Source organism: Actinospica robiniae DSM 44927, from assembly GCF_000504285.1.
Classification (GTDB): Bacteria; Actinomycetota; Actinomycetes; order Streptomycetales; family Catenulisporaceae; genus Actinospica; species Actinospica robiniae.
Genome location: NZ_KI632511.1, coordinates 4,019,333 through 4,075,753, shown reverse-complemented (window position 1 = coordinate 4,075,753; position 56,421 = coordinate 4,019,333). Strand labels below are relative to the sequence as shown.

Genomic DNA, 56,421 nt, shown 5'->3' with positions numbered 1-56,421 from the left:
GGCGCCACGAGCTGGTGACCGACGGGCACACGGGCACCTTCGACGGGATCGCGCTGGACCATGACCCCCGGGCGCGCCTGGCCTCGCCCGCGCAGCGCGGGTTTCTCGCATGGCGCGACCGGTACTGCACCTACCCGGGCTGTGACCGCCCCCTCACGTTCGCCCTGCACGCCCACCACATCGTCCCGTTCGCGCACGGCGGAGAGACGAGAGTCGGAAACCTCCGCCTGTACTGCGCGAAGCATCACACCACCGTCCACCAGGAGCGGTGATGCACGATCCTGTATCGGCCGCGGCCAAGCCGCCGGACACTGACCCGCACGGCTCCCAGACCACGCAGTCGAAGAGAAGCGGCCGCATACGAGCGATGCACGATTCCTCCGGATCGAGCACGGCCAGGCCACGGGATGGGACCCGGGCCCGAGCACAGCTCACACCGGACCTCAGGGGGTGGGCTCTCTCCTCGGTCGGGCAGGCGAAGCCCGATCAGGGTTCTGCCGGGAGGTCAAGCGGCGCCCTGCAAAATCGAGCATCAGCCCAAGCCACCGCCGCTTGACCTCCCGGCAGGTCCCTGATTGCCTCCGGGGACCGACCGAGGAGAGAGCACACCCCCGCAACCCCACCACCCCGAACCCCAACCCGCCCCACCAACGCCAGCACCCACACGAGCCCGGCACTCTCTCCGAGGAAGGGCCTGCCAGCGGCGATTTTCGTCTTGAAACCCCAGCCCACCCCGCCAACGCAACGAGTGGGCAGGGTGGGCAAACGAAACCGTGGGCGAAGCGAAGCACCCGCCCGGCCCATCAGTCACGCCCAGGGCTTGGGAGATTTTCCGGTTAGGCATTGCCCGCCCCAACCGTCGCGCCCGTCCATAGCCCCCAGCCGTCGCCGTGCTCGGTTCGGGCCACGCGCCGGAGTGGCATGGCCCGAGCCGAGCACGTGAGCGTTCAGAGCGCCCGGGAGAGCAGGATCCGCTCGACGGTGTCGCGGGCCTCGATCAGCACCCGCAGCAGGGAGCTGTCGCACTCGTTCGCCTCAGTGAAGGCGTCGATCCGGGCGAGCAACTCCTCCGACGCCGCCCAGTACGGGAACATCACCTCGGCCAGCAGCGCGCGCATCTGCTCCGGGCGCTGCTCCCACAGGTTCGGCAGGTCCTCGAAGTAGCGCTCGGCGTAGGGGGCGAGCAGCTCGGCGTGCTCGCCGTTGCCGAGGCCGCCGGTGAGTGCGCGGACCGCGTCCGGGCCGAACTCCTCGCCGGTAAGCCTGCGCCAGGCGGCCTCCTTGTGCTCGGCGTCGGGGATCGCGGCGCGGGCGGCGAGGGCGTGGTTGCGGCCCTGGTCGGTCGCGTCGCGCTGCAGCTCGGCGTCGATCTCGTCGTCGCCGGCGCGGCCGAGGGCGGCTAGGCGGCGGAGCAGCATCCAGCGCAGCTCGGTGTCCACGACCAGCCCCGGCACGCTCTGCGCGCCGGAGAGCAGGCCGCTGACGAACTCCTGCTGCTCCTCGTCCGCCGCGGACCAGGCCAGCAGCTGCGCCCAGGCGAGCTGGTGGTCGCTGCCCGGCTCGGCCGTGCGCAGCAGCTCCAGCGCGGCCGAGGCCAGCTGCGTCTTCGCCGCGGCGATCTGCTCCGGGGCGGCGAACCGGCGCAGCGCCATCGACGCCTGCACGTGCAGGAATTCGAGCACGGAGACGGACGTCTCCTTGGCCATGCCGCGCGCGAGCATCCGCACGAACGCGGGGACCTCCAGCCGGGCCTGGAACATCATCCGGATCGCGGTGCTCCAGGACAGCGCGCGCGGCAGCGACTCGGCGAAGTCGCCGATCGACTCCACCAGAGTGGCCAGCGACCGTTCGTCGAACTCGATCAGCGCGAAGGTGTGGTCGTCGTCGTTGAGCAGCACCAGGTCCGGCTGCGCCGTGCCGACGAGGCCGGGCACCTCGGTGCGCGCGCCGACCACGTCCACGTCCACCTGCCCGGTGCGCACCAGCGAGCCGTCCCGCCGCTCGTACAGGCCCACCGCGATCCGGTGCGGCCGCAGGTGCGGATGCGCCTCCGGGGCGGTCTGGACGACCGTGAAGGCGGTGAAGCGGCCCTCCTGGTCGAGCTCGAACTCGGCGGCCAGGGTGTTCGGGCCGGCCGTCTCCAGCCAGGCCTTCGACCAGTCGGCCAGGCTCTTCCCGCTCGCCTCCTCCAGCTTGGTCAGCAGGTCGCCGAGAGAGGCGTTGCTCCAGGCGTACTCAGTGAAGTAAGCCCGTAGGCCGGCGAAGAACTGCTCCCGGCCGACGTAGGCCACCAGGGCTTTGAGCACGGAGGCGCCCTTGGCGTAGCTGATGCCGTCGAAGTTGGCCAGCGCCTCGTTCAACGTCTGCACGTCGGCCGCGATCGGGTGGGTGGAGGGCAGCTGGTCCTGCGCGTAGCCCCAGGTCTTACGGCCGTTGGCGAAGGTGGTCCAGGCCTCGGTGAACCGGGTGGCCTCGGCCGAGACGAAGCTGCCGGAGAACTCGGCGAAGGACTCGTTGAGCCACAGGTCGCCCCACCACTTCATGGTGACGTAGTCGCCGAACCACATGTGTGCCATCTCGTGCAGGATCACCACGGCGCGGGTCTCGTAGAGCGCGTCGGTGACCTTCGAGCGGAACAGCAGCCGCTCGGTGAAGGTGACCAGGCCCGGGTTCTCCATCGCCCCAGCACGGAACTCGGGCACGAAGATCTGGCCGTACTTCGGGTACGGGAAGTCGCAGTCGAACAGGGTGGTGAAGTAGTCCAGGCCCTGACCGGTGATCAGGAACATGTCCTCGGGCTCGAGGTGGCGTGCGAGCGAGGCGCGGGCGGCCAGCTCCAGCGGGATCACCTGGCCGCGGGTGGTGGTGTGCGAGCCGTACACGACCTCGTACTCGCCCGCGGTGACGCAGACGAGATAGGTCGAGAGGCGCTCGGTCGGCGGGAAGGACCAGGTGGCGACGGACGCGTCCTCCTCGGCCGGCGCGGGCTCGGGCGCGGGGGTGTTGCCCAGCACGCTCCAGTGCGCCGGCGCGGTGACCTCGACGTGGAAGACCGCCTTGAGGTCGGGCTGCTCGAAGTTCGCGAACACCCGGCGGGCGTCCGACGGCTCGAAGTTCGTGTACGTATACACTTTGCCGTCGGCCGAGTCGGTGTACCGGCCGAGCCCGCCGCCGTCGCTGCCGTAGGCGCAGGAGGCCACCACCCGCAGCTCGTTCTCCGCGGCCAGGCCGGCCAGTGCGATCCGCCCGCCCGCGTAGACCGCGTCCGGGTCGAGGGCGCGGCCGTTGAGGGTCACCGAGTGGATCTGCTCGGCGACCAGGTCCGCGTAGCTGTCCGCGCCCGGTTCGGCGCAGGAGAAGCGGATCACCGAGGCGGACCCGAAGACCTTCTCCCCGCGGGTCAGATCGAGCGAGACGTGGTACTTCTCCACCCGCAGCAGCCCGGCCCGGACGGCCGATTCTGCGCGGGTGATCTCTGCGATGGGCATGCGCTGTTCCTTCGCCGTACACGGGCCGGATCGATGTCCGGTCCAGCATATGCGCGGGGATTTCTGTGCGCTGCGCCCATCACCCGAGGCAGAATCGGCGCCCGGTGAAATCGGCGCCCGGTTGAATCAGAGCCCGGTCAGGGCACGGTTCAGAGCCCGACGGCCTTGTACAGCGAGCCGATCTCCTGCTGGTTGAGGTTGCGCACCTTGCCGGGACGCTGGTCGCCCAGCGCGATCGGCCCGAAGTGGGTGCGCACCAGCCGGTTGACCGGGAACCCGGCCTCGGCCAGCAGCCGCCGCACGATGTGCTTGCGGCCCTCGTGGATCACCACTTCGACCAGCGCGTTGCGGCCCACCGCGTCGACCATCCGGAACGAGTCCACCCGGGCGAAGCCGTCCTCGAGCTCGATGCCGTCGCGCAGCCGCTTGCCCAGGTCCCGCGGGATGACGCCCTCGACCCGGGCCAGGTAGGTCTTCTGCACGCCGTACGACGGGTGGGCCAGCCGGTTGGCCAGCTCGCCGTCGTTCATCAGCAGGATCAGGCCCTCGGTGTCCGCGTCCAGCCGGCCCACGTGGAACAGGCGCTGGCCGCGGTCGGCCACGTAGTCGCCGACGGTCTGGCGGCCCTCCGGGTCGTGCATCGCGGACAGGACCCCGCGCGGCTTGTTGAAGGCCACGTAGAAGGCGTCCGGGGCGGAGGAGATGCGCATCCCGTCCACGTGGATGACCGCGGACTCGGGCTTGACCCGCATACCCTGCTCGGTCACCCGCTTCCCGTCCACGGAGACCCGGCCCATCTCGATGATCTCCTCGCACACCCGCCGCGAGCCGATGCCCGCCGCGGCCAGCACCTTCTGCAGGCGCACGCCCTCCTCGTTGGGGTCGGCCAGGGGCCGCCGCCCGCCGCTCGATCCGCCGCGGCCCGATCCGGCCGTGCGCCGCTCCATCGTCGTGGTGCCTTCCTTGTTTCACAGTGCTCGAAGTCGATCACGGCCGCGGCTCCCACCGCGCGGCCCGGGGTCAGGCGAAGTCCTCCACCTCGACCTCGGCCGCGCCGGGCAGCAGCGGGGCCAGGTCGGGCAGTTCCTCCAGCGACCGCAGGCCCATCCGCTCCAGGAAGTAGCCGGTGGTCTGGTAGAGCACGGCGCCGGTCTCCAGGTCGCTGCCGTACTCCTCGACCAGGCCGCGCGCCAGCAGCGTGCGCATCACCCCGTCGCAGTTCACGCCGCGGATCGCGGAGACCTTCGACCGGCTCACCGGCTGGCGGTAAGCCACCACGGCCAGGGTCTCCAGCGCCGCCTGGGTCAGCTTGGCCTGCTGGCCGTCGCGCACGAAGCGCTCGACCACCGGTGCGCACTCGGCCCGCGAGTAGATCCGCCAGCCGGTGCGCGAGCCGTCGCCGGCGAGGCCCACCTCGCGCAGTTCGAACCCGCGACCCTGGACAGTGTATTCCTCCGCGAGCTCGGTCAGAGCCTCGGCCACCTCGTCCTTGGGCCGTTCGAGCACTTGGGCCAGCGAGATCACGGTGGCCGGCTCGTCCACGACCATCAGGATCGCCTCGAGGCAGGTCTTGAGCGGGGGCAGCGGCAGCGCGAGCTCGCCGCCGGTCAGCTGCCAGGCCGGCTCGGCCGCGGCGGCCTCGGCAGGCGGGGCGTACGCGGCGTACGCGGTGACGGGCTCCGGCGCCGGGGTCGGCGCGGGGATGCCCACCGCCGGCGCGGCGTCCGGCCCGAGCCCGACGGCGCGCTGGGCCGGCAGCTCCGCGAACGCCTCCGGGACCGCCCCCGGAGACGACTCGGGCCCGGGCTCGTCCCGCGCCTCGTCGCTCTCGCCGCCCTCGACGGCCTCGGGTTCGATCCGCACGCCGCGGGCCGCCCAGAACGCCGCGCCGGGGCTGGTCGGCTGGTCCTGCTCGGTCACGACTCGTCCTCCTCGTCGCCGTATTCGCTCTCTGCAATACCGGTGAGCTCGGTGATGTCGGCGAAGTCGGCCCGGGCCGGCCGCTCGGCGCCGTCCTCTTCCTCGCCGTCGGCGTCGCCCTCGTCGTACTCGCCGTCCACGTCGATGTCGCCGTCCTCGTCGCCGGTCCAATGCACCGTCAGCTCCGCGTACGCGGCGGACTGGTCCTGGTCGAAGCCGACCGCGCGCTCCCGGAAGAGCTCGAGCAGTGCGAGGAACCGGGCCACCACGTGCAGGGTGTCGGGGGCGTCGGCGACCAGGGTCTGGAACGTGGCGGTGCGCAGCACCCGCAGCTTCTCCACCACGATCGCGGCCTGTTCGCGCACGGACACCTGGATCTGGTGGATGTGCGCGATCGAGACCTGCGGCGGCACCTTCGGCGTCATCGCCTTCACGGCCAGCTTGGCGAACTGCTCCGGGGTGAGCGCGAAGACCAGCTCCGGCAGCAGGTCGCGGAACTCGGGCTCGAGCGGCACCGAGCGCGGGTGGCGCAGCGAGCCGTGCGCGTACCACTCGGACAGGCCGGCCGCGATCTGCTTGTACGCGCGGTACTGCAGCAGCCGGGCGAAGAGCAGGTCGCGCGCCTCGAGCAGGGCGAGGTCCTCCTCGTCCTCGACCTCCGCGGACGGCAGCAGCCGGGCCGCCTTGAGATCCAGCAGGGTGGCCGCGATCAGCAGGAACTCGCTGGCGGCGTCCAGGTCCCAGTCCGAGCCTTGGGCCCGGATGTAGGCGATGAAGTCGTCGGTGACCTGCGAGAGGGCGAGTGTGGTGACGTCCAGCTTGTGCCGGGCGATCAGCGAGAGCAGCAGGTCGAACGGGCCTTGGAACTCGGCCAGGTGTACGCGGAAGACACTCGGGTCGTCCGGATCGGGCTCAGGGGGGCCGAAGAACGGGACGACCGGCTCGGGGCCGACGGCCGCGGGCGGGCGGGACTCATCGGTCTCCTCCGGCGCCGCGGACGCCGACTCGTCCTCGGCCACACTCTGCTCCACCCGATCACTCTATTACGTGGTGGCGGCGCCGCTGTAGCACGCGCACGCGGCCGCGCCCTCGTGCCGGACGCACCCGCCCGGCCGCGCCCGGCGCCACCTCGAAGACAGGTTCTGAAGACAGCTCTAGCGCTGCCGGTAGCACTCGGCGCGCAGGATCCGGACCAGGCTGGAGTCCTCGCCGTGCTCGCTCAGGTCGGCCAGCACCAGGTTCACCGCCTCGCGCACGATCCGGCCCCGGTCCACCGAGAGCCCGTGCCCGGCGCGCAGCATGATCCGGGCCTGCTCGAGCCCGACGAGCTCCTCCGGCGAGACGTACACGGTGATCTTCTCGTCGTGCCGCTCCCGGCCCGAGGCCCGCCCCCCGGAGCGGCCGGCCGAGGAGGCCGGCAGCCGCGGGGCGGCGGAGCGCTGCGGCGGCAACGCCGGCTCGTCCGCCTCGTCCTCGTCCTCCACCGGGTCGGGCACGGCCCGCAACCGCGCCGCCGTGTTGCCCAGCGTCACGGGGCCGCGCCCGAACAGCTCGTCGGCCCCGGGCATCCTCACGCGACGGGGCACCGCGCGAGCACCTCCCTCGCCAGCTGGCGGTAGGCGGCGGCGCCGACCGAGCTCGAGGCGTAGGAGGTGATCGGCTCGCCGGCGACCGTGGTCTCCGGGAAGCGGACGGTGCGGCCGATCACGGTGTGGAAGACCTGCTCGCCGAAGGCCTGCACGACCCGGGCGAGCACCTCCCGGCTGTGCACGGTGCGCGCGTCGTACATGGTGGCCAGGATGCCGTCGAGCTCGAGGTCCGGGTTGAGCCGCTCGCGCACCTTCTCGATCGTCTCGGTCAGCAGGGCCACGCCGCGCAGCGCGAAGAACTCGCACTCGAGCGGCACGATCACGCTGTGCGCGGCCGTCAGGGCATTGACGGTGAGCAGGCCGAGCGAGGGCTGGCAGTCGATGATGACGTAGTCGTACTCGCTCAGCGCGGGCTTGAGCGAGCGCGCCAGCGCCGACTCCCGGGCCACCTCGGTGACCAGCTGCACCTCGGCCGCGGACAGGTCGATGTTGCTCGGCAGCAGGTCCATCCCCGGCGTGATGGTCTTGAGCAGGATGTCCTCGATCGAGACACCCCGCTCCATCAGCAGGTTGTAGACGGTGCGGTCGAGCTCCATCGGGTTCACGCCCAGGCCCACCGACAGCGCGCCCTGCGGGTCGAAGTCGACCAGCAGCACCTTGCGTCCGTACTCGGCCAGCGCCGCGCCCAGGTTGATGGTCGAGGTGGTCTTGCCCACCCCGCCCTTCTGGTTGCACATGGCGATGATCTTGGCCGGGCCGTGCTCCATGGCCGGCCGCGGGGCCGGGAAGCGCGGCATCGGGCGCCCGGTCGGGCCGACCCGCTCGCGCCGCTGCGTCGCCGGGTCCGGGGCCAGGGTGGCCGCGTACTCGGGATCGGGCTCTATCTCCGCATCGGGGTCGAACCCGTCCTCGTAGCGAAGCTCGTCGTCGATGCCGTATGGATCGTCGATCTCGACGTCGCCGGCCCAACGGCCGGCCTGACCGCCCGAAGCCGTCGTCATGGTCGAATCAGTCACCTGCCGGTCATCCTCCCAGGCCCCCCAGTTCGTAGATGGCGTCTTGTCGTCACCGCGCCGCGAGTGCGCGCCGGTGGCCGGTGGACGGCGCCCGCCGGGCGGGCAGCGCTCGTACTCGCACGCCCTAGTGTCCACCGCTCCGGGTGCAATTGTCGACCTATCGACTCGCTCACTTCACCGCGTTCCGCCAGGCCGGACGGTGCAGACTCTAGACAATATGGTGCAATGAGAGCAAAGAAGCATCGCCCATGCGGGCTAACGCCCGCAGACTGTTGCAGATTTGTCGACAAGTCTCCACGGTGGGGTCATCGTCCTGACGGATCGTCAGGGCGGAGCGTGCAGGCTGAGAACGCGTCAAAGAAGACGACTCATCTGTTTTCTGACGTCCCGATTACCGTATGCTGCAACCCGACTTATCGTTCACGGAGGGGATCCATGTGAATCAACGTAAGCTCGCCACGCCGGACATCGTGATCGCCGCCGCGGGACTGATCGCTTTCATCGCCACCTTCCTGCCCTGGTACAAGCTGTCTGATACGGCCACCGCCGGAGACGCGTCGCAGAGCCTCTCCGTCACGGTGAGCGGCTGGAACTCGCCCTCGTCCGGAAGCCTCGACGGTCAGACCATCGCCGGTCCGCTGGTGTGGATTCCGATGGTGCTCCTGCTGATCCTCGGCATCCTGGCGCTGCGTTCGTTGTTCGCGCCGCAGCTGCTCGCGGGCAAACTCTTCTACCAGGTGGGCATCGGCGTCGGGGCGCTGGGCGTGATCCTGGTGGTGGTGCGGTGGCTGACGTTCTTCAAGCCGCCGACCGAGGAGGACGGCGTCAAGCTGGACGTCTCCTCCGGCGCCGACTTCGGGCTCTACCTCGGCCTGCTCGCCGCCCTCGCGGTCGTCGGCGTCTCGATCTGGGGGATGCGACAGCCGCCGGCCGCCGCGGCCGCCCCGGCGTTCGGCGCCTACGGTCAGCAGCCGTTCGGCCAGCCGCAGCAGCAGGCCTACGGCCAGCCGCAGTACGGTCAGCAGCCGCAGTACCCGCAGCAGCCTCAGCAGCCTTACGGTCAGCCGCCCCAGCAGCAGCCGCAGTACGGGCAGCAGCCGCAATACGGCCAGCCCCCGCAGCAGGGCCAGTACGGCCAGCAGCCCCAGTACCCGCAGCAGCCGCAGCAGCCTTACGGTCAGCCGCCCCAGCAGCAGCCGCAGTACGGCCAGCCGCCGCAGCAGGGCCAGTACGGCCAGCAGCCGCAGTACCCGCAGCAGCCTTACGATCAGCCGCAGCAGCCGCCCCAGCAGCAGCAGCCTTACGGCCAGCCCCAGCCGCCGCAGCAGCCCCAGCAGCCGCCGCAGCAGTGGAGCTGAACACACGTCAGCGCCCCGGTTCGCCCGCACGCGGAACCGGGGCGCTGTCGTCTGCCCCTGCTGGGAGTCCGGGCTCTTAGGAGAGCACCTCGTCCAGCTTGAGGTGGCCGAGTCCGTGAGCGTCGGCGACCGGGGCGTAGGTGAGCTCGCCCTGATGGGTGTTGAGACCCAGGGCGAGCGCGTGGTCCGAGCGGCAGGCTTCGCGCCAGCCCTTGTTGGCCAGCTCCACCGCGTACGGCAGGGTGACGTTGGTGAGCGCGAAGGTGGAGGTGTTCGCCACCGCGCCCGGCATGTTGGCCACGCAGTAGAAAACCGACTCGTGCACCTTGAAGGTGGGCTCGGCGTGCGTGGTCGGGTGCGAGTCCTCGAAGCAGCCGCCCTGGTCGATGGCGATGTCCACCAGCACCGAGCCCGGCTTCATCCGGGACACCAGCTCGTTGGTCACCAGCTTCGGCGCCTTGGCGCCCGGGATCAGCACCGCGCCGACCACCAGGTCGGCGGTCAGGCAGGCGCGCTCGAGGTTGTAGGCGTTCGAGGCCTGCGTCTTGACCCGGTTGCCGAAGACCTTGTCGGCCTCGCGCAGCTTGGTGATGTCGCGGTCGAGCAGGGTCACGTCGAAGCCCATGCCGATCGCGATGGTGGCCGCGTGCCAGCCGGACACGCCCGCGCCGACGACCACGCACTGGGCCGGGGTCACGCCCGGCACGCCGCCCGGCAGCACGCCGCGGCCGCCGGAGAAGCGCATCAGGTTGTACGCGCCGACCTGCGGGGCGAGCCGGCCGGCCACCTCGGACATGGGGGCGAGCAGCGGCAGCGCGCCGTTGGGCAGCTGCACCGTCTCGTAGGCGATGGCGGTGGTGCCGGCCTGCAGCAGCGCGTCCGTGCACTCGCGCGAGGCGGCCAGGTGCAGGTAGGTGAACAGGGTCTGGTCCGCGCGCATCCGGTGGTACTCGGACGCGATCGGCTCCTTGACCTTCAGGATCAGCTCGCCGGTGGCCCAGATCTCGTCCGCGCTCGGCAGTATGGCCGCCCCGGCCGCCGCGTACTCCTCGTTCGGGATGGAGGAGCCCACCCCGGCGTCGGTCTCGACGAACACCTCGTGCCCGTGCTGGACGAGCTCGTGCACACCGGCGGGGGTGATCGCGACGCGATACTCGTGGTTCTTGACTTCTCGGGGAATACCGACCTTCACGACGAACCGTCCAAGAGGGGGGAACTGGGTAGGGATCTGCCGCGTAGCCTAATGCGCTCCCCGCCGTGAAACGCCTTACATCGTGCACCGCGTTTCCAGCAAGCCCCGACGAAGTGTCGGCAGGTTCCGTCTTGCTTCTTAGGAAGAAAGTGCCCCTGGCCTTGATATGCAAGGCCAGGGGCGGGATTCTTCGTCAGATTCAGAAGGGGCGGGCCGGCCAGGGCGCGTCCGCCGGGCGCAGCGCGTCGATCCCGCCCGGCTGTGCCCGGGCCGCCGTCAGGGCACAGACGGCCGCCACGATGGAGGAGGTGCCGATCCGGCCGGCGAGCACCTGCCCGAGCATCTCGGAGACCGGCACCCACTGCGCCACGATGCCCGCCTCCTCGGCCGTGCGCGCGTACCGCTCGCCGGTGGCCTCGCGCACCCCGTGCGCCAGGAAGACCCGGGTCGCCTCGTCCGAGGTGCCGGTGGAGTTGCGGTAGTCGACCAGCACCCGCCAGTCGTCCGCCACCAGGTACGCCTCCTCGAACAGCTCCCGCTCGGCCGCCTCGCGCGGGTGCTCCCCGGGCTGGTCGAGCAGCCCGGCGGGCAGTTCCCACATCAGCAGCCGCACCGGGTGACGGTACTGACGCAGCGTCAGCATCCGGTCCTGCTCGTCCAGCGCGAGCACGGCCACCGCGCCGTGGTGCGTGGTGTACTGCCGCCGGCCCTTCGTGCCGTCGACCATCCGCACCAGGTCCTCGCGGTAGTCCGTGATGCCGCCCTCGGCCAGCACCCGGCTCTCCAGCACCGGCCAGTGCTCCGGGATGTCCTCGAACTCGTACTTCACCATGGCTCAGATTCTGCCCGGTTCCGGCCCCGACCGGGCCGAGCCCGCGTCAGACGGCCCCGGCCGCCGACTCCGCGCCGGAGCTGCGGGCCACGGCCGCCGCGACCAGCCCGACGAACAGCGGGTGCGGCCGGGTCGGACGGGAGCGCAGCTCCGGGTGCGCCTGGGTGGCCACGAAGTACGGGTGCGTCTCGCGCGGCAGCTCGATGTACTCGACCAGCCGGCCGTCCGGCGAGGTGCCCGAGAACACCAGGCCGCCCTGCGCGATCCGGTCCCGGTAGGCGTTGTTGACCTCGTAGCGGTGCCGGTGCCGCTCCTCGATCTTGGCCACGCCGCCGTAGACCTCGCGCACGATCGAGCCCTCCTGCAGCGCCGCCGGGTACAGGCCCAGGCGCATCGTGCCGCCCAGGTCGCCGCCGGCCAGGATGTCCACCTGGTCCGCCATGGTCGAGATCACCGGGTGCGCGGTGTTCTCGTCGAACTCCGACGAGCCCGCGCCCTCGATCCCGGCCAGGTTCCGGGCCGCCTCGATCACCATGCACTGCAGGCCCAGGCACAGCCCCAGGATCGGCACCTTGTGCTCGCGGGCGTACTTGACCGCGTTGATCTTGCCCTCGATCCCGCGCACGCCGAAGCCGCCCGGGATGCACACCGCGTCCACGTAGGCCAGCGCGGCGCGGGCGCCTTCGTCGGTGCGGCAGTCGTCCGACGGCACCCACTTGATGGTGACCCGGGTGTTGTTCGCGAAGCCGCCCGCGCGCAGCGCCTCGGTCACCGACAGGTAGGCGTCCGGCAGGTCGATGTACTTGCCCACCAGCGCGACGGTCACCTCGTGCTCGGGGTCGTGCACCCGGCGCAGCAGCTCGTCCCACACCGTCCAGTCCACGTCCCGGAACGGCAGGTCCAGCCGGCGCACCACGTACGCGTCGAGGCCCTCGGCGTGCAGCACCTTGGGGATGTCGTAGATGGACGGGGCGTCCGCGGCGGTGGCCACGGCCTCCTCGTCCACGTCGCACATCAGCGAGATCTTGCGCTTGATCGAGTCCGGGATCGGCCGGTCGGCGCGGCACACGATCGCGTCCGGCTGGATGCCGATGGAGCGCAGCGCCGCCACCGAGTGCTGGGTCGGCTTGGTCTTGAGCTCGCCGGACGGCCCGATGTAGGGCACCAGCGAGATGTGCAGGAAGAAGCAGTTGCCGCGGCCGATCTCGTGCCGCACCTGCCGGGCCGCCTCGAGGAACGGGAGCGACTCGATGTCGCCGACGGTGCCGCCGATCTCGGTGATCACGATGTCCACGTCGGCGCCGTCCATCGCCAGGATCCGGGACTTGATCTCGTTGGTGATGTGCGGGATGACCTGAACGGTGTCGCCGAGGTACTCGCCGCGGCGCTCCTTGGCGATCACCGAGGAGTAGACCTGGCCGGTGGTGACGTTGGCCGAGCCGTGCAGATCGGTGTCGAGGAAGCGCTCGTAGTGGCCGATGTCGAGGTCGGTCTCGGCGCCGTCGTCGGTGACGAAGACCTCGCCGTGCTGGAACGGGTTCATCGTGCCGGGGTCGACGTTGAGATAGGGGTCCAGCTTCTGCATGGTCACCCGCAGCCCGCGGGCTTTGAGCAGCGCGCCGAGGCTGGATGCCGTCAAACCCTTGCCGAGCGAGGAGGCGACGCCGCCGGTGACGAAGAGGTGCTTGGTCTTGCTGGACACTGCCAACGCGGGGCTCCCGTGGGGTTTCGAGGGGTGGCCGGGTGGGGCACGGCCTTACGCATCCACGGGCTACCAGCTTATCAGCAAGCCGCCGGGAGTTCGTCAGCCGGTGTACTCGTACGGGTGAGGACGGCCGGCCGGCGAGCGTTGGCGGCCCGGGCCCACCCCCGGATACCCTGGCCCGGACGACGACCGCCGCGGCGCGCGGGGGGCGGGACGGGCTCGACGAGGCGGTGAAGACGCGAGTGGCGGTCAGGGCGGTGCGCGGCGCGGTCCAGGTGGCCGCGGACCGGCGCGAGCAGGTGCTGGCCGCGACGACCGAGCTGGTGACGGCGCTGCTCGAGGCCAACGCGCTCACCCCGGACGACGTCATCTCCCTGCTGTTCACCGCCACCCCGGACCTGACCAGCGAGTTCCCGGCGCTGGCCGCCCGCGAGCTGGGCCTGGCCGACACTCCGCTGCTGTGCGCGACCGAGATCGCCAAGCCGGACGCGCTGCCCCGGGTGGTGCGCGTCCTCGCGCACGTGGAGACGATGCGGGCCAAGGCCGAGGTCAGGCACGTCTATCTGGGCGGCGCGGCCGTGCTGCGCCGCGACATCGCGCAGTAGCTCCCGGGCGCGCCCGCGCCGGAATCTCAAGACCTGTACCACGTCCCGAGCCATGTTGAGGGAACTGATGAAAACCGCGGTAGTGATCGGCACCGGCCTGGTCGGCACTTCGGTCGCGCTGGCGCTGAGCCGGCACGGCGTGCTGGTGCTGCTCGAGGACCGGGACCAGGACGCCGTGCGCACGGCCGCCTCGCTGGGCGCCGGCACGCTGCTCGCGCCCGAGGGCGCCGGGCAGCCGGCCGACCTGGCCGTGCTCGCCGTGCCGCCGGCGCACGTGGCCTCGGCGCTGGCCGAGGCGCAGCGGCGCGGCCTGGCCCGCTGCTACACCGACGTGTGCTCGGTCAAGGGCGGCCCGGTCGCCGACGCCGTCGCCCGCGGCCTGGACACCGCCTCGTACATCGGCGGGCACCCGCTGGCCGGCCGGGAGAAGAGCGGGCCGCTGGCCGCCCGGGCCGACCTGTTCGAGGGCCGGCCGTGGGTGCTGACCCCGACCGCGGACACCGGCCGGGAGGCGCTCAACCGCGCGCTGGAGCTGGTCTCGCTGTGCGGCTCGGTGCCGGTGGTGATGGACCCGGCCGAGCACGACCGCGCCGTCGCGCTGATCTCGCACGCCCCGCACCTGGTCTCGGCGCTGATGGCGGCCCGGCTCGAGTACGCCACCGAGGACGCCGCGCGCATCGCCGGGCAGGGTGTGCGCGATGTCACCCGGATCGCCGCGGGCGACCCGGAGCTGTGGCTGGAGATCCTCAGCGCCAACGCCGGCGCGGTCGCGGACGTGCTCGAGGAGTACGCCGGGGACCTCGGCGCGGTGATCGCCGACCTGCGCGCGATCGCCGACAAGGGCGCGGCGCTGGCCCCGGAGGCCGGGACCGGGCTGGTCGGGCAGCTGCGCCGGGGCAACTCCGGGGTGGCCCGGATCCCGGGCAAGCACGGCGCGCCCCGGGCCGCGTACGCCGCGGTGCCGGTGGTCATCGGGGACGCCCCGGGCGAGCTGGCCCGGCTCTTCGCGGCGGCCGGCGCGGCCGGGGTCAACATCGAGGATCTGACCATCGAGCATTCACCCGGGCAGCAGGTCGGTCTGGTCACCCTGTACGTTGATCCGGACGCGGCGCCCGGCCTGTCCGAGCGCCTGGCCGAGCGCGGCTGGACCGTACAGGCCTGAGCGTGATCGTGGGCGGAGAAATGGACGCAGGACAGCGAGGAGTAGGCGTGTCGCCTTCACAGGACGAGCGCGGCGGCGGGATCGTGATCGCCATCGACGGACCATCGGGCTCGGGCAAGTCGAGCACCTCGCGCGGTGTGGCCCGGCGGCTCGGGCTGCGCTACCTCGACACCGGCGCCCAGTACCGGGCGCTGACCTGGTGGATGCTCGAGCACGGGGTGGAGACGACCGACGCCGACGCGGTGGCCGCGGCCAGCCTGCTGCCGCAGCTGGCCTCGGCCACCGACCCGGACGGGTACGGCATCACCGTGGACGGCCGGGTGCTGGTGGACGAGATCCGCTCGGCCGAGGTGGACGCGGCGGTCTCCAAGGTGGCCGGGGTGCACGCGGTGCGCACCCGGCTGATCGAGGCCCAGCGCGAGTGCGTGCGCTCGGCCGTGGCCGAGGGCCCGGGGATCGTGGTGGAGGGCCGGGACATCGCCGAGGTCGTGTGGCCGATCGCCCCCACCAAGGTGTATCTGACGGCGGATCAGGCGGTGCGCGCCGCCCGGCGCGAGGCCGAGCACGCCGGCGCGGGCCGGGGCCGGGAGGCCGCGGTGACCCTGGCCGAGCTGGCCCGGCGCGACGCCGAGGACGCCAAGACCACCCGCCCGCTCGACGCGGCGCCCGGCGCGGTGGTGGTCGACGGCACCCATCTGACCCTGGACGAGGTCGTCGAGGAGATCGTCGGGCTCGCCAAAGGGCGCTGAACCGGTGTCGGCCGCCCGCTGATCCCGCGCTGAGCTGGGCCGATCCGGCCGCGTGCCGAGGCGGTGTCCGGCAGCAGGCACAATGGAGGGGTTAGCCATCCCGGCCCGGTGAGGATCCCAACCGCATGTACGACGAAGAGTTCGCGTTCGACGCTCCGTTCGACCCGAGCGAGTTCGTCGACGAATTCGGCAACGCCGAGCCGCTGGACCTGTCCGGCGCCACCGAGGCCGAGCTCGCCGGCGCCAGCGGTCCGCTGCCGGTGCTGGCCATCGTCGGCCGCCCCAACGTGGGCAAGTCCACCCTGGTCAACCGGATCCTGGGCCGCCGCGAGGCGGTCGTGCAGGACGTGCCCGGCGTCACCCGGGACCGGGTGTACTACGAGGCCAACTGGTCCGGCCGGCAGTTCGTCGTGGTGGACACCGGCGGCTGGGAGGTGGACGTCGCCGGGCTGGACAAGCGGGTGGCCGAGCAGGCCGAGATCGCGGTCGAGCTCGCCGACGCGGTGGTCTTCGTGGTGGACACCACGGTCGGCCTGACCGACACCGACGAGGCCTTCGTCCGGGTGCTGCGACGCGGTAAGAAGCCGGTCGTGCTGGTGGCCAACAAGGCAGACAACCCGCAGCTGGAGGCCGAGGCGGCCGCGCTGTGGTCGCTCGGCCTGGGCGAGCCGCACCCGGTCTCGGCCATGCACGGCCGCGGCTCGGGCGACCTGCTCGACGCGATCTTCGACGCGCTGCCGGAGCGCCCGCCGGCCGAACGGCTGGGCACCCCGCTCGGCGGCCCGCGCCGGGTCGCCCTCGTCGGCAAGCCCAACGTGGGCAAGTCCTCGCTGCTCAACCGGCTGGCCGGGGAGGAGCGCGTGGTGGTCGACTCGCTGGCCGGCACCACCCGCGACCCGGTGGACGAGCTGGTCGAGCTCGGCGGGCGCACCTGGCGCTTCGTCGACACCGCAGGCATCCGCCGCCGCGTGCACCAGACCTACGGCGCCGACTACTACGCCTCCCTGCGCACCGCCGCCGCGATCGAGAAGGCCGAGGTCGCGGTCGTGCTGGTGGACGTGAGCGAGTCGCTGGCCGAGCAGGACCTGCGGATCATCTCGAAGGTCTCCGAGGCCGGCCGCGCGCTGGTGATCGCCTACAACAAGTGGGACACCCTGGACGACGAGCGCCGCTACTACCTCGAGCGCGAGATCGAGCAGGAGCTGGTCCAGGTGCAGTGGGCGCCGCGGGTGAACATCTCCGCCACCACCGGCCGGCACGTGGACAAGCTGGTCCCGGCGATCGAGGCCGCGCTCGGCGGCTGGGAGACCCGCATCGCCACCGGCAAGCTCAACGCCTTCCTCGGCACCCTCGTGGCCGAGCACCCGCACCCGGTGCGCGGCGGCAAGCAGCCGCGCATCCTGTTCGGCACCCAGCCCTCGGCCAAGCCGCCGCGCTTCGTCCTGTTCGCCTCCGGCTTCCTGGAGGCGGGCTACCGCCGGTTCATCGAGCGCCGGCTGCGCGAGGAGTTCGGCTTCGTCGGCACCCCGATCGAGATCTCGGTGCGGGTGCGGGAGAAGCGCGGCGCGCGCGCCAAGAAGTAGTCCGTCAGGTCTCGAGTCGCCGAGCCGCCGATGCGGTCCGGCGGCTCGGGCTTCGGCTCGGGCCCGGGCTCGGCTCCGACCCGGACTCAGTACGCTCAGTAGGCGACGCTGAAGCGCTCGCCGACGTGCTTGCCCGACTCCGCCTCGTCGATCAGCGCGATGGCGTAGTCCTCGGCGGTGATGAAGCTCTTGCCCTCCGCGTCGCTCATCAGCGCGTCCCCGCCGACGCGGAAGCTGCCGGTGCGCTCGCCCGGCGCGATCTCCGCGGCCGGGCTGAGGTAGGCCCACTTCACGTCGGTCACCCCGCGCAGCTTCGCGAGCACCTCGCCGTGCGCCAGCGCCTCGGGCTTGTAGCCGTCCGGGAAGCCGGGCTGGTCCACCAGCCGCTGCCCGGGCGCCACCTCGAGCGTGCCCGCGCCGCCCACCACGATCAGCCGCGGCGTGTGGCCGTCGAGCGCGCGCAGGCCCTCGACCAGGCCGCGCGCGACCGCGTCGTACGCGGCCGTCTGGTCCACGCCGGGGCCGCGCTGGGAGACCGCGCTGACCACCACGTCGGCGCCCTCGGCCAGCCGGGCGACGGTGGCCGGGTCGGTCACGTCGCCGGCCACCACGGCCAGGTTCGGATGGGCGGCGGTCACCCGGGTCGGATCGCGCACCACGGCGGTCACCTCGTGCCCGCGCTCCAGCGCCTCGGCCAGCGCCCTGCTCCCGATCATCCCGCTGGCACCGAACAGCACGATCTTCGCCATGGTCACTGCTTCGCCTTCCTGCCGAGTACCGCGAACGCGCCCAGAGCGGCGGCGTCGAACAGCGCGATCACCGCGCCCATCGGCGCCGCGTCGTGCCGTCCGCCCAAGCCTACGAGCGGAGAGGCCAACGCGCCCACGATGTACGGGGTGGGCCCGAGCAGCGAGGCGGCCGCGCCGGCCGCGTCGCCGTGCGCGGCCAGGCCCAGCGCCCCGGCGTTGGGCAGCACCAGGCCGAGGCAGCCCACGTTCACGAACAGCAGCGGCAGCAGCACCGGCAGCCCCGCGCCGGTGACCGCCGCGGCCCACACCCCGGCGCCGCCGGCCGCGGTCCCGCACAGCCCGGCCAGCATCAGGGCCCTGGCTCCGAACCGGCCGACCAGGATCCGGCTGAGCTGGCTGCCGAGCACGATTCCGGCGCCGTTGGAAGCGAACACCAGGCTGTACTGCTGCGCCGTGAGGCCGTGGATGTCCTGGAGCACGAACGGGGAGCCGGAGATGTAGCCGAACATCGCGCCCAAGGCCAGGCCGTTGCCGAGCAGGCAGCCCAGGAAAACCCGGTCCGCCAGCACCCTGCGGTAGACCGGAAGCAGCGCGCGCGGCCCCAGCCCGCGCCGGCGCCGCTCGGCCGGCAGCGACTCGCCGAACCACAGCGCCGAGGCCGCCAGCAGCACCGCGCCCACGCCGCCGAGCACCAGGAACACCCCGCGCCAGTCGGTGACGTGCAGCAGCTGCCCGCCCACCACCGGCGCGAGGATCGGCGCGAGCCCGTTGACCACCATCAGCGCCGCGAACAGCCGGGCCGTGCCGGTGCCGTCCTCGCCCCGGTCGCGCACCGCGGCCGTGGCCACCACCATGGCGGTCCCGCCGGCCGCGCCCTGCACCAGCCGCAGCGGCACCAGCAGCCAGATCGAGGGCGCCAGCGCGCACAGCACCGAGGCCGCCGTGTACAGGGCCATCCCGGTGAGCACCGGCCGCCGCCGTCCCCGCGCGTCGCTCAGCGGCCCGGCTAGCAGCTGCCCGAGGGCGAGGCCGATCAGGCAGGCGGTGAGGGTGAGCTGCGCCGCCGACGCGGTGGTGCCGAGGTCGGCGGCGAGGGCGGGCAGCCCCGGCACGTACATGTCCAGCGAGAGCGCGGCCAGCGCGCTGAGCGTGCCGAGCAGCACGATCGGCTGCGCGGCCGGCGCGCGTGCGGCGGCCGGCTCGAGCGCGTCGAAGGACTCGGCGGACAGGGCCATGCGGGCGTCTCCCGGGCGGATGAAGGGGTGGAGATCACGATTGTCCCTTACCGGTTGCGGCGGTGGAAATCCGTTCGGCGACGCCCCAGGTCCGCTGCCCGCGGCGCCGCGCGTCCCCCCTGTCCGGCCCGGTCGGCGAGGAGTACGGTTACGGGTGGATGTCCGGATGACGTCCTGGATCGACGGGTGAGGGGTGTGGCTGGCGGTGCACGAGGAGCCGGCTCTGGGTGCGATCGGCGTGCTCACGATCGGCACCCGCGGAGCGAGCGGTCCCGGCGAGGCGCTGTTGCGGGTGAGCGGGGGGACCGAGGCCTATATCGCCTGGTCCGAACACGCCCTGCCACGCGGGACGCAGGTGCTCGCGGTCACCAAACGGGGTCCGCGCGAGGTGGACGTCGTACCCTGGCCGGAAGATCCGCTCGAGGTTCCCGGAGGGGTGGCGCCGTGATCGGGCGGCAGCCGGAGCGCGGCGTTGAGGAAGACGGAAGGTAGGCGGAGACGACCATGTTGTTCTACAAGGTGCCGGCCCCTGACCAGGCGATGCTGATCTCTGGCGGGAGGCGGCAGGGCGGAGCACCGTTCCGGGTGGTGACCGGGCACGGCACCTATGTGCTGCCGGTCTTCCGCAAGGTCAGGTTCCTGACCCTGGCCATGTGCGAGGCGGAGGTCTCGGAGACCTGCGTCACCAAGCAGGCGATCCCGTTGCAGGTCAAGGCGGTGATCGCGTTCAAGGTGGGCAACGACCCGGAGTCGGTGGTCAACGCGGGCCAGCGGTTCCTCTCGGACCAGAGCCAGATGAGCATCCTGACCGGGCGGATCTTCGCCGGCCACCTGCGCTCGATCATCGGCTCGATGACGGTCGAGGAGATCATCACCGAGCGGCAGAAGCTGGCCGAGGAGGTGCTCGACACCTCGAAGGCGGAGATGGCGAAGATCGGCCTGCTGGTGGACTCGCTGCAGATCCAGTCGATCGACGACATGGGCAGCGGCTACATCGAGGCGATGAGCGCGCCGCACAAGGCCGAGATCCGGCGGCAGGCGCAGGTCGCGCAGGCCGAGGCGACCCGGGCCTCGTCCATGGCGGAGCAGGACGCCGAGCGGCAGCGGGCCGAGTACGCCCGGCAGACCGCCGTGGTCCAGGCCGAGTACAAGGCGCAGATAGACAAGGCGCAGGCGGAGGCGGCGCAGGCCGGCCCGCTGGCCCAGGCCCAGGCCACCCAGCAGGTGCTCGCGGCGCAGACCGAGCTGGCCCAGCGGGCCGCCGAGCTGCGCCAGCAGCAACTGGTGGCCGAGGTGGTCAAGCCCGCCGAGGCGGAGGCCGCGCGCATCAAGGTGCTGGCCCAGGCCGAGGCGGACCGGATGCGGATCCAGGCCGAGGCGGCCGCCTCGAACGGCCGGGTCGCGCTGGACAAGATGATCATCGACCAGCTGCCGCAGATCGTCCGCGAGGCCGCCAACGGCCTGCAGGGCGCGAACATCAACGTGCTCAACGGCGCGGACGGCCTCGGCCAGATCGCGGCCGGCCTGGTGAGCCAGGGCCTTACCATTCTGGACTCGGTCAAGTCGGGCCTCGGCCAGACCATCGAGCAGAACGGCACCGGCGCCGAGGTCGAGCGGGTCCGGATCGAGGACGACCGGGCGTAGTAACCGGCCCGGACCTCGTTCGTTGGTCCGGGCATGGACGTGATGAGCAGTCAGAACGCAGCCGAGGCCGAGGTCCCGAACGGGACCTCGGCCTCGGTGTCGGTGGAGCCGGAGCCGGAGGCGGAAGCGGAAGCCGCGGCGGAGCCTGAGGACGCGGCCGAGCCCGAGGTTCCGGAGCAGCGCGGCGCCGAGCCGGAGCCGACAACCGAGCCGGAATCGGGGCCGGAGCCTGAGCCCGAACCCGAGCCGGCGGCCAAGGTGAAGAAGCGCAAGAGCGCGCCCCGCTCGGCCAAGTCGGCGGCGGGCAGCAAGGCCCTGGTGGTCTTCCGGGACGGCCGGGTGCACTACGCCGACGAATCAGTGGTCGTACTCGACCTGGACGAGGCCGCTCATCAGGACACCGACGTGCACGACGTGGTCGACAAGCTCTCCGAGCTGCGCGACGCGGCGGAGTCCGCCGGCCGCACCGAGGCGATCAGCCTCGTCGCCGAGCTGATCCAAGCCAAGGCATTGTCCTGATCCACCCGCGCGTCAGCAGGTCGGCCGGTCGACCGCCCTCGCCGGGTCCCGCCGTCAGTGCCGGCGCGCGAACCGGAAGAGCAGGTAGGCCACGGCGGCCGCGCCCGCCACCAGCACCAGCATCATCAGCAGGCCGACGATGAAGGAGTACACCACGTAGCCGACGATGCCCAGCCCGGCCACCATCAGCACCTTGGGCAGCAGCGATCCGCCCCACGGGGCCGGGGTCCGTTCCGCCACGCGGCCGTTGTCGCGCGCCGGCGCGGCGACGGAGAACGTCATCGCGGTGTCGGCCGGGTCGGGCACGGGCCGGGCGCCGGTCCGGTTCTCCCTCGCCGCCCACGACTGCAACTCGTCGATGTGCGCCTGCGCGTGCGGCTGCTTCGGCTTCGAGGTCACCCGGCGAAATTAGCAGCTCGCCCCAGGCCACGCCAGGCGTCGCGGCCCCGCCTTCCGGCCCTGCCCCGGCTCGTGGTTCTCGGTCTGCCCTCAGCCTCAGCCTCAGCCTCAGCCGCGGGCCAGCGCGTCGTACGCCGGGCGCAGCAGGTCGGTCAGGTCCGGCTCGCCCCGGCCGCCCTCGCCCGAGACGCCGACGCCGAGCGGCCCGAGCCGGTCCAGGATCGCGCCGGGCCGCGCCTCCTCCGGGGCGGCGGGCAGCGCCGGCAGCGGCTGCGTCCCGGACCAGAACCCGCCGAGCGCCTCCGCCAGCGGCACGTCCTCCGGCTCGGGGGCGGTCTCGGACTGCTCCCAGGACTGCTCGTCCCGCAGCGACTCGAGCCGGCGCTGCAGGTCGATCTTGCGCCGGCCGCGCCAGAGCATCAGGTCGAACGGGTCCTGGTCGAGGCGGTCGGCCAGCACGTAGCAGGTGGCCGCGATGTGCTTGCACGGGCGCACCAGGTCGGGGCAGGTGCAGTCGGCGTCGAACTCGCGCCGGCTCGGGTAGAGCGAGAGGCCGGTGTCGTGGAAGACGTCCTCCACGTGTTCTGGCATCCGGCCCTCGAGCAGCGGGGTGTAGAGGTCGGTGCGGGCGGCCATCATCCGCTCCACCCGGGACCACTGATCAGGTGTCAGCACGCTGATCCGGATGGTCACGCTGTAGGGCCGCCGCCTGGTGCCGCGCACGCTGGCGTAGACCTCGCCCGGCCGCACGTCGAGGTCCTCCACGTCCCCGCTGGCCGCGTAGGTGCGGCCGCGGTGCAGCCGCTCCCGGTCGCTGAACCCCTCCAGCACCATGATCAGCCGCTTCGACCAGCGGTGTGAGACCGGTCCCGCACCGCCCTGGGTCGCCGTCATCCGCGCACCTCCGTCCGCCCGCGTCCGCAGTTCATTCCGCGCTGCAATCCGTACTTCATTCCGAGACCGCGTCGCCCGAGAGCAGCACCAGGTCGCGCAGCTGGTTGACCGAGAGCTCGGTCAGCCAGCCCTCGCCGGTGCCCACGATCCGCTCGGCCAGGCCCTTCTTGTCCTCGATCACCCGGTCGATCCGCTCCTCCAGCGTGCCGGCGCACATCAGCTTGCGCACCTGCACGTTGCGCCGCTGGCCGATCCGGAACGCCCGGTCGGTCGCCTGGTTCTCCACCGCCGGGTTCCACCACCGGTCCACGTGCACCACGTGGTTGGCCGCTGTCAGGTTCAGGCCCACCCCGCCCGCCTTGAGCGAGAGCACGAACAGCGGCGGTCCGTCCGCCTCCTCGAAGGCGCGCACCATCGCGTCCCGGGCCGGCTTGCCCACCCCGCCGTGCAGGAACGAGACCGGCCGGCCGAACCGCTCGGACAGGTGCGCCTGGAGCATCCCGCCGAACTCGGCGTACTGGGTGAACAGCAGCGCCTTCTCGCCCGCCGCGAGCACCTCGTCGCAGAGTTCTTCGACCCGGGCCAGCTTGCCGGAGCGGCCGGCCAGGCGCGAGCCGTCCTTGAGGAACAGGGCCGGGTGGTCGCAGATCTGCTTGAGCCGGGTGAGCATCGCCAGCACCATGCCCTTCTTGGCGATGCCCTCCTTCGAACCCTGGATCGCCGCGAGCATCTGGTCGACCGTGCTCTGATACAGGCTGGCCTGCTCCCGGGTCAGGTTGCACACCACCTTCATCTCGACCTTCTCCGGCAGGTCGCTGATGATCGCCGGATCGGTCTTGACCCGTCGCAGGATGAAGGACGAGGTGGCCTGGCGCAGCCGCGCCTCCGCCGCCTCGGCCCCTTCGTTGCCGCGCTCGATCGGCCGGGCGAAGCGGTCCTTGAACTGTTCGGCCGTGCCCAGCAGGCCGGGGTTGGCGAACTCCATCAGCGACCACAGGTCGGCCAGCCGGTTCTCCACCGGGGTGCCGCTGAGCGCGATCCGGCGCGGCGCGCGCAACGAGCGCACGGCCTTGGCCTGCTTCGTCGCCGCGTTCTTGATCGCCTGTGCCTCGTCCAGCACGATCCGGCGCCACTCCACCTCGCTCAGCTGCGCCCGGTCGCGCAAGGCCAGCGCGTACGTGGTGACCACCAGGTGCACCCCGCGCACGGCGTCGTGGAACTCGGTGCCGCTGAGCCGCTCCGAACCGTGGTGCACGTGGACGCGAAGCCGCGGGGTGAACCGCTCGGCCTCCCGCTGCCAGTTGGCCACGAGCGACATCGGGCACACCAGCAGCGTCGGCTCGATCCGGCGCCGGCCCGCTTCGGCACGCTCCTGCTCGAGCACCGCGAGCACCTGCACGGTCTTGCCCAGACCCATGTCATCGGCCAGGATCGCGCCCAGCCCGAGACCGTCCATGAAGGTCAGCCAGCCGACGCCGCGACGTTGATACGGCCGCAGCGTCGCCTTGAGCCCGCGCGGCGTGCCGGCCATCGCGTACCGCTGCTCGGCCGTGCCGGCGAGCAGATCGCCGAGCCAGCCGGTCGAGCTGACCTTGACCTCCAGCGGCTGGTCCCGCAGCGAACGCGGCAGCCGCTGCTGGTCCAGGCCGTGCATGGCCCGGTTGAGCACCTCGGCCGCCGTCATCGTGCCGGACTGGTGCCGGCCCACCGCCTCGGCGGCCGCGGCCAGCCGCGCCGTGTCCACCTCGACCCACTCGCCGCGCAGCTTGACCAGGTCGGACTTGGCCGCGGCGAGCTCCAGGAACTCGGCCTCGGTCAGTTCCGTCGCCCCGATCGCGGCCTGCCAGCGGTACTCGACCAGCTCCTTGAGACCGAACTTCGCGTCGAGCTCGGCCGCGCCCGGCTGCGGCGAGGTGGAGTCGGTGTGCAGGGTGAGCGAGATCCGCTTGCGCCGCCCGGCCCACCACGGCGGCAGCAGCACGCCGAAGCCGCGCTCGCGCAGCGCCGGGGCGACCCGCCGCAGGAAGTTCAGCGCCTGGCCCGCGGTGAGCGAGACCGAGACCGGTCGCGGCTGGCGCAGCGCCTCGTCGAGCTCGGGGAAGTACCGCGCCGCCCGGCCCAGACCCTGCAGCAACGCCTGCTGCGGATCCACCCCGGACTGCCGCAGCACCCGGGCCGCGCCGCTGCGGTGCCAGACCTCCGGCGCGGTGGCGAGCAGCGACGGGTCCTGGGTGGAGGCCAGCAGCAGCTCGACCGTCCAGTCCTCGACGTCGTGCTCCTGCTGGCCCGGATCGCGCAGCCGGAAGCAGGTGCGCACCGGCCCGGCCTCGTCCTGCGGCGCGCTCGTCCAGGCCTCGAGCAGGTCGATCAGCTCGTCCGCCGCATCCGGAGAGAGCAGCTCCGAGTCCAGCCGCCGGCTCTTGGCCGAGGTCAGCGCGTCCAGCCAGAGCCGCTCCACGGTCGGCCGGCTGCCGCGCAGGGGCGGGGCCAGCGGCTCGCCGTGCAAGCCGTGCGGCCCGGTGAACGCCGCCGTCGCGTACGCGTCGACCAGCGCCTCGAGCGCCCCGTCGAAAACCTCGCCGGCCCTGCGTCCGTCCAGGGAGTCGTTGAGAAGCTGGCAGCGGAAGGACGGAGGCATCGCCGCGACCAGGGACCGCCGATGCGCCGCCGTCTCCAGCGTGTAGTCCGGCACCCAGCCGGCGAAGTAGCCCTCGGCCTCCGGGTCGTAGCCGAGCGTCGGACGCAGCGCCCCCCGGCCGACCAGCGCCCCGGCGAAGGTGGCGACCGCGTGCGCGTACCGGACGGTGGGGTCGAGCGGCAGCTCCCGCTCGGTCCCGTCCTCGTCGTAGACGGCGAGCACGTCGTCCTCGCCGAGCGCGTCGAGCAGCCCGGCGCCGGCGGCCGGGTCGAGCACCAGCGTCGGCACGATCCAGGCGCGCAGCTTCGGCGCGTCGGCCGACCCGGACGGCGCGGCCGAGGTGGCGAGCCGGGCGAGGCGCTCGCTCGGCACCGGCCCGCGGGCTCCCGAGGGCAGCGCCAGCGGCACCGCGCCGCGCACGTCGGCCCCGGTCAGTGAATCGGCCACGGCCGGACCGGCGCCGGCCAGCACCCGGGCCAGCTCGGCGGGTTCTGCGGCGAAAGGGTGGCGCGCGGCGGGGGAGGGGGCACCCTTCGGCCCCTTCCTGGCGGGCGGGGCGTGCCGATCGCGCCGCGAATCCTCGGCCCACAGCTCCCAGGAGCCGGCCTCGCTGAACAGCGCGTGCAGCACGTACATCGCTCGCCTGGTTTCCCCTCGCCGGCGTCGGAAGGTTCGTAAAGTTCCAGGGTAGCCCACCGATGGCGGGGCCCGGCGGTCTCCGCCGCCGTCCGGCCCCGCCGGCCGCGGCCCGGGGTCAGCTCCAGCGGTAGCGCTGGTGCAGGTGCTCGATGACCTTGTCGAAGTCGGCCCGCTCCATCGCGCAGCCCTCGCGCCGGATGCCGTCGTGGTGCACCCGCATCACCCGGTCGATCACGGCCCAGGACTCGCGCGCCTCCCGGTCCCAGTTGCCCGCGCCCACATCCACCCAGTTCTCGGCGTCCGCGTGCCACTTGCTGGTGAGCTTGATCGCCAGCAGCGTCTCGTCCCGCCGCGCCCCCTCCTTCTCCCGGGCCACGAGCAGCACCGGCCGGTCCTTGCCGCGCCCGTCGTGCTCCTCGTAGGGCACCCAGGTCCAGACGACCTCGCCCGGGTCGGGCTGCCCGTCGTGCTTCGGGGCGTACTGCGTGTGCACCGACCCGACGGAGTGCGGGTCCACTTCCTCGGTGGCGTAAGGGCCCTGGCGTCCGGGCGAGTCGGCGAACGGGTCGTGCTCCGCGCCGTGCGCGTGGCCGCCCTCGGATATCTCCGCGGCGTGCCCGGCGTGGTTCTCCACCAAGTGCTCTATCTGGTGGTGCGGCAGGTCCAGCGGGCTCGGGTGATGGGTCTCGGTCATAGGCGGCACCCTATCGGCCCCGACTGAAGCGGGGGTGGGCGGAGGCGGGCGCGTACGCTAATGTACGCCCGAATCTGACGACGCATCTGAATACACGGGAGTTCCTGTGCCGCACATCTTCCTGGACCCCAATCTCGCCGGTATCCGATCTCTGCTGGACTACCGCAAAGAGACCGCCAAAGCCCTGATGGACCTCGCTGAGGTGCTGCTGCGCGGCGACTCCCCGCTCACCCGGGGCGAGCGCGAGCTGATCGCGGCCTACGTCTCCGAGCAGAACGACTGCGAGTACTGCGCCGCCTCGCACGGCGCCTGTGCCGCGATGCTGCTGCCCGAGGGCACCCCGCTCGTGGACCAGGTGCGCAAGGACCCGGCCCAGGCGGCGATCGACGACAAGCTGCGCGCGCTGCTGGCGATAGCGGGCTCGGTCGCGCAGGGCGGCTGGGCGGTCTCCGAGGAGCAGATCGCGGCCGCGCGCGCGGCCGGTGCCGAGGACCGCGACATCCACGACACCGTCCTGGTGGCCGCGGCCTTCTGCATGTACAACCGCTACGTCGACGGCCTGGCCACGCTCACCCCGCACGACCCCGCCGCGTACGCGGTCGTGGCCGAGCGGCTGGTGAACCAGGGTTATGCGATCCCGCGCCAGGCGCCTGCCGGCGCTGTTTCCGGCGCTGTTTCCGGAGCTGGGGCGGCTGCGGCCGCTGCGTCCGAGGGCGATTCCGCGGGTTCGTCTGCTTCCGACGGCCCCGCGTCGGCCGAGCTCAAGCCCAAGCGGGGCTTCTTCTCCCGGCTGCTCGGCTCCAAGTAGGCCGCGTCCCGCGCGCGTCGTCCTGCGGGGCGACGGCGCGCGCGGCGGCGGGTGCCTGCGCGGGTTCGGCTGCGGCTGCTCTAGTGAGGCGTGTACGTGTACGGAGTCGTCGTCGTCAGCGCACTGAATCCGAGGCGCTCCAGGATCGGACGGCTCTGGTCCGAGGCATCGACCTGAAGGTACTGATACCCGCGTTCCGCGGCCAGCGCCGTCCGGTAGGCCACGGTAGCGCGGTAGATTCCCTTGCCACGCCAGTCTTTCGCCGTCCCGCCGCCCCACAGGCTGGCGAACCGCGTGCCGCGGTGGAACTCCGTCCGCGCGCCGCACACCGGCCGGTCTCCGGCCATGGCGACGATCGCGTCGACCGAATCAGGGTCGTTCGCCACCTGGTGCAGCAACTGCCGGTGCAGCCGCGGCGAAGGCCGGCCGAAGGCCTCGTCGTGCACCTGCATCATGAGCTCCACCCCGGCAACGTCGACCACTCTCAGCAGGCTGATCCCCTCGGGCAGCACGGGCTCGACCGGCAGGTCGGCGACCGAGGCGACCAGAACCGTCTCGGGCTCCTCGGCCGTGAACCCGGCCGCGGCCAGCCGCTCGCCCAGATCCGCAGGCCGGTCGTGCGCGTAGAGCTTCCACTCGAATTCGCTCCGCGACTCGGTGAAGTGGCGCACCTGCTCCGCGATCGCCGCGTCCGCCGCCGCCCCGTCCTCGCCCAGGTCCGACCAGATCACCCCGGTCCAGGCGTCGCCCGCCCCCACCTGCCGCACCACGGACCCGGCTCGCTCGATCACGTCGGGCGCCTCGGCGACGAGGTCGCGGCGCAGCTGGCGGTCGAAGAGTTCTAGCACCGCTGAAATGTCCACAGTGCTGGATGGTAACGCCAGCGCGGACGGCGACGGCAGCGTTCACTCCGCGGCCCTGCCGCGTTTGCCCCATGCTGTGGCACAGTGATCACATGACGGATGAGTTCACCGTGCCGGAGGGCACCGTGGAGCAGGTGACTGCGGCGATACGCGCGGTGGCAGCGCAGGAGATCCTGCCCCGGTTCGGACGTCTGACCGCGGACGATATCGACGAGAAGGCCCCCGACGACCTGGTCACGGTCGCCGACCGCGCCGCCGAGCGCGAGCTCGGGGCCAGGCTGACCGCGCTGCTGCCGGGTTCGCGCGTGGTCGGCGAGGAGGCGGTCTTCGCCGACCGCGCCGTGCTCGACCTGCTCGCCGGCGACGCGCCGGTGTGGATCATCGATCCGATCGACGGTACCGAGAACTACGCCAACGGCAACGCCAGGTTCACCGTCCTCGTCGCGCTGGCCGTGCGCACCGAACTGGTCGCGTCATGGATATACGTGCCATGGCTCGATCGGATGGCCCACGCGGTCAAAGGCCGCGGCGCCTACCTGGACGGGAACCGACTGCACGCGGCGCCCCCGCCCGACCCCGCGAACGGCCTGATCGGCCTCGACGCGATCGGCTCGCAGCCGCGTTACTGGCTCGCGGCGACGCGCGAGGCGATGGCGCGGCTGAGCACCCACGGCCTCGCCATGAACTACATCGACGGCGCGGGCACGGCGTACCTGGCGCTGTCCTCCGGCGAGCGCACGGCCGCCGTGATGACGTGGGAGTACGTCTGGGACCACGCCGCCGGACTGCTCCTCTACGCCGAGGCCGGCGGCGTGACGCTGTGCGCCGACGGAACCCCCTTCCAGCTGACCGGCGGCAACGCCCTCCCCTTCGTCGCCGCGCCGGATCTCGCGACCGCACAGGCGATGGTCGCCGGACTCGCGCAGCGACGCCCGTCTCCGCAGGCGGACACGGCATTCGCGTGAAGAACCGGGACCTGGACTGGGAGGGCTGCGTCAACGTCCGGGACCTCGGCGGTCTGCCGATCGCCGGTGGCGGCACGACCGCGCCGCGCCGGTTCGTGCGCGCGGACAGCCTCGACGGCCTCACCCCGCTTGGGTGGGCCGCGCTGAAGGAATACGGCGTCACCACCGTCATCGATCTGCGCAACGAGGAAGAGTGCGGCGAGATCGAACGCCCCGACGGCATCGCGTTCCTGCGCGTGCCCTTCGACGCGTATGCGAGCCCTGAATGGATCGCGCAGTGGGATCCGCCCGGCTTGCCACGCAACCTCGCGCAGTACCTGAGGGACTATCCGGAAGCCGCGGTGGACCTCGGCAAGGCGATAACCGAATCAGGGCCCGGTGTCATCGTCGTACACTGCGCCGCAGGCAGGGACCGCACCGGACTCGCCTCGATGCTGCTGCTCGCCCACGCCGGCGTGCCCGCTGACGCGATCGTCGCCGACTACGAGCACAGCATGGAGCGACTGCTCGCGCGCAGGGAGGCAGACAGCAGCCCGGACGACATCGCATCCCTCGATGACGATGGCCGCGCTCGGATTCGCCTGCTGGCACTGGAATTCCTGGCCGAGCTGCGCCCGGAGCTCTACTTCGACGAAGCTGTGCGGGCTCGACTCGTCTAGTGTCCCTCACCGCAAATACGCTGCAGAAATCGGCCCCAGCGCCCGCCTGGCCGCGTTGCCGAAATGCCCACAGACGAGGCGAGTATGAGGGCATCCCGGCGCCTTGCCAGACGAACGCTGGAACCGATTTCTTATGCAGCGAATTTCCGGATCGGGACACCAGCTACTTCGTCCCGAGCAGCGCCGGGAGCTCGCCGCGCGAGAGCACGCCGAGCTTCGGGTACGCCTTGTAGAGGTGGTGACCAACCGTTCGAGGGCTGAGAATCAGCTGCGCGGCGATGTCACGGTTCGACAATCCCTGCGCGGCCAGCCTTACGATCTGAGCCTCCTGCGACGTCAGCACCGCCAGCGCCGCCGCGGCCGGTCCGTTCGTCGGCGTGACCACGGCCGCGGCCGTCGTCGACGCGGGACCGCCGCTCGCCGCGAGTTCCTGCCGCGCCCGCTCGGCCCACGGCGTCGCGCCGAGCAGCTCGAACGTCTCCAACGCGGCGTTGAGCGGCCCGCGCGCCTCCGTCCTGCGCCGCTCCCGCCGCAGCCGCTCGCCCCACAGCAGTTGCGTCCGCGCGCGGTCGAACGGAAGGTCGCGGCGCTCGTACAGCCGCACTGCCGCCTCGAACGCACCCAAGGCAGTGCCCGCATCGTCCTCGGCCAGCATTGCTTCTCCGCGCAACACCAGCGCGTCCGCCGCGTCCTGCCTGATTCCCGCCGCCCATCGCACCAGCCGGTCGTGCGCGCGCTCGGCCGTCTCGCGGTCGCCCGCCCGCAGCGCCGCCTCGAGCAGGTCCGGCAACGCGCGCGTCGCCGCGAGCTGGTGCACCGCGGGCCCGTTCTCCAGTATCCGCAAGTGTTCCAGCGCCGCCGACGGCCGCCCGAGACCCAGATCCAGCAGCCCGAGCGCCCACCGTCCCCACGACTCGCCCAGTGACATCACCGTCGGCGCCAAGTCGGTCAGCGCCTGCCGCGCGTACGCCCGGCACTGCTCCTCCTCGCCCGCAGCCGCCGCCAGATACGCCGACAGGCCGGCGACCTGGCTCAGCCACTGCGACTGCCCGGCGGCCTCGGCCAGCGCACTCGCCTCCAGCGCCGAAGCACGCGCCTCCGGCAGCCGGCCGAGGTGCGCCTGCATCCGACCCAGCGCGCCGAGCGCGGGGGAGACCCAGGCGATCCGCCCGTGCTCCCGGGAATCCGTGAGCACCCGCGCGAACAGCTCCAGTGCTTCCTCGTCCTGGGCCAGGATCGGCGCCAGTGCGCCCATGGTGAGCAGCGCCGGCGTGCTGTCCGCCCCCGCATCCCTTGCCTTCGCCACCGCGTCGGCCAGGCGGAATGGCAGGAAGTTGAGTTGCTCGCGCAGGGACAGCAGCAGCGCGGACTCCACGAACAGCCCCACCGTGTACGCCGGATCCTCGGGCGAGAGGTCCGTGAACGACATGAACAGCTGGCTGTACGACTCCACCTCGCGGTCACCGAGATACCAGGCGATGTCCACGGTCTGACACAGCAGCCAGCCCGCGTGCCGATACTCGCCGGCCGCGCCGAGCTCGGCCGCACCGGTATACGCGATCTGATACGCCGAGCGCAGATCGCCGAGCTCGAACTTGGCCGCCGCCCGCGCCAGCACCAGCCGCGAACGCAACTCCAGATCGGCGACGCCGCCCGCTGCGGCCAGCTCCGCAAGCACCGCCTCCGCCGCCCGCGCGCACTCCTGCGCCCGCTCCGCGTCGTCGTGCTCCACCGCCGCCTCCGCCGCGGCCACCCAGCGCCCCAGCCGCCGCGCCGGATCCGGGCTCAACCGCGCGGCCCGCTCGTACGCCGCGACCGCCGCTTGCCGGCCGCCGCGCGACGCCGCCCGCTCCGCCGTGCGCTCCAGCTCCGCCGCGAGCCGCTCGTCCGGCTCCGTCGCCGCCGCGGACTCGTGCCAGATCCGACGGTCCGCGTCCTCCGGCCCGCTCAGCGCCCCGGCCAGCGCGCGATGCGCGGCCAGCCGCACCGGCACCGGCGTGGTCGAGGCCACCGCCGTGCGCAGCAAGGGATGCCGGAACGTGAACGACCCCTGATTCGCCTGCAAGATGCCGGCCCGCTCGGCCGGTCCGATCGCCTCCGGCGGCGCCCCGAACGCCGGCGCCGCCCGCAGCAGCACGTCCAGGCTCAGCCCGTCCGCCGCCGCGGCCAGCTGCACCAGCGCCCGGCTCTCCGACGGCAGCGCCTCCACCTGCGTGCGGAAGGCGTCCATCAGCCGGTCCGGCAGCTCGGGCAGGCAGGTTTCGCCCAACATGTCAAAGCCCTGGTTCGGGCTCGCCGCCTCGGCCGGCAGCTCCAGCAGCGCGAGCGGATTGCCCTGCGCCTGCGCCAGGATCCGCTCCGTCGCCGCCGGCGAAAGCCCCTCGCCCCGCCGTTGCCCCAGCAGCTCGGCCGCAGCCTCCGGTGTCAGGCCCCGTACTTCGAGCTCAGTGAGCCCGGACCGATCGAGCAATGCGTGACCCGGCCGCCCCGCGAAGACGATCGCCGCTCGCTCCGACCCCAGCCGCCGCGCCGCGAAGACCAGCGCCTCGAGCGAGGGCTTGTCCAGCCAGTGCGCGTCGTCGACCAGGCACAACACCGGGCGCTCCGCGTCGCTGTCGCTTTCACCCTCGGCTTCGGCCTCGGTTCCGGCCAGATCCGACAGCAGCGTCAGCACCGCCAGCCCGATCAGCAGACGGTCGGACGCGCCCGAAGCCTCCGCCGGACCCAGCCCGAACGCCGCCTCCAGCGCCTCCCGCTGCGGCGCCGGCAGCGCCGCGAGCCGGCCCAGCACCGGCTGCAGCAGCAGATGCAGCCCCGCGTACGCCAGCCCCGACTCCGCCTCGAACCCCGTCGCCCGCAGAACCCTGACGCCCTGCTCGAGGCCCAGCGACTCCAGCAGCGCCGACTTGCCGATCCCTGCCTCGCCCACGAGCGCCAGCGCCCCGCCGCGCCCCGCCCGCGCACCCGCGAGCAGCGCGCGCAGAGCCTGAAGTTCCCGATCCCGCCCGCTCAGCATAGGAACGAGTCTAATCACGCCCGCCGACGAGATCAGGCGGGTTTCGCCGCCGCGCCCTACCTACCCGATTACTGATTCGTGACTGATTCCGGATCGCGCCCCGCTCCGTAGCGTCACGGCCATGACGACAACCGAACTGCGCTCGGACCGCCGCGACGGGCTCAAGCCCTCCGCCGACCCGCGGCACAACAGCCCCTTCACGCTGTTCGTGCTGCTGATCGGCGTCTTCATGGCCATCCTCGACTTCTTCATCGTGAACGTCGCGCTGCCCTCCGCCCAGAAGGAGCTGCACGCGAGCACCGCCGGGATCCAGTGGGTGGTGGCGGCCTACGGCATCGCGCTCGCCGCCGGACTGATCACCGGCGGCCGCATCGGCGACCTGTTCGGCCGGCGCCGCGCCTTCATCCTCGGCATGCTGCTGTTCACCCTCGCCTCGGCCGGCTGCGGCATCGCCCCCGACCCCAACGTGCTGATCGCCGCCCGCGCCGTCCAAGGCCTGGCCGCGGCCATCTTCCTGCCGCAGATCCTCGGCGTCATCGGCGCGGCCTTCAGCGGGCCCGCCCAGATCCGGGCGTTCAGCGGCTACGGCCTGACCGCCGGACTCGGCGCCGTGTTCGGCCAGCTGATCGGCGGCGCGCTGATCCAGGCGAACCTGTGGGACCTGGGCTGGCGACTGGTGTTCTGGATCAACGTCCCCATCGGCGTGGCGGCCGCGGTGATGGCCATGCGCGCCCTGCCCGTCGTGCGCGGCGCCGCCCGCACCCGGCTCGACCCGATCGGCACCGGCCTGGTCGCCGCCGCGGTACTCGCGCTCGTCGTCCCGCTGGTCGAAGGCCGCTCCGACGGCTGGCCGCTGTGGACCTGGTGCTGCCTCGCCGCCTGCCCCATCCTGCTCGGGCTCTTCTATGCCCACCAGCGCCGGCTGATCGTGGGCGGCGGCACCCCGGTGCTCAACCCGGTGCTGTTCAAGTCGCGCGCCTTCGCCGTCGGCATGCCGGTCGCGCTGGTCTACAACCTCACCATCGCCTCGTACTTCTTCATCCTCGCGCTCTACCTGCAGCAGGGCCGCGGCCTGTCCGCCCTCGACTCGGGCCTGCTCTTCGGCGCCGTCGGCGGCCCCTACCTGCTGACCTCGATGACCTCGGGAAAGTACGCCAAGCGCTTCGGCCGCAACCTGCTCGCCGTCGGCGCGGTCGTCCAGGGCGCCGGCTACGGACTGATGGCCGTGACGGTGCATCAGGCCGGCGCCGGGCACACGATCTGCTGGCTGATCCCGGCCATGGCGGTGATCGGAGCGGGCATGGGCTACGTGTACACGCCGATGTTCGGCCTCGTGCTCGCCGGCGTCGACCCGCGCCACTCGTCCTCGGCCTCCGGCCTGCTCTCGACGGTCCAGCAGATCGGCGGTGCGATCGGCGTCGCACTCGCCGGGATCGTGTACTTCGACCGCCTGGGCGTCCGCCTCGACGCCGCCGCGTACACCGACGCCTTCGCCGCGTCCCTGGTGCTGCTGGTGCTCGTCGCCGCAGCCGCGGCCGCCCTGATCCTGCTGCTCCCCGACCCGCGCAAGGCCGCGGCCGCCCGGGCTGCCGCTGACGCCGGTACCACTGGTGCAGCCGATGCCACGAGCGCCGCCGAGGCTCTAGCTGACACCCCGTCCGCTTCGTCCGCTCCGCCGAACTCCCCTTCGCCATCCCCCTCTTCGTCCGCCCCCACCTCATCCTCTCCCTCTGCCCCTGTCTCTTCCTCTTCGCCCTCGTCCGCCGCCGTCTCTCCCCCCTCCGTCAGCGGGTAACGGGTGACAGCGGTCAGTCCGATGGCGCAGTGAGCCGTGGTCCGGACGCTCCCGTAGCTCTCCCGCCGCTAGGGTGCACAAGCGGAACGTGGGCAATCCATCCGATCCCACGCGATCCCCACGCGATACGGAGAAACGGAAGGGTTCCGGACCATGGTGGAACTGAAGGCGGCGCTGCACACCCCGTGCTGGACGGAGCTGAGCGTCCCGGACCCCGCGGCCGCTCAGCGCTTCTACGGCGAGGTCTTCGGCTGGCGCGGCGACACCGACCCGCGCCCCGAAGCCGGCGGCTACACCATGTTCAAGATCGGCCAGTCCCCGGTGGCGGCGGTGATGCCGCTGTTCAACGAGACCCAGCCGGTGGCCTGGAGCGTCTGCCTCGGCGTCGCCGACGCGGAGAACATCACCACCGAGGCCGTCGCCCACGGCGGCAAGGTGCTGATGCCGCCGACCGAGGTGTTCGACCTCGGCACCTACGGCGTCCTGTCCGACCCGGGCGGCGCGGCCTTCTCGATCTGGCAGGCCAAGTCGTTCACCGGAGCCGAGATCCTCGGCGACCCCAACTCGCTCGGCTGGATCGAACTGTCCACCCGCGACGTCCCGCAAGCCCTCGAGTTCTACCCCGCGATCTTCGGCTGGGCCACCCACCTGAGCGACTTCTACACGGAGTGGAGCCTCGACGGCGCCCACTTCGGCGGCCTGATCGACCTGAACACCCTCCCCGTCCCCGTCGCTGACGCCGCCCCCCACTGGAAGCCGTACTTCAACGTCGCCGACGTCGACGTGGTCGCCTCGAAAGCCGCGGCCGCCGCCGGCGGAGTGCTGATGCCCCCGGAGAACGTCCCCGGGGACACCCTGCGGATCAGCGTGCTCCGCGACCCGCAGGGCGCCGTCTTCGGCATCTTCGGCCCGGTGAAGGAAAGCAGGGTCTGACCGCGCCGTTCCCCGTCGCCGTCCTGCCCCCTTGCCCCGCCCCCTTGCCTAAGCGGGTTCGCTCAGTCGAGCCCCCGCCTCTGCACGCTGCCGATGCCCGTTCGCTCAGATCGAGCTCTCCTGCCCCATGAACAGAATCTGCCCGGTCGTCAGGTCACGGATCAGGTAAAGGAACGGGTGGTCGACAGTGAAGGTCACCCCGGGCGCCCGCGCCGCCGTAGCTCCAGCCGCCCCGCCCGCGGCAGCCGCCGCGACCGTGCCATGTTCACCCACCGCGATGTGCGCCTTCGCTACCACCGCGGAGACGTAGAGGCTCTCCCGATCGGCAGTCATCCCGCTCAAGTCGGCCGCGTCCGGGTTGAACAGATCCTTGACGCCGAGCTGCCCGAGCACCTGCTTGAGCGAGCCCAGACTCGAATCCGTGGTGAAGCGCGGCAGCGTCAGCTGCATCGACACCGGCCGGATCCCGCCGAGCATGGACGTCAGTGACGCGCTGGTCAGCTGCCCGCGCAAGCTCGCGAGCGTGCCGCGACCGGAGTCGGGGAGCAGTACGTCCATGGCGAGCTTGCCGCCCTGGTACGGCAGCTCGGCCAGCTGCCAGCCCGACCCGGCGGCGTAGCCGAACGATCCGCTCTGCTCCATAAGCGCCGCGGTCTCGGTCGACCCGTCCGCGCGAGTGAACGTGCCCGACGTGTTCGTGTCCGAAGGGTCGAACGGCGAGGCCCAAGCAGCGTCGAGGTAGAGCGCGTCGGTCAGCACCATCCGCGTGTCCTCATCGATGCTGTTCGGCGGGAAGAGGTCTGAGATGTAGCCGTTGGTCTCCTGTTCCACGAGCTGGTTGACGGCCCGGCGAGCCGCGTCCGGATCCTTGCCGAAGTCGGTCTGGTGCAGCCCCGAGCCGAACGCGCCGTCGATCGCCGAGAGGTAGCTCTGCGACGGCTTGACGGTGGTAGCCGTCCAGACATCGCTCGAGATGCGCAGCGTGATAGACCCCTGCTTCGCATCGGCCAAGGCCACGGAGTCGTCCCCGCCCAGCGCGGCACTCACCTGATCGGCCGTCAGTCCCGAAGTGCTCAAACCTAAGGCGGAAAGCAGCTGAGCTGCCGTCTGCCCACGCGCACCCGGCGCGACCAGCGCGAGCAGGTCGCTGAGCGTTTGCGGCGAAAAGGTCAGGTCGCCGTCGCCCGTGCCCAGCGCTCGCAGCAGCGACACGGCGAACGCGTTAGACCCCTGCGTCGCCAGCTGCCGCTGAGCGTCGGACACCGGGATCGAAGCAGCGTGCGCCGCCATGACGAGGCTCGTCCCCGCCGGAAGGTCTGACCCCGAGCACCCCGAGAGGCCCAACCCCACCAGCGTCATCGCGGCACCCATCGCCACGGCCGCCGCCACCGGCCGCCGAGCGCTGCCCTGACCTAGTCCCCGTCCCTGGCTACGTGCCCGTTCCCGTCCCAGTTCCTGACTGAGCCCCCTCTCGCGCCCCCGTCCCAGGCGGCCCAGCCCAAGACCCGTGTCCTGTCCCAGTTCCTGACTGAGCCCCCTCTCGCGCCCCCGTCCCAGGCGGCCCAGCCCAAGACCCGTGTCCTGCCCCCGTACCTGTTCCCTTACCCGTCGCCCGCCTCGGATTTGTATCCAGCCCAGCCCACGACTCTGACTGTGGCTGGAGCCCTCCCGCCGAATCCATCCCCCTTCAGTCCCTTGGCCCCGTCCAGGACGCCGAACCGGAATGCGTCGCCGCATCATCGCAGCCCCCTCCGCCCGCCCGGCGCCGACCGCCGGGAATCAGCGCTTGGACGGAGCGCGCAGCCACTTGGTTCCCGTCATCGCGGACCCGACCGCGGCCGGTCCTCACCGCAGCTCTCTTCCACCGCGGTCCCCGTGCCGCAGTTCGGCCCCACCGCGGCCCCGTTACCGCAGCTCTCTCTTTCCGCGATCCCTGTAGCTGCGGTCCCTGTAGCCGCGGTCCAGTCTTGCCGTGGTTTCCACCACCGCGGTCCAGTCTCGCCGCACTCCCCGTCGCTGCGTTCCTCCTTTATCGCGCTCTTCGCGCCCCCGTCCCTACTCCGCCAGCAGTTGCTCCACCTTCTCCACCTTGGCCGTCATCGCGTTCACCACTCCGGGCCGGATGTCCGCCTTGAGCACCAGGCTGACCCGCCCGCTGCCGTCCTGCACCGCCTCGCACGCCCGCTTGACCACGTCCATCACCTCGTCCCACTCGCCCTCGATCGTCGTGAACATCGAGTCCGTGCGGTTGGGCAGCCCCGACTCCCGCACGACCTTCACTGCTGCGGCGACCGGCGCCGCGACGTCCTCGCCGGCCCCGATGGGCGTGACCGAGAAAGCTACCAGCATGATTACTCCCTGACTTTCGCACCTTGTCGTGTGAGATCGACTTTAACGCCGACGACTGACAAGAACCGACTCGTCGTCAGTCCGTCTGCGCCGCCGCGTCCAAGCTCTCCAGCCAGCGACTGATCCCCGCCACGTTCGCGACGCTCGACGAGAGCGCCTCGAACTTCGCCGCGATCTCCGGTCTGGCCAGCAGCCGCGCGTAGCGCTCCCGGGTGCGGTCACGTACCAGCGCCAGCGTATGGTCGAGGTCCATCTGCTCGGACCGGGCTTCGCGCACCAGCCCGACCCACACGCGCAGTTCCTCCTCCGCGCGCTCCAGCGATTCGTCGACGCGCGTGATCGGTCCGTAGTGCGAGAACAGCAGCCTGGTCGACCCGAGCTGTCGCATCCGGGCGAGCGAGTCCAGCGCGAGGTCGAGGTCGAAGTCCGGCGGCGGCGTGCCGGGCAGTATCGTGCCGGCCACGTCAGCCCCGGCCGCAGCGCCAGCCCCTGCTCCAGCTGAGACCTCGCCGCTCCCGTTCATGTCCGAGTTCCCGCTCCCGTTCGCGGAGCCGGGGGCGAGCCCGGTCAGCGGGTCGGCCCCGTCCGGCGGGATATAGAGCCCTGCCGCGTCGCCGACATAGAGGTCGCCGCTCACCGAGTCGACCAGGCCTAGGTGATGCCGCGCGTGCCCGGGCGTATGGTGCCCCTCGAGGTAGCGCCCGCCGCCGAGATCCACCCGTCCACGCGCGCCGATGGCCTCGATCCGCTCGGCCGGAGTGGGCAGCAGTTCGCCGAAGACGTCGTCCATCGCGTCGCCGAACACGCGGCGCGCGCTGGCCATGAGCCGTGACGGGTCGGCGAGATGCCGTGCCCCCGCCTCCTGCACCACGATGCGGGCACGCGGAAAGGCCTTGGCCAGATCGCCCACGCCGCCGGCGTGGTCCAGGTGGATGTGCGTGACCACGATCGTGGCCAAGTCTGCCGCTCCGACGCCGAGCGAGGCCAACGCCTCGACGACTGTGCGGGCGCTGGTCGCCGTGCCGGTCTCGACCAGGCAGGGCCGGTCGCCGAGGATCGCGTACGCGGCGGTGATCCCGTCGTAGCCCGACATGGCGGTATCGATCAGGTGGACGTCGGAGCCGAGAGCTGTGATGGCCGTGGTGGTCATGAAGCCGAATGTACTCGGCCACCTGCTCCGTGGCTCGTCTTGCGCCGACCGGTCCTCATACCTCGTACCTCTATGGGCAGCGTACGACCTGTCCCGCGTACGCCAGACCGCCGCCGAACCCGAACAGCAACGCCAGATCCCCGCTGACCAGCTCGCCCGACTCGACCAGCTTCGAGAGCGCGATGCCCACACTCGCGGCCGACGTGTTGCCCGAGTTCACGACGTCGCGCGCGATCACCTTGCCTGCCAGACCGAGCTGCCGGGCCAACGGCTCGATCATGCGCAGGTTCGCCTGGTGCGGCACGAACCCGGCGAGCTGATCCGGCGTCACACCCGCCGCGTCGCAGGCCCGGCGTGCCAGAGCCGCCACCTCGCCGGTGACCCAGCGGTAGACCGCCTGCCCCTCCTGGCTGAACCGCGGTACGTCGCCCTCGATCAGCACCATCCGCGACTTGTCCGGCGCCGACCCCCAGAACACCGGACCCACGCCCCACTCCGCGTCGTCACAGGCCTCGATGACCGCAGCGCCCGCGCCGTCGCCGATCAGGATGCAGGTGCTCCGATCGGTCCAGTCCGTCACGTCCGACATCTTCTCCGAGGCCACCACCAGGGCGGCTCGAGCGGCGCCGGCCCGCACGGCGTGGTCGGCCACTGCCAGCGCGTGGCTATAGCCGGAGCAAGCGGTGTTGACGTCCAGCACCGCCGGACTACCGAGCCCGAGCGCAGCGGCCACCCGCGCCGCCGTGTTCGGGCAGCGGTCGATCGCGGTAGTCGTCGCGACCACCACCATGTCGATCTCGTTCGCCGCTCGTCCCGAGCTCGCCAAGGCCTTGGCACTCGCCTGCACGGCGAGATCGGCCACAGACTCGGTGCGCGCGATACGGCGTTCCACGATGCCGACGCGGGTGCGGATCCACTCGTCGTTGGTGTCGACGAGCTGCTCGAGGTCGGCGTTGGTCAGCGTCTCCGCAGGCTGGTAGTGCCCGACGGCGGCGATCCGGGATGCGGTCATACCTCGAGTCTAGAGAGTTCGATGGTGTCCATGGCGTCGCGACGTCCCCCTTTTCGTCATCTTGACGATAATGCCGTGGGCGGCGTATCGTCTGCGGCGGGCACCGGGGAGGCAGGGCCCTCATACCGTAGGAAGCAGGGGTGGAATACATGGCACACATCACCAAGCGGCCGTTCGTCAGCCACTATCGCGGCACCGGCACCGGCCACGTCGTACACCTGCGCCGCGGCGACGTCGCGCACCAGGGCGTCGGCCAGTCCTTCTGGTTCCGGCCGCTCGGCACCGTGCTGTCCGAAGTGCCCGTCGACGACCGCGAGCTGCCGCTCGTCTTCCGCGGCCGCACCGCCGACTTCCAGGAAGCGGCCGTGCAAGGCTCGGTCACCTACCGCTTCGCCGACCCGCTCAAGGCCGCGCGCCGCCTCGACTTCGGCATCGACACGGCCACCGGAGCAGCCCAAGGCACCCCGCTCGACCAGGTCGCCGGCCTGCTGACCGAGCTCGCCCAACAGCACGCGCTGTCGCTGCTCGCCTCCCTCCCGCTGGCCGCCGCACTCGCCGAGGGCCCGGCGGCCGTACGCACCCGGGTGGCCGAAGGCCTGTCCGGAGACGAGCGGCTGGCCGAAACCGGGCTGGAGATCGTCGACACCCGCATCGTCGCCGTCCGCCCCGAGACCGAAGTCGAGCGGGCGCTGCGAGCCCCCGCCCGCGAACTGATCCAGCAGCAAGCCGACCGCGCCGGCTTCGAGCGTCGTGCCGAAGCCGTCAACCGCGAGCGGGCCATCGCCGAGAACGAGCTGCAGAACCGGATCGAGCTCGCCACCCGCGAAGAGCAGTTGCTGGCGCAGCAGGGCGCGAACGAGCGCAAGAAGGCGGAGGAAGCGGCCGAGGCGGCGCGCATCCGGGCCGTCGGCGAGGCCGAAAGGTCCCGGATCGCCGCGGAAGCCGAGGCGGAGCGGACGCGGATCGCCGCGGAGGGCGAAGCCGAGCGCACCCGGATCAACGCCGCCGCGGACGCCGAACGTATCCGCCTCGCCGCCGCGGCCGACGCCGAGCGGATCCGGCTGGCCGCGGCCGCCGACGCCGAGCGCGTCCGCGAGCTCGGCATGTCCGAAGCGGCGGCTCAGGACGCGCGGATGACCGTCTACCAGGGTCAGGACCCGAAGATCCTGCTCGCGCTCGCCGCGCAGGAGCTCGCCGGCGCACTGCCCCAGATCGGCAGCGTGAACCTCAGCCCCGACCTGCTCAGCACCGTCCTCGGCGGCATGCTCGGCAGCGGCCCCCGCCCTGCCCTCCCCGCCACCGGTGACCAGGCCGACGCCCGATGAGCCTCGTCCCCCGGGTCGTCGTGGTCCACCGCCGTACTGAGCGCGAGCAGATCGTCCGCGAGCGCGGCACCTGGGGCCAGGCGAAGTTCCAGGCCAAAGCCGCGAGCCTGTCGCTGTCCGCGGTGGAGGAGCGGCACTCGGCCACCGACCGCGCCCTCCAGACGGTCTCGTCCGCAGTCCCCGGCACCTGGCGCCGCGGCGCGGTCGAGCGGGAGGACCTGGACCGCTTCCTGTTCGAGCCGGAGGACATCGTCGTGGTCGTCGGCCAAGACGGCCTCGCCGCGAACGTGGCCAAATACCTCAGCGGCCAGCCCGTCATCGGCATCGACCCCAGTCCCGGCACCGGTCTCGGCGTCCTCACCCGCCACCGCCCCGACCACTGCGCCGCGCTGATCGCCGAAGCCGCCGAGGGCCGGGCGGAGATCGAGGAGCGCACGATGGTCGCCGCCGCCGTCAGTTCCACCGCCCCCCAGGCCGCGGCCGCGCAGACGGCTGCTTACTCAGGCGGAGGCGGCCCCGGCTACGGCACGTCCGCTTCTGCCGACGGCGGCTCCTCCGCCGCCCTTCTCTCCCCTCCCTCCCCACCCGCACCTCCCGTTCAAGATGGTTCCCTCCTCACCCTCCATGCCCTCAACGAGGTGTACCTCGGCAGCCCCACCCACCAGTCCGCCCGCTACGTGCTGACCCTCCCCGACGGCCGCAGCGAGCAGCAGTCGTCCTCCGGCCTGCTCGCCGGCACCGGCACCGGCGCCACCGGCTGGCTCCGCTCCGCCGCCCGCGAGCGCCACAGCGCCCTGACGCTCCCCGCCCCCACCGAGCGCCGCCTCGGCTGGTTCGTCCGCGAAGCCTGGCCCTCACCCGCCACCGGCGCCGACCTCACCGAAGGCCTCATCGAGCCCGCCCAAGCCCTCCGCGTCCTCGTCCAGAGCGAGGACCTCGTCGTCTTCGGCGACGGCATCGAAGCCGACCGCCTCACCCTGAGCTGGGGCCAGACCGTCACCATCACCCCCGCCGCCCAGACCCTCCGCCTCGTCGTCTAGCCCCCGCCCCCAACCCGCCCCCGCTATCAAAGGTGAGAACCGCCGCTCGGATGCGGTATGGTTCTTCCTGCATCGGACTTCGGGCTGTAGCGCAGCTTGGTAGCGCACTTGACTGGGGGTCAAGGGGTCGCAGGTTCAAATCCTGTCAGCCCGACGGAGAAGCAGCAGGTGAGAGGCCCTGTTCGAGAAATCGGACGGGGCCTCTTCCGCGTCTCTGACCGTCGTTTGACCGTGGGATAGGACGTCAGGGGATGGCACGTCCGCGGAAATCGGTGCCTACTCGTGATGTGTGGTGTCAGCGTCTCCCAAGGACTGCCAAGACCCCGGTTCAGATCCACGAGGCCGCGTGCCGCGCAGCCGCCGGCTGGCGCTACTCTCTCGAAGCCAACGGCCCGGACGGTCGAGCTTGTCTATCGCGCACCGCGAGCCAGCGTTCCGGCAGGCTAGGGATGATCTCTGCTCCTGGCAGACTTCGATGAACCTGATGGGGCTGAAAGGTTGTCAAGGGGCTCCGGTTCAGCATCAGGAACCGCGACTTTCTGGGTATCCAGCCGTCCGCGCTACTAATACGAAGATGGCGACCTCGCCGACGACCGCAGACCTGCGTACGAGGGAGCCCTTGAGTAAGCCATACCACGGCGGGTGGCGCAGGTCGTCGGCTCGCCATACGCGTACGGCCGTGTGTCGTCCGGCCCGCGGGACACATGAGAGCTCGGTCGAGCGGGGTTCGTACAACATGCTCCGGCCGCGCCTTCGCCGTGTGTGGCGGCTCTCGTGAAGAACATGTACTCATAAGCGGCGGTTGGCTGGCACGCGGTCAGAGTCGTTGTCGACCGCATGGCCAGCGTTGAGCTGGTGGCTCGACCCTTTCCAGGCTTTCAAGCTCTTTCCATGCTGTCGGCCAGAACCTCCCACGAAAGTCCCTCCGACAGGTAGGAAAGTCCCAGAAAAATCCCTGACGGTCTGCCGGCAGACCAGTGGCTCAAGCACATCTACGGCCACCCAGCGAGGGCAACCAGAGCTCAGACCGGCTGCACGGAAGCGGTCCGCCGCATGTACTCCGAGCTCCTGGTCATGTCATCGGCGGGGCGGGACGTAGCTGGTTCGGGTTCTCGCGCCCGCCTGGGATCCGGACGATCACGACTAGACGCGGTGCGCTCTCGCCGGCGCGCTGGACGCGCTCGATCCAGATACTCTCGAAGAGGTTGACGGCTCCCTCGGCCCCGACTGTCTTGTCGAGGGCGAGCAGAACGGCCAAGCCGGGTCCGGTGTTCTGGTACTCGCTGGCTTGGGCGACGTACTTGCGGAGAGACGCTTCGCTTGCGTCGTCTTCTTCGATCTTGCACTCGACGTTGAAGGTGGCCGCATCGAAAATGAAAAGGATGTCTGCACGGCCTCCGGCCGTATCGATCACCTCGGACTGGACCTGCCGGAACAGCGCTGTGCTCGCGAGGTACTCGCGGTAGTGCTGGTGGAACAGCGCCTCGTCGACCTTCTGCTTCTTTCCGTCCTTATCGCGTAGGCGCAGGAACTCGGTGTAGCTGCCGCCCATCTTCCGGCCCACGTCATAGCAGTAGTACGCGTACTTCACGGTCGCGGTCAGTAGGCTGTGGAACGCCTCGGCCACCCCGGGGATCCAGTCGCTCGACTGCTTCAGCTCGTCCGTCAGCCGTTTGAGGAGCTGGCTGTAGCGAGGATCGGTGATCGACTGTTCGAAGCCTTCCACGGATCGGAAGCGCAACTCCAGCCTGTCCAGGACATGGTCCGGAACCGCGTCAACGATTGTGGGGAAGTGGTCGGGTAGCTGGCGCGAGAGTTGCGCGTCGGGCTTTTCCCGGATCCACCCCGCTGCCGGGATCGGGAGAAGGTGGCCGGCTCACACGGTTCTTCAGGGCGGCCCGCAGCTGTTGTGCGGCCGGATCTGCAGTGAAGTCGGGATCGTGGGTCAGTGCGTGGTCGAGGCATCGCAGCCGGTTCTCGTGGGTGAGGAATGCATCCTCGATGACAGGGGCGACCATGACTTCGATGACCGACTGCGCGGTGCTCTCGGTCAGTACAGTGACGGTGTTGTGTGCGCAGTAGGCTCGCAGAAGCGCGGTGATAATGCCGTGGCCGTCCTCGTACCAGGGATTGTCTGTGCCGACGTACTTGGCGGCCTCACTCAACAAGGTGGTCAGCTCGGACCAGGCCACAAGGTCGCTCTGGCGATCGGCTGCCCATACCGGGCCGGAGAGGACCCCGCTCCAGGCGCGATATCGGTGCAAGTTCTCCTGGAGGCAGGCTGCGGCCGTAGCGACCCGCTCCGCGGCGTCCGGTGAGGTAAGTCCGAGCAGGCCATCGATTCCGGCGCGATAGATCTGGGCGTCGATCCTTGCAGGGTCGATGGCGGCCAGTTCGGCGAAACGGTCGCGGGTTCCGGCCAGCCCGTCGGCGATCGCCTGATAGCTGTCTTGCTCGAGTGCGCCACGGACGTCGGCGAGGGCGAGTTCAAAGGCGGCGTCGCGGGAAGTGTGCTCCGGGGTCAGGCACCGTTCGAGGGCATCGCGGAGGCCCGCGGTGGGATGGTGCGCTTCGAGCACGCCCAGAAGCCTCGGCAGCCGTGAGGCGAATTCCACAGGCAGTTCCGCCGGGTCCTCGGTAATCTCGTCCATCTTTCCGAGCAGCCGAGCGGGGCTGATGACGTCTGCGAGGGTCAGTTGTACGAGGCAGTCGGCAGCCTCGGCGCCGATCAGGGCTTGTGCGACATCGTCGCCGGCGTCGCGGGCATTGGTGATCCGATTGAGGAGGATCTTGGCGAGTGTCGGGCCGAGCTCGCGGGCTAGGTCGGGATAGGTAGCGAGGGCACTGACTGCCTGAGCGAAAGCGGAGTGGCGTGTCGAACTAGCCAGCCCGGAGAGGATGATCTTACAAGATTCCACACGCCCGTCGGCTGCGCCGGCCTGCGCAGTTGCCCTGATGAGATGGTCGAGGAACGGGCCGGTGGCAAAGTAGTCCGCGGCGAGAAGTACTTGCTCGAGGCCGCCGAGATCGTCGATAGTCGGTCCGGTCCGGCGCTGCTCAGGGGTCGCACCGGCCGTCCAAGCGACGATGCGCTCGTCCATGTCATGCACGGTTTCCCCTTCCTTCTCACTCGCGCTCTGCGATACCGCGCGGCTTGTTGATCTTAGAACAGCTCGCGGCGATTGCTGCTTGTGATGATGTGGCTTTGCTCGAAGATGTCCCAGACGGCATTCTCGATCGACGTGATCAGCACCTGCATACCCGGGATGTCGTTGCCCATGTCGTGGAGGGTCTGCAGCACCTGGTGTACGACGTCCTCGGACAGCTCATCGGCCGTCGGCGCGTCGATAAGGAGCAGACCGGGGTGCGACATGATGCCCCGACGGCGTCCGACGCGGATCATCCCCACGACGACTGCGATCCGCATGCGAAGGCGGTCGACCGGGCTGAACGCTGAGAACTTGTGCCGTTTGCCTGACTTGATAGCGCCGAGTTGGCCACCTAGCGAGAGCTTGACGCTGTTCAGGTTGGTCACGCCGAGATCGTGGGCGATGGAGACGATCTCGGAGTTGAGCTCGGCGAACAGTGCGCGGCTGTGTCCGTCGACGACCTCCTTGAGAACCTCGGCCGTCATTTCCAGGATGGTCGTATCGGCGACCGTTGTGTCGTCTTCAGCTGCCGACTCTGCCTTGACGTCGATCAATGCGGCCACCGCCGGCGTCAGCCCGCTCGTGCCTCCCGTGGCCAACGCAACGGCGCCCTCGAGCAGGTAGACCTCGCGCTGGGTCTCTTCGAAGTGCGTGAACCACGTGTTCGAACGGGCCTGAGCTAGATTCGAGACGGCCTGGTCGTGTTTGGCACGCCCGGCGTCGAGCGCGCTCTTTGCCTTGTCAAGGGCGTCCTTGCAGGTGGTCTCGGCACCCTGGGATACGGCGAGGCGTGCATCGATCTGCGCCAGCGCGACAGCCTTCGCCGCTTCGTCTTCGGTTCCCTCTGGCAAGGGGTGCGCGCAGACTGAGCACACATGCTCGTTTTCCTCGGTGGCGCGTCGAGCATCATCGATCTCATGGTCGCATCGCGGACAGGCCTCGGGCTCCAACGCACCGAGCAGCATGCGCGCGGCACTGCTCTGTCTCGCCCGTCGTGCCGCGCGTTCGTCGGACTGCCGGGCCCGACGCGCGGCGGCGTGGTTCTCGGCGGCGAGTCGATGGGTCTCCTGGAGCTCGGCAAGCGAGGCTGCATGCTGATCGACGGAGGACGCCAGCGCGGTCGTGTCCGGTGCGTTCGCCTTCAAGGCCCGAAGGCGACTCCGCGCGCCTTCCAGCGCAGTCTTCAGCGGTTCGATCTTCGCGGTTCGAGCCTGAGTGTCCTCCTTCGCCCGCCTCTCTGCCCTCGCAGTCTCCTGCGTTTGAGCCCGAAGCGCGGTGGCGAGCCGAGCTTGTTCAGCGGTGAACGGCACGTCGAGGAACAATTGCATCAGCCGGACCGGCAGCTGACCGATCAGGGATCAATGCCACGTAGCTTATGTTGATCTTGTTCGGCCGCTGGTGGCGGGTGGGTTGGTGCGGAAGATCCGGATGGTGGGCGGGTCAGGGTGCCGTATGCCGGTATCAGCGGCCTTTTTCACCCGGTGTGGGTTGTGTCGGATGCGTTTGACGGCGCGGGGGTAGGTGCGTTCGCGACGGGGCGGGTTGAGTGCGGCGGGTGCGGTCAGTTGCGCGGCGGCGCGGGCGGCGGGGGCTTTCATCTGTTCAGGGGGAAAAGCGCGCGGTACCGGTGGCGGTACGGCGCGCGATGCGCACGGCTTTGACGAAGGAGACGCGGTCCGGGTCGATGTCCGCGCCGGTCGCGGCCCGGCAGATCAGCGCGTTGATCGCGTAGTGGACCAGGAGGTAGGCCCACACCTCCTGGTAGACGAGGTCGGGTAGCTTCGAGCGTAGGACGCGCCCGGAGCCGCGCAGGTCGGTCTCGAGCTGGTCGTGCGCGCTCTCCTGTTCCCACCGCTGGTGGTAGCAGTACGCGAGGGTCTCGGCCGGCGCGCTCTGCGGGTCGAGCAGGTTCGTGATCAGGCAGATGAGTTCCGTGCCGGCGGGCCCGGCGCGGTCGGGCACGTCGTACTGGAGCACCCGTACCCGGCGGGCCTGGTGCGGGTCGAGCTCTTCTCCGGCTTCGGCGGCCCGCACGATCGCCTCGCGCCGTGCGCCGCGGATCTCGCGGTCGATCACCACGGACACGTACGTGCCGTCCTCGAGTACCCGCAGGGGTGGCAGGCGCAGGTCGGCCTTGACCCGCCACAGCAGCCCGGCCCCGGTCTCGGCCGCGTCCGAGAAGGCCGGGAAGCTGTAGAACCCGCGGTCCGCCGTGAGCAGCCAAGACCGGTCCAGACGCGCGAGCAGCGGCGCGGCCAGACTCTGCTCCCCGGTGGTGTACGGACCGATACGCGCGTCGACGAAACAGTGGCTGGCGCACTCGGTGATCCCGACCACCCGCACCTTCGGGAACGCCGACGGATTGCCCCCGGTCGTGGAGTACCCGAACTCCGCGACGTTGCCCGGCGTGTCGGGCACGTCCATCGCGAACCCGTCGATCGCCATCACCCGCAGCCCGCACGCGAACGCGCCCCGGGTCTCATCCTGAACCGCGACCGGCTCGGCACAGTACCCGAACACCCGCCGCAGCACATCACGGCCCAACCGTTTACGCGCCTGCGTGATCCCGGAGGAGGTCGGCACGCCCCAGGACGCGTCCCACACCCCGAACGCGTCGAGCGACCCGGTCACCCTCGTGGCGACCTCCTCCGCGGCATCCTGCGCGAACAGCGCCATCGCCATCGTCAGATACGCCGTCACATGCGGCGGCAGCTTCCCATCCGAACGCAAAGCCCTGATCCTCTCGTCGTTCAAGGCCTGATCCACCTTGAACCGCGGCACCGCCTCGACCAGCACCCCGAGAGAAACCTGATCCATCACCACACGCCCGCGATCCACGCCAGAGTCCACCGACACGAACCAAGACTACGACACCACCCCCCAACACCCAGGCCACACACATGATCAACCCAGGCTACGTGGCATTGGATCAGGGATGGGCCCAGCAAGATGCTGTCGCTCGCGGAGTTCAGAGCGATCGCATAGAAGAAGCTGGGCCAGCCGTGAACCTGCTGCTTGCTGTCCCGGCTGTCGTCCTCGTTCTTCGGTGCGTTCGGCTCGGCTACCCACATTGCCACAGGCTGGAGGCTGAGCTGCTTCATCATGAACTGGCTTATCAGTGACTTGACGTCATCAGGTCCTGCCGTGGCGGCGACGCGAACGCCCACGCCGTTCTGGTCGCGCCCGTCGAGCGCGAGCAGTTCCTCGATCGACTCTCCGACCAACAGCGTGGCGTTCGGGTGGCCCGGGCGGTCGAAGGCGAGGCGCACCGAAGCGGCGACGCCGCCCACCTCGATGTCGGCGCGGACATAGTGGAACCAGCCGACCGTCTCGGGCCGGCAGAAGTTGTCGAAACCCTCGCCGCGTAGCGCGAAGCTCAGCGCCCACAGCAAGCTCGACTTGCCAGCCGAGTTGATGGTGCTGGAGATGACCCATGGTCCGCTGTCCAGCTGCATGTCGAACGTGAACGCGCCGTCGTTGGCGTCGGTACCGGTCTTCGAACCGTCGCAATAGAGTCGGCGTACGAGCAGGCTCCGGTCGATCGGAAGCGGCCGGGTCAGTTCGATCTCGCGGGAGTGCAACACCTTCGCCACGTCGGCCGATTCCAGCCCTGCGATCCGCGAAGCGATTCGCAGATGCAGCTGGCTCTCTGAGGGAACCGCGAGATCCACTAGTGCAAGCTCGGAGCTCATGCAGAGACCCCCTCGGACGCGCTCTCGCGCAACGTAGCCAGCCGCTCGCGGGTGCGGTTGGCGATGGACGGGATGATCTCGCCCAAGGGTGTCTGGGCGTAGTCGCGCTGCAGGTACTGACGCTTTCGCAACGCCAGGCCGGTATGGCCCGTTGCTTCGGCCAATGCGCGTACCAACTGTGCCCGCTCGGTGTACCAGGCCAACTCCGGGTACAAGTGCGTGGCCTTGTCAGCCGTCTCCTGCCCCTTCTCGGTCAGGAAGTAGTTGGCTTGCACGATGTTGCCGCCGGCACTCAAGCGCGCCCGCGTGATCACCAAGCGGGGTGCGGCCAGCATGCTCAGGGCTCGATCGAGACGTTCGAAAGCGCCGAACAGATAGCGGATCATCGGGATCGCGCAGACCTCCGGCTCGTCCGAGTCGAGGATGTCGCCCGCGATGTCCAGCAGGATCTGCTCGTGGGAGCGTTCGTAGTCGTTGAGAAGCTCGTCCGCCAGGTAGTCCGGATTGCGCAGCCAGAAGTCGAGCTTCTGCAGCCTGCTTTCGGAGCGCAGTACCGCTACCGTGTTCGCTGGTGCTGCAGCCAGGGCGCCTGCGTCGAGCGTCTCGGCGACTGCCGCGATCAGCAGGAGAATCCGAACTGCGTCGGCGTACCGGTCCACCTCATCGTCCACAGGCACTCACGTAGCGTAGCGAAGGGCCGGTTCCGCAATCAACCCCCGTAGGCATGTTCAATATCATAGGCCTGCGATGCTTCGAGCGGCAGGGTCGCGGTGCGCCCAGCCGCCTCCGGTTGGCCGGATGGCGTCACGCGGCTGATTCAACCAGCGGGCTGGGGTTTGTCCCATCCGGCTGTGCGAGACGTCTCAGCAGCGCGGCGCGCGCTCGTGGCAAGCGACGGCGGCGGGAAGTGGTCTCGCGGGCTGATTGTCCTGCCAGGCTGAGGTCTGTACGAGGCCTCATATCTGATGCTGCACGTAGGCTGCTGTGGAATGTGTGCGCGCCAGCGGGCTTCAGAACGGAGCGCGATTTATGCCTGTGGACACGGCGGAATCCACTGCGGCGCAATTTCGTTGATCGGTAAATGGAATGGCCCGTTCGTGTCCTGTCGTGTATCGTGTGGCTCGCGGCGATCCGATCGTTTCCACTGGGCGCCGCGGGGGATGCACCGGCTGCCGTCCAAAGATCTTGGAGAAACTGCCGGTGGCGCATGGGGATCTTCTTATCACCGAGTCTGCCTTTCGCGGAGAGGGCACATGCCTGAAATCACTTCGGCCGCCGGAAATGGAACGATCGAGATATCGGTCGGCCGTGCTGGACACTCGGAGCAGGTCAGCGTCGGGCAACGCATGGCCGTCAAGGCCACCGAAGCGATGGCTCAGGTGCGTCAGACGGTACTGAACGCCGCCACCGAGTTCGCGTCTGCTATCGAGGCTCTTGAACCGGACAAGCGCCCGGCCGAAGTCGTCGTCCAATTCGGCATAGAGCTATCGGTCACGGGTTCGGCAAGGATCGCCAGCGGTCAGTCTGGCTCGAACTTCGTCGTGTCCATGAAGTACGCGTGGCCTCATCAGCAGGCAGAGAACCAAGGGCCGCAAGGCCCCTCGCCGCTGCCCTCTGCCGGCGAATGAGGCGGGCGGCGATGTGGCTGCGCCCCGCCCCGGCGCGGCGAGTGCCCGCGTACCTGGGGCGAGTCCTCGATGCACAGGGGCGCCCGGATGCGACGTGTTTCCAGTTCGCCCTCGGATATCTGGCCACCGCGAAGCACGCGCTGGGTGGTCTCGCCGAAGGGCAGGTCCTTACTGTCGACCCGCTGAGTGGCGGCGACGCGATCTCCTGCACCGTGATAGCGATCGACGACCTCAACGACTTGGCCGTGCTGCACACCCGCACGCCGCTGGGAGCATCGGTTCCCGCTATGGCCCTGACCGACACCGTGCCGTTGGGAACATCGATCGTCGTGGTCGGAGTGAGCGCGCATGTCGAGGAGGAGCACGAGTACCGCTACCTCGAGAGCCCTGGCAGTTGGGCCGGTCTCACGCAGCGAGACGGCCTTTCCCTCGGCCGGTTCAACTCCCAGGACGTGACTCCGGGCATGAGCGGAGCGCCCGTCTGTCTGCGCTCCGACCACACGCTGCTGGGCATCGTCCTCGAGCGCTATGCGAGCGGGGACGGACGGCTGCGCGATGCCGCCTGGGCAGCGCGCACCGAAGCGCTACGAGACCTGGGCGAGCGCGTGGGAGCGGGCACACCCAAGCTGTCGAAGCCCATAGGCCGCCAGGTCAAGCCTCGGACGGCAGTGCTGGTTCTCATAATCGCCATCGCCCTGGTCGCCGGCCTCGCCTTCGCACTACGCCCCTCCTGGGACGGTCACGCCGCTACCGGCGTGACCAATCCCGCCGCCAGCCCGATCGCCGCACCCTCCAACGCTCTCCCGCTGTCCGTGCAGAACGTCGCGGACATCGAGTCCAGCCTGGGCGACGGCTCCTTCGCGCTCGGCGCTGCGCTGCCGATGAGCATCTCGCAGCTGCAGACGTTCAACACGGTCACCGTGGCGAACTCAGGAAAATACGGCCCGTGGTACCACGATATGAACGGCGCCGCCATCGACTTCGGCTACACGACCATGGACCTACGGAACACGACCAACGCCCAGGTGAGTGTGACGGGCATGAGCGTCCTCAAATCGTGCTCCGCGCCCCTCAAGGGAACGCTGTTCTCAGGGTACACGCAGGGAACGGGCGACAACGTCGAGATCGCGTTCAACCTCGACGGCCCGAACCCCATGTCGCAGGACATGTTTTCCTCCGAGCCGCTCGGCACCAACTACTTCGCCGCACACACGATCACGCTGGATCCGGGCGAAAGCAGAGGCCTCACCGTCGGTGCTTACACGAAGCAGTACTCGTGCACCTTCACGCTGCGCGTGTTCGTCTCGACCGCCCGGGGCCCGTTCTGGCAGGACATCGACGATAACGGTCGGCCGTTCCGCGTCACGGCCATGCCGCCCACCCGCTCCGTCAATGCGCCCTATGCCGGATACCAGGTCGTCTATGTCAGCCGACAGCAACGACCCGCCTGGACCCAGGTCGACCCGGCAACCTACTCGAACTAGCCGAAGAGGGAAAGATGCCGCTCCGCAGACTCGTCGTTCTCTCAGTGACCCTGTGCGCTCTGGTAGCCGCCTGCATTCTCATCGGCCCGAGGCTATTGCCTCACCGGGACGCGCCCGCCGCGCGCACGGCCTCGGCTGACACCCGCAGCGCCGCGCCCGCTGGAACAGGGGTCGAGGAGGACCCGGCATTCGCGTACACGCAGTTCCGCGACATCGTCGTGATGAAAGGCACCCGGCAGATAGCGAAGTACGCGAACGTCTTCGACCCCTTCAACCCTTACAACAACCACGTGATCTGGACCGCGAGCGGCCGCTTCGTGGTCTTCATCTCGCATCTGAACGGCAACTACGAACCGACCGACCACGCCCTGATCTACATAGACGCCCAGACCGGGGCCGCGCACTCGATACCCTGCCCCTACTGCTGGGACGTCACATCGCCGAGCGCCGACACCGTCCTGGTCAAGGCCGGCAGTTCGAACGACCAGAACGAAGTCGAGCAATACAATCTGGGCGCAAGCGCGGCCCCGAAGACCTTCGATCTCCCGTTCGTCAACACCGTCGGATGGACGCAGTTCCTCGCCAGTGTCGACGGCCTCACGCTGGCGTACGGCACCACGAGCAGTTCAGGCGGGGATCTTCAGCTTCTGTCCCAAAACAATATGGGAATACGCGACCTGGGGCCTTACCAGGACGGCTACACCTGGGCCGCCGCCTCGCCCACGACCGCCTATCACGGACCCGAGATGGCCATCATGAGCTCGACCGACCCGGGCGCGTGCGCCTCCGAGATGGAGATCTACCTTGTGGACCCCGTCTCGGTCCGTTTCGCCGCGACGGACACGTCTGCGATCGTCTCCCGAGCGGACGTCACGGCATCGCGTGGCGGCATGGCGTCCCAGGCGATCTGGTGGGGCTCGGACGGCAAACTCCACGCCACGTTCGCATCATGGAGATGCGACAACACCAAGCGTGACGAGTCTTCCAAAATGATCGATATCCGCGAGTCGACTCCGTGGGTCCTGGAGGGTTTCACCTGGCAGCAGGAGAGCACGACCGTCGAAACCGCCGAGCAGCCTCTCGGCTCGATGGGGAAGCTGACCTTGGATATACCGAGCTGCCTCGGGCCCACCGTGCCGAAGGGGGTCGACATAACAACCTATTGCAATGAAGGAGATCTCTACCTGGACGGATCGGGAGCCAGCTCGCCCCAAGCGAAGAAGCTCATCGCGCAGGGCGTGATCAGTATGTCGGCTCCCGCGACGTGATACCGGATAACCGAGTCTTCCGTACCACCCGTAACCTCGTGCGCACCGGTCGGCGCGCCAACCCGGCATGAGCGCTCTTGCGTTGCTCGAGGATGGTTGGTGCCGCGCCTCACGGTGCCCGTTCGGGCACGTTTGAGAAGCGGGCTTGGCGTGTGACGGTGCTGGTCACGATCTGATAGCTGCGGCATGTCGCAATGCTCGCATGCACGAGGTCTCCGGTAGGTGAGTTCATCGACCAAGAAGACTCTCACCACACGGAGACCTAGCGTGGAGACGATACCCGCTTTCGCTCGTCACGACCTGACCGATGCCGAATGGGCGGCGCTCGAACCGCTGTTGCCGGTCGGTAAGAAGCCAGGTTGTCCGCCGATCCATGCGAAGCGGCGGTTGATCGACGGGATTCGGTGGCGGGTGCGGGCCGGGGTGCCGTGGCGGATGTGCCGCCATGGTACGGGCCGTGGCAGTGAGTGTACTGGCTCTTTCGTCGCTGGCAGCTCGACGGGGTGTGGCGCTCGATCGTCACGGCGCTCCAGGCTCGGGCGGATGCTGCCGAGCTGATCACGTGGGATGTCTCGGTCGACTCCACTATCGCTCGCGCGCACCAGCACGCCGCCGGTGCCCGGCGCGGCTGGCGGGAGCAGGTCGAGGTGCCGGCGGGCGAGCCAAATCTGCAGTTGCGTCGGAAGGCCCGCGGTCTCGAGCACGGCGCGGCGCTGCAGGAGCAGTCCGCGCCGCCGCAGGGCGGCGAGGGTGGTGCCGGCGCCGTGGTCGAGGAGACGCGCGAGGGGCGTGTGCTCGCTCGTGTGGGGCGCGTCGTAGGGCAACCAGCGCCAGACGTCGGCCGGTTCCCGCTGCAGGTTCTGGCGCCATCGGAGCGCCTGGTCGCGTTCGGCTTGCTGGTCGAGTTCGTAGATGACTTCGAGGTAGCTCAGCTGTCGGGGGTTGAGCGGCTGCTGTGGGGTTGCGGGGTGCGGGCCGCGGCGGGCGGAGCCGGAGTTCGGGCTGGCATGGGTCCGTCAGTCTTTGGCCTCGTCGATGGGATCGACCTCGTGGGCCGGCAGGACGCTCTCGCCGAGCTGCTTGGCCAGGTACAGGACGCCAGACAGGATGAGCGGGTCAGCGAAGTGGGCCGCGGCGCAGCGGTGCTGCTGGGCGACCGCGGCCCAGGCGGGGGGATCGTCGCCGGGAAGGCCGAGGGTGAACACGATCTCGATCAGCTGCGGGTTCCCGACGTTCCGGCACAACTCCAGGACCTGGACCTGCTGGTCCTTCTCGGTGCCGTAATCCTCTTTGACGGTGACCGACTTGTTATAGGTCTCCAGTCGTGAGCCCTTCGGGAGCCGTTCGCGGCTCCGGCCGGCTTGGTGGAGGTGCTGTAGAAGAGCGGTGGGCTCACGCCCGAGCGGCAGGTGTCTCGCGAGCGGCTGCGGATGGACGCGGCCGAGCGTTTCGCGGCAGGCCGGGACAGCGCGCTCATCGCGAAGGAACTGCGGATACACGTGCGCTCGGTTCAACGCTGGCGCACGGCCTGGTCTGCGGGTGGCGAGGCCGGGCTGGTCTCGAAGGCACCGGTCTCGCGCCCGATCCTGAGCGAAGAGCTGTTCGCTGTGCTTGAGCTGGAGCTCGACAAGAGCCCTGCCGCGCACGGCTGGGAGGATCAGACCTGGATCCTGGCCCGGATCGCGACGTTGATAGGCCGCCGGTTCCACAAGTCGTATACGCCCCAAGGCTTGGCCGCGCTCTTGCGTCGCCGGGGCTGGTCTCATCAGGTCCCGGCGACGCGCGATGGAACGCGACGATCAAGCGGCGGGCGCATGGGTGAAGGAGACCTGGCCGCAGGCGGAAGAACCCGGGCGGCGCTCGAGGGCTGGCTCGTCTTCGAAGACGAGGCCGGCTTCTCGATGTCGCAGCCCACCTCGCGCACCTGGTCGCGCCGCGGTCTGGCCCCGGTGATCCGGGTCCGCGGCCGCTCCCGACGGCGGCTGTCGGTCGCCGCGCGCACCTGCTACAAGCCGGGCGAGCGACCCCGGCTGATCTACCGGCCGACCCGCGACCGAACGCACGGACGCAAGAGCTTCGACTGGCGTGACCACCGAGACCTGCTGATCACCGCACATGCCCGACTTGCCGGCCCGATCATCGTAGTTTAGGAAATCTCAATACCCACCTGGCCATAGGCCTGCGCGAGTTCGTCGACGCATACGACTGGCTCACTCCGTTTGCCAGCTCCCGGCCTACTGCCTAGAACTTAGCCCGCTCGAGGGGATCTGGTCACTGCTACGCCGCAAGCTTGCCAACACCGCGTTCACCGACCCCGACCACCTGGTTCAAGCCGTCCGTCGTGGCCTGCGCGAGATCCAGTACGGGCCCCACCTGATCGAGGGGTTCTCAGCGAGACTGGTTTGACCCTTCACGACAAGATATGACGATGTCACGCTTTCAAGTTCAGTAACTTCGACGCTATGTGGCAACTCACTCCGCCATGATCGCTATTATGGCGTAGAAGATCGAAACTCCGGCAGGCGGCAGGATGGTGCCCCAAGTTCGAGAGATAAGATCATCTCTGCGCCGTCAGGGAGCTGAAGCCGCAGCGATTCCGCTGCGTTCGCGGGCGATAACAGGGTAGATATGCCAAGATCGTTCGCGGTTCCTTCGGCGCGAGCGCGCGATGAGTG

The 56,421-nt window shown here is 70.5% G+C and carries 49 protein-coding genes, 1 tRNA gene and 1 pseudogene (1 of these 51 running past the window's edge); 23 read left to right on the top strand and 28 right to left on the bottom strand.

Annotated elements, in window-relative coordinates; translation table 11 throughout:
- A protein-coding gene (locus tag ACTRO_RS17285; protein WP_034264231.1) for an HNH endonuclease signature motif containing protein crosses the window boundary here: on the top strand, window positions 1-272 show its 3' end. Its footprint begins 289 nt before the window's first position; the window shows 272 of its 561 coding nt (coding positions 290-561); its start codon lies off the left edge, out of view; the stop codon is at window positions 270-272.
- A gap of 675 nt (window positions 273-947) precedes the next feature.
- On the opposite strand, the gene pepN is transcribed toward ACTRO_RS17285, so the two are convergent.
- The 6 genes from pepN to ACTRO_RS17255 form a co-directional block, all read right to left on the bottom strand.
- On the bottom strand, window positions 948-3,488 hold the full coding sequence (gene pepN, locus ACTRO_RS17280; protein WP_034264228.1) for an aminopeptidase N: 2,541 nt from the start codon (window positions 3,486-3,488) through the stop codon (window positions 948-950).
- Between the two features lie 149 nt (window positions 3,489-3,637).
- A complete protein-coding gene (locus ACTRO_RS17275) occupies window positions 3,638-4,435 on the bottom strand; it encodes a pseudouridine synthase (protein ID WP_084316343.1) in 798 nt (265 codons plus the stop codon).
- A gap of 73 nt (window positions 4,436-4,508) precedes the next feature.
- A complete protein-coding gene (scpB, locus tag ACTRO_RS17270) occupies window positions 4,509-5,099 on the bottom strand; it encodes an SMC-Scp complex subunit ScpB (protein ID WP_051452411.1) in 591 nt (196 codons plus the stop codon).
- 305 nt (window positions 5,100-5,404) lie between these two features.
- Entirely contained in the window at window positions 5,405-6,439 is a 1,035-nt protein-coding gene (locus tag ACTRO_RS17265; protein ID WP_063628017.1) for a segregation and condensation protein A, read from the bottom strand.
- Window positions 6,440-6,562: 123 nt separating this feature from the next.
- Window positions 6,563-6,976, bottom strand: a complete 414-nt coding sequence (locus ACTRO_RS17260; protein WP_084316342.1) for a hypothetical protein — start codon at window positions 6,974-6,976, stop codon at window positions 6,563-6,565.
- A 2-nt stretch (window positions 6,977-6,978) separates the two neighbouring features.
- The gene (locus tag ACTRO_RS17255) at window positions 6,979-7,998 is read right to left on the bottom strand and encodes a ParA family protein (protein ID WP_051450981.1); all 1,020 of its coding nucleotides are present in this window, start codon (window positions 7,996-7,998) and stop codon (window positions 6,979-6,981) included.
- Between the two features lie 452 nt (window positions 7,999-8,450).
- On the opposite strand from ACTRO_RS17255, the gene ACTRO_RS48960 reads away from it, so the two are divergent.
- Window positions 8,451-9,371, top strand: coding sequence for a hypothetical protein (locus ACTRO_RS48960; RefSeq protein WP_211244301.1), 921 nt, complete (start codon window positions 8,451-8,453; stop codon window positions 9,369-9,371).
- 76 nt (window positions 9,372-9,447) lie between these two features.
- On the opposite strand, the gene ald is transcribed toward ACTRO_RS48960, so the two are convergent.
- The 3 genes from ald to ACTRO_RS17235 form a co-directional block, all read right to left on the bottom strand.
- Window positions 9,448-10,563 (bottom strand): alanine dehydrogenase, encoded by a 1,116-nt coding sequence (gene ald / locus ACTRO_RS17245; protein WP_034264224.1) that lies wholly within the window; start codon window positions 10,561-10,563, stop codon window positions 9,448-9,450.
- 199 nt (window positions 10,564-10,762) lie between these two features.
- Window positions 10,763-11,395, bottom strand: coding sequence for an NUDIX domain-containing protein (locus tag ACTRO_RS17240; RefSeq protein ID WP_034264221.1), 633 nt, complete (start codon window positions 11,393-11,395; stop codon window positions 10,763-10,765).
- 46 nt (window positions 11,396-11,441) lie between these two features.
- Window positions 11,442-13,097: a CTP synthase gene (locus tag ACTRO_RS17235; protein ID WP_211244685.1), complete on the bottom strand. Its 1,656-nt coding sequence runs from the start codon at window positions 13,095-13,097 to the stop codon at window positions 11,442-11,444.
- Window positions 13,098-13,342: 245 nt separating this feature from the next.
- On the opposite strand from ACTRO_RS17235, the gene aroH reads away from it, so the two are divergent.
- From aroH to der, 4 genes are all read left to right on the top strand, one after another.
- Window positions 13,343-13,705, top strand: a complete 363-nt coding sequence (gene aroH, locus ACTRO_RS17230; protein WP_034264216.1) for a chorismate mutase — start codon at window positions 13,343-13,345, stop codon at window positions 13,703-13,705.
- A gap of 67 nt (window positions 13,706-13,772) precedes the next feature.
- Window positions 13,773-14,867 carry a prephenate dehydrogenase gene (locus ACTRO_RS17225; RefSeq protein WP_034264213.1) on the top strand — a complete coding sequence of 365 codons (1,095 nt, stop codon included), beginning with the start codon at window positions 13,773-13,775 and terminating at the stop codon, window positions 14,865-14,867.
- A 47-nt stretch (window positions 14,868-14,914) separates the two neighbouring features.
- A complete protein-coding gene (cmk, locus tag ACTRO_RS17220) occupies window positions 14,915-15,616 on the top strand; it encodes a (d)CMP kinase (protein WP_034264212.1) in 702 nt (233 codons plus the stop codon).
- A 125-nt stretch (window positions 15,617-15,741) separates the two neighbouring features.
- Entirely contained in the window at window positions 15,742-17,199 is a 1,458-nt protein-coding gene (gene der, locus ACTRO_RS17215; RefSeq protein WP_051450978.1) for a ribosome biogenesis GTPase Der, read from the top strand.
- A gap of 95 nt (window positions 17,200-17,294) precedes the next feature.
- On the opposite strand, the gene ACTRO_RS17210 is transcribed toward der, so the two are convergent.
- Window positions 17,295-17,948, bottom strand: coding sequence for an NAD(P)-dependent oxidoreductase (locus tag ACTRO_RS17210; RefSeq protein WP_034264209.1), 654 nt, complete (start codon window positions 17,946-17,948; stop codon window positions 17,295-17,297).
- Window positions 17,949-17,950: 2 nt separating this feature from the next.
- Complete coding sequence (locus tag ACTRO_RS17205) at window positions 17,951-19,183, bottom strand: multidrug effflux MFS transporter (RefSeq protein WP_051450977.1); 1,233 nt, start codon at window positions 19,181-19,183, stop codon at window positions 17,951-17,953.
- 205 nt (window positions 19,184-19,388) lie between these two features.
- Here ACTRO_RS17205 and ACTRO_RS17200 point away from each other — a divergent pair, with 205 nt between their 5' ends.
- The 3 genes from ACTRO_RS17200 to ACTRO_RS43495 are packed head-to-tail and all read left to right on the top strand — an operon-like array spanning window position 19,389 to window position 21,346.
- Window positions 19,389-19,631, top strand: coding sequence for a hypothetical protein (locus ACTRO_RS17200; protein WP_034275287.1), 243 nt, complete (start codon window positions 19,389-19,391; stop codon window positions 19,629-19,631).
- 56 nt (window positions 19,632-19,687) lie between these two features.
- Entirely contained in the window at window positions 19,688-20,827 is a 1,140-nt protein-coding gene (locus tag ACTRO_RS17195) for a flotillin family protein (protein WP_034264207.1), read from the top strand.
- Window positions 20,828-20,869: 42 nt separating this feature from the next.
- Window positions 20,870-21,346, top strand: a complete 477-nt coding sequence (locus tag ACTRO_RS43495) for a hypothetical protein (protein ID WP_157436308.1) — start codon at window positions 20,870-20,872, stop codon at window positions 21,344-21,346.
- Between the two features lie 54 nt (window positions 21,347-21,400).
- On the opposite strand, the gene ACTRO_RS17185 is transcribed toward ACTRO_RS43495, so the two are convergent.
- The 4 genes from ACTRO_RS17185 to ACTRO_RS17170 form a co-directional block, all read right to left on the bottom strand.
- A complete protein-coding gene (locus ACTRO_RS17185; protein WP_034264205.1) occupies window positions 21,401-21,745 on the bottom strand; it encodes a hypothetical protein in 345 nt (114 codons plus the stop codon).
- Between the two features lie 108 nt (window positions 21,746-21,853).
- A complete protein-coding gene (locus tag ACTRO_RS17180) occupies window positions 21,854-22,639 on the bottom strand; it encodes an SWIM zinc finger family protein (RefSeq protein ID WP_051450975.1) in 786 nt (261 codons plus the stop codon).
- 55 nt (window positions 22,640-22,694) lie between these two features.
- Complete coding sequence (locus tag ACTRO_RS17175) at window positions 22,695-25,913, bottom strand: DEAD/DEAH box helicase (protein WP_034264199.1); 3,219 nt, start codon at window positions 25,911-25,913, stop codon at window positions 22,695-22,697.
- Between the two features lie 118 nt (window positions 25,914-26,031).
- Window positions 26,032-26,610 carry a type II toxin-antitoxin system PemK/MazF family toxin gene (locus ACTRO_RS17170; protein WP_084316341.1) on the bottom strand — a complete coding sequence of 193 codons (579 nt, stop codon included), beginning with the start codon at window positions 26,608-26,610 and terminating at the stop codon, window positions 26,032-26,034.
- Window positions 26,611-26,716: 106 nt separating this feature from the next.
- Between ACTRO_RS17170 and ACTRO_RS17165 the strand changes: the two genes are divergently transcribed.
- On the top strand, window positions 26,717-27,418 hold the full coding sequence (locus tag ACTRO_RS17165; RefSeq protein ID WP_063628016.1) for a carboxymuconolactone decarboxylase family protein: 702 nt from the start codon (window positions 26,717-26,719) through the stop codon (window positions 27,416-27,418).
- Window positions 27,419-27,498: 80 nt separating this feature from the next.
- Here the strand turns inward: ACTRO_RS17165 and ACTRO_RS17160 are convergent, their stop codons facing one another.
- Complete coding sequence (locus tag ACTRO_RS17160; RefSeq protein WP_034264197.1) at window positions 27,499-28,281, bottom strand: GNAT family N-acetyltransferase; 783 nt, start codon at window positions 28,279-28,281, stop codon at window positions 27,499-27,501.
- 92 nt (window positions 28,282-28,373) lie between these two features.
- Between ACTRO_RS17160 and ACTRO_RS17155 the strand changes: the two genes are divergently transcribed.
- Both ACTRO_RS17155 and ACTRO_RS17150 read left to right on the top strand, forming a co-directional pair.
- Entirely contained in the window at window positions 28,374-29,246 is an 873-nt protein-coding gene (locus ACTRO_RS17155; RefSeq protein WP_051450974.1) for an inositol monophosphatase family protein, read from the top strand.
- The gene (locus ACTRO_RS17150; RefSeq protein ID WP_051450973.1) at window positions 29,243-29,905 is read left to right on the top strand and encodes a tyrosine-protein phosphatase; all 663 of its coding nucleotides are present in this window, start codon (window positions 29,243-29,245) and stop codon (window positions 29,903-29,905) included. Before ACTRO_RS17155 ends, ACTRO_RS17150 begins: the two co-directional genes overlap by 4 nt.
- Window positions 29,906-30,068: 163 nt before the next feature.
- On the opposite strand, the gene ACTRO_RS50355 is transcribed toward ACTRO_RS17150, so the two are convergent.
- Complete coding sequence (locus ACTRO_RS50355; protein WP_034264195.1) at window positions 30,069-32,921, bottom strand: helix-turn-helix transcriptional regulator; 2,853 nt, start codon at window positions 32,919-32,921, stop codon at window positions 30,069-30,071.
- 121 nt (window positions 32,922-33,042) lie between these two features.
- Between ACTRO_RS50355 and ACTRO_RS17140 the strand changes: the two genes are divergently transcribed.
- Window positions 33,043-34,716 (top strand): MFS transporter, encoded by a 1,674-nt coding sequence (locus ACTRO_RS17140; RefSeq protein ID WP_063628015.1) that lies wholly within the window; start codon window positions 33,043-33,045, stop codon window positions 34,714-34,716.
- Window positions 34,717-34,869: 153 nt separating this feature from the next.
- Entirely contained in the window at window positions 34,870-35,649 is a 780-nt protein-coding gene (locus tag ACTRO_RS17135) for a VOC family protein (protein ID WP_034264192.1), read from the top strand.
- A gap of 105 nt (window positions 35,650-35,754) precedes the next feature.
- On the opposite strand, the gene ACTRO_RS17130 is transcribed toward ACTRO_RS17135, so the two are convergent.
- Window positions 35,755-36,939, bottom strand: a complete 1,185-nt coding sequence (locus tag ACTRO_RS17130) for a serpin family protein (protein ID WP_034264189.1) — start codon at window positions 36,937-36,939, stop codon at window positions 35,755-35,757.
- Between ACTRO_RS17130 and ACTRO_RS50350 the strand changes: the two genes are divergently transcribed.
- A complete protein-coding gene (locus ACTRO_RS50350) occupies window positions 36,938-37,060 on the top strand; it encodes a hypothetical protein (RefSeq protein WP_281177868.1) in 123 nt (40 codons plus the stop codon). The two genes, ACTRO_RS17130 and ACTRO_RS50350, sit on opposite strands and share 2 nt — an antisense overlap.
- A gap of 644 nt (window positions 37,061-37,704) precedes the next feature.
- Here ACTRO_RS50350 and ACTRO_RS17125 read toward each other — a convergent pair.
- The 3 genes from ACTRO_RS17125 to ACTRO_RS17115 form a co-directional block, all read right to left on the bottom strand.
- Window positions 37,705-37,998, bottom strand: coding sequence for an MTH1187 family thiamine-binding protein (locus tag ACTRO_RS17125; protein ID WP_034264186.1), 294 nt, complete (start codon window positions 37,996-37,998; stop codon window positions 37,705-37,707).
- Between the two features lie 76 nt (window positions 37,999-38,074).
- Window positions 38,075-39,148 (bottom strand): MBL fold metallo-hydrolase, encoded by a 1,074-nt coding sequence (locus ACTRO_RS17120; protein WP_034264183.1) that lies wholly within the window; start codon window positions 39,146-39,148, stop codon window positions 38,075-38,077.
- Window positions 39,149-39,218: 70 nt separating this feature from the next.
- Window positions 39,219-40,160, bottom strand: coding sequence for a beta-ketoacyl-ACP synthase III (locus tag ACTRO_RS17115; protein WP_034264181.1), 942 nt, complete (start codon window positions 40,158-40,160; stop codon window positions 39,219-39,221).
- Window positions 40,161-40,309: 149 nt separating this feature from the next.
- Between ACTRO_RS17115 and ACTRO_RS17110 the strand changes: the two genes are divergently transcribed.
- The 3 genes from ACTRO_RS17110 (at window position 40,310) to ACTRO_RS17100 (ending at window position 42,679) form a co-directional block, all read left to right on the top strand.
- Window positions 40,310-41,485: an SPFH domain-containing protein gene (locus ACTRO_RS17110; RefSeq protein ID WP_051450972.1), complete on the top strand. Its 1,176-nt coding sequence runs from the start codon at window positions 40,310-40,312 to the stop codon at window positions 41,483-41,485.
- Window positions 41,482-42,525 (top strand): diacylglycerol kinase catalytic domain-containing protein, encoded by a 1,044-nt coding sequence (locus ACTRO_RS17105; protein ID WP_034264177.1) that lies wholly within the window; start codon window positions 41,482-41,484, stop codon window positions 42,523-42,525. Before ACTRO_RS17110 ends, ACTRO_RS17105 begins: the two co-directional genes overlap by 4 nt.
- An 80-nt stretch (window positions 42,526-42,605) precedes the next feature.
- Window positions 42,606-42,679 (top strand) — tRNA-Pro (locus tag ACTRO_RS17100).
- A gap of 918 nt (window positions 42,680-43,597) precedes the next feature.
- Here ACTRO_RS17100 and ACTRO_RS43490 read toward each other — a convergent pair.
- The 6 genes from ACTRO_RS43490 to ACTRO_RS17070 form a co-directional block, all read right to left on the bottom strand.
- Window positions 43,598-44,251 (bottom strand): hypothetical protein, encoded by a 654-nt coding sequence (locus tag ACTRO_RS43490; protein ID WP_157436306.1) that lies wholly within the window; start codon window positions 44,249-44,251, stop codon window positions 43,598-43,600.
- Window positions 44,252-44,300: 49 nt separating this feature from the next.
- Window positions 44,301-45,626, bottom strand: coding sequence for a hypothetical protein (locus ACTRO_RS17090; protein ID WP_034264176.1), 1,326 nt, complete (start codon window positions 45,624-45,626; stop codon window positions 44,301-44,303).
- 62 nt (window positions 45,627-45,688) lie between these two features.
- Complete coding sequence (locus tag ACTRO_RS17085; RefSeq protein WP_157436305.1) at window positions 45,689-47,002, bottom strand: coiled-coil domain-containing protein; 1,314 nt, start codon at window positions 47,000-47,002, stop codon at window positions 45,689-45,691.
- 274 nt (window positions 47,003-47,276) lie between these two features.
- Window positions 47,277-48,491 carry an IS4 family transposase gene (locus tag ACTRO_RS17080; RefSeq protein ID WP_051452410.1) on the bottom strand — a complete coding sequence of 405 codons (1,215 nt, stop codon included), beginning with the start codon at window positions 48,489-48,491 and terminating at the stop codon, window positions 47,277-47,279.
- Window positions 48,491-49,366, bottom strand: a complete 876-nt coding sequence (locus ACTRO_RS17075) for a hypothetical protein (RefSeq protein WP_157436304.1) — start codon at window positions 49,364-49,366, stop codon at window positions 48,491-48,493. Before ACTRO_RS17075 ends, ACTRO_RS17080 begins: the two co-directional genes overlap by 1 nt.
- Complete coding sequence (locus ACTRO_RS17070; RefSeq protein WP_211244300.1) at window positions 49,363-50,043, bottom strand: hypothetical protein; 681 nt, start codon at window positions 50,041-50,043, stop codon at window positions 49,363-49,365. Before ACTRO_RS17070 ends, ACTRO_RS17075 begins: the two co-directional genes overlap by 4 nt.
- A 576-nt stretch (window positions 50,044-50,619) precedes the next feature.
- Between ACTRO_RS17070 and ACTRO_RS17065 the strand changes: the two genes are divergently transcribed.
- The 4 genes from ACTRO_RS17065 (at window position 50,620) to ACTRO_RS51030 (ending at window position 54,304) form a co-directional block, all read left to right on the top strand.
- Window positions 50,620-50,994 carry a CU044_2847 family protein gene (locus tag ACTRO_RS17065; RefSeq protein WP_157436303.1) on the top strand — a complete coding sequence of 125 codons (375 nt, stop codon included), beginning with the start codon at window positions 50,620-50,622 and terminating at the stop codon, window positions 50,992-50,994.
- 11 nt (window positions 50,995-51,005) lie between these two features.
- The gene (locus tag ACTRO_RS17060) at window positions 51,006-52,478 is read left to right on the top strand and encodes a trypsin-like peptidase domain-containing protein (RefSeq protein WP_034264166.1); all 1,473 of its coding nucleotides are present in this window, start codon (window positions 51,006-51,008) and stop codon (window positions 52,476-52,478) included.
- 290 nt (window positions 52,479-52,768) lie between these two features.
- The gene (locus tag ACTRO_RS43485; protein WP_157436301.1) at window positions 52,769-53,746 is read left to right on the top strand and encodes a hypothetical protein; all 978 of its coding nucleotides are present in this window, start codon (window positions 52,769-52,771) and stop codon (window positions 53,744-53,746) included.
- Window positions 53,747-53,968: 222 nt separating this feature from the next.
- Window positions 53,969-54,304 carry a transposase gene (locus tag ACTRO_RS51030; RefSeq protein WP_084316338.1) on the top strand — a complete coding sequence of 112 codons (336 nt, stop codon included), beginning with the start codon at window positions 53,969-53,971 and terminating at the stop codon, window positions 54,302-54,304.
- Between the two features lie 458 nt (window positions 54,305-54,762).
- On the opposite strand, the gene ACTRO_RS51465 is transcribed toward ACTRO_RS51030, so the two are convergent.
- Window positions 54,763-55,245 carry an RNaseH domain-containing protein gene (locus tag ACTRO_RS51465; protein ID WP_084316337.1) on the bottom strand — a complete coding sequence of 161 codons (483 nt, stop codon included), beginning with the start codon at window positions 55,243-55,245 and terminating at the stop codon, window positions 54,763-54,765.
- Between ACTRO_RS51465 and ACTRO_RS51460 the strand changes: the two are divergent.
- Window positions 55,156-56,172: pseudogene (locus ACTRO_RS51460) on the top strand (IS630 family transposase). The gene ACTRO_RS51465 and the pseudogene ACTRO_RS51460 overlap by 90 nt on opposite strands.
- The last annotated feature ends 249 nt before the right edge of the window (window positions 56,173-56,421 follow it).

What these genes read in the sequence shown, in the direction of transcription:
- pepN (WP_034264228.1), bottom strand. Translation starts at nt 3,488, where the DNA reads ATGCCCATCGCAGAGATCACCCGCGCAGAATCGGCCGTCCGGGCCGGG.
- ACTRO_RS17275 (WP_084316343.1), bottom strand. Translation starts at nt 4,435, where the DNA reads ATGGAGCGGCGCACGGCCGGATCGGGCCGCGGCGGATCGAGCGGCGGG.
- ACTRO_RS17260 (WP_084316342.1), bottom strand. Translation starts at nt 6,976, where the DNA reads ATGCCCGGGGCCGACGAGCTGTTCGGGCGCGGCCCCGTGACGCTGGGC.
- ACTRO_RS17255 (WP_051450981.1), bottom strand. Translation starts at nt 7,998, where the DNA reads ATGACGACGGCTTCGGGCGGTCAGGCCGGCCGTTGGGCCGGCGACGTC.
- ACTRO_RS17240 (WP_034264221.1), bottom strand. Translation starts at nt 11,395, where the DNA reads ATGGTGAAGTACGAGTTCGAGGACATCCCGGAGCACTGGCCGGTGCTG.
- ACTRO_RS17225 (WP_034264213.1), top strand. Translation starts at nt 13,773, where the DNA reads ATGAAAACCGCGGTAGTGATCGGCACCGGCCTGGTCGGCACTTCGGTC.
- der (WP_051450978.1), top strand. Translation starts at nt 15,742, where the DNA reads ATGTACGACGAAGAGTTCGCGTTCGACGCTCCGTTCGACCCGAGCGAG.
- ACTRO_RS17210 (WP_034264209.1), bottom strand. Translation starts at nt 17,948, where the DNA reads ATGGCGAAGATCGTGCTGTTCGGTGCCAGCGGGATGATCGGGAGCAGG.
- ACTRO_RS17205 (WP_051450977.1), bottom strand. Translation starts at nt 19,183, where the DNA reads ATGGCCCTGTCCGCCGAGTCCTTCGACGCGCTCGAGCCGGCCGCCGCA.
- ACTRO_RS17195 (WP_034264207.1), top strand. Translation starts at nt 19,688, where the DNA reads ATGTTGTTCTACAAGGTGCCGGCCCCTGACCAGGCGATGCTGATCTCT.
- ACTRO_RS43495 (WP_157436308.1), top strand. Translation starts at nt 20,870, where the DNA reads ATGAGCAGTCAGAACGCAGCCGAGGCCGAGGTCCCGAACGGGACCTCG.
- ACTRO_RS17180 (WP_051450975.1), bottom strand. Translation starts at nt 22,639, where the DNA reads ATGACGGCGACCCAGGGCGGTGCGGGACCGGTCTCACACCGCTGGTCG.
- ACTRO_RS17175 (WP_034264199.1), bottom strand. Translation starts at nt 25,913, where the DNA reads ATGTACGTGCTGCACGCGCTGTTCAGCGAGGCCGGCTCCTGGGAGCTG.
- ACTRO_RS17170 (WP_084316341.1), bottom strand. Translation starts at nt 26,610, where the DNA reads ATGACCGAGACCCATCACCCGAGCCCGCTGGACCTGCCGCACCACCAG.
- ACTRO_RS17155 (WP_051450974.1), top strand. Translation starts at nt 28,374, where the DNA reads ATGACGGATGAGTTCACCGTGCCGGAGGGCACCGTGGAGCAGGTGACT.
- ACTRO_RS50355 (WP_034264195.1), bottom strand. Translation starts at nt 32,921, where the DNA reads ATGCTGAGCGGGCGGGATCGGGAACTTCAGGCTCTGCGCGCGCTGCTC.
- ACTRO_RS17140 (WP_063628015.1), top strand. Translation starts at nt 33,043, where the DNA reads ATGACGACAACCGAACTGCGCTCGGACCGCCGCGACGGGCTCAAGCCC.
- ACTRO_RS17135 (WP_034264192.1), top strand. Translation starts at nt 34,870, where the DNA reads ATGGTGGAACTGAAGGCGGCGCTGCACACCCCGTGCTGGACGGAGCTG.
- ACTRO_RS50350 (WP_281177868.1), top strand. Translation starts at nt 36,938, where the DNA reads ATGACGAGGCTCGTCCCCGCCGGAAGGTCTGACCCCGAGCACCCCGAG.
- ACTRO_RS17130 (WP_034264189.1), bottom strand. Translation starts at nt 36,939, where the DNA reads ATGGCGGCGCACGCTGCTTCGATCCCGGTGTCCGACGCTCAGCGGCAG.
- ACTRO_RS17125 (WP_034264186.1), bottom strand. Translation starts at nt 37,998, where the DNA reads ATGCTGGTAGCTTTCTCGGTCACGCCCATCGGGGCCGGCGAGGACGTC.
- ACTRO_RS17120 (WP_034264183.1), bottom strand. Translation starts at nt 39,148, where the DNA reads ATGACCACCACGGCCATCACAGCTCTCGGCTCCGACGTCCACCTGATC.
- ACTRO_RS17115 (WP_034264181.1), bottom strand. Translation starts at nt 40,160, where the DNA reads ATGACCGCATCCCGGATCGCCGCCGTCGGGCACTACCAGCCTGCGGAG.
- ACTRO_RS17110 (WP_051450972.1), top strand. Translation starts at nt 40,310, where the DNA reads ATGGCACACATCACCAAGCGGCCGTTCGTCAGCCACTATCGCGGCACC.
- ACTRO_RS17105 (WP_034264177.1), top strand. Translation starts at nt 41,482, where the DNA reads ATGAGCCTCGTCCCCCGGGTCGTCGTGGTCCACCGCCGTACTGAGCGC.
- ACTRO_RS17090 (WP_034264176.1), bottom strand. Translation starts at nt 45,626, where the DNA reads ATGGACGAGCGCATCGTCGCTTGGACGGCCGGTGCGACCCCTGAGCAG.
- ACTRO_RS17085 (WP_157436305.1), bottom strand. Translation starts at nt 47,002, where the DNA reads ATGCAATTGTTCCTCGACGTGCCGTTCACCGCTGAACAAGCTCGGCTC.
- ACTRO_RS17080 (WP_051452410.1), bottom strand. Translation starts at nt 48,491, where the DNA reads ATGGATCAGGTTTCTCTCGGGGTGCTGGTCGAGGCGGTGCCGCGGTTC.
- ACTRO_RS17075 (WP_157436304.1), bottom strand. Translation starts at nt 49,366, where the DNA reads ATGAGCTCCGAGCTTGCACTAGTGGATCTCGCGGTTCCCTCAGAGAGC.
- ACTRO_RS17065 (WP_157436303.1), top strand. Translation starts at nt 50,620, where the DNA reads ATGCCTGAAATCACTTCGGCCGCCGGAAATGGAACGATCGAGATATCG.
- ACTRO_RS17060 (WP_034264166.1), top strand. Translation starts at nt 51,006, where the DNA reads ATGTGGCTGCGCCCCGCCCCGGCGCGGCGAGTGCCCGCGTACCTGGGG.